Annotated in this window: 56 protein-coding genes (1 of these 56 running past the window's edge); 49 read left to right on the forward strand and 7 right to left on the reverse strand. The window is 37.3% G+C overall.

Going from position 1 to position 57,671, the window contains the following annotated elements; all coding sequences use genetic code 11:
- The 22 genes from F0527_RS04470 to F0527_RS04575 all read left to right on the forward strand — a co-directional run.
- A protein-coding gene (locus F0527_RS04470) for a BMP family lipoprotein (RefSeq protein WP_066785773.1) crosses the window boundary here: on the forward strand, positions 1–5 show its 3' end. The gene continues 1,063 nt to the left of window position 1, outside the view; only the last 5 of its 1,068 coding nucleotides appear in the window; the start codon falls outside the window, past its left edge; it ends in the stop codon at positions 3–5.
- Between the two features lie 270 nt (positions 6–275).
- Positions 276–1,811 (forward strand): ABC transporter ATP-binding protein, encoded by a 1,536-nt coding sequence (locus F0527_RS04475; RefSeq protein ID WP_150283930.1) that lies wholly within the window; start codon positions 276–278, stop codon positions 1,809–1,811.
- Positions 1,811–2,860, forward strand: coding sequence for an ABC transporter permease (locus F0527_RS04480; protein WP_066785777.1), 1,050 nt, complete (start codon positions 1,811–1,813; stop codon positions 2,858–2,860). Before F0527_RS04475 ends, F0527_RS04480 begins: the two co-directional genes overlap by 1 nt.
- 1 nt (position 2,861) lies before the next feature.
- The gene (locus F0527_RS04485) at positions 2,862–3,821 is read left to right on the forward strand and encodes an ABC transporter permease (protein ID WP_147194075.1); all 960 of its coding nucleotides are present in this window, start codon (positions 2,862–2,864) and stop codon (positions 3,819–3,821) included.
- A gap of 292 nt (positions 3,822–4,113) precedes the next feature.
- Positions 4,114–5,382, forward strand: coding sequence for an EF-P 5-aminopentanol modification-associated protein YfmF (gene yfmF / locus F0527_RS04490; protein ID WP_066785783.1), 1,269 nt, complete (start codon positions 4,114–4,116; stop codon positions 5,380–5,382).
- Positions 5,382–6,686, forward strand: coding sequence for an EF-P 5-aminopentanol modification-associated protein YfmH (gene yfmH / locus F0527_RS04495; protein WP_150283931.1), 1,305 nt, complete (start codon positions 5,382–5,384; stop codon positions 6,684–6,686). Before yfmF ends, yfmH begins: the two co-directional genes overlap by 1 nt.
- Positions 6,683–7,411: an elongation factor P 5-aminopentanone reductase gene (gene ymfI, locus F0527_RS04500; protein WP_150283932.1), complete on the forward strand. Its 729-nt coding sequence runs from the start codon at positions 6,683–6,685 to the stop codon at positions 7,409–7,411. The genes yfmH and ymfI overlap by 4 nt, the downstream gene beginning before the upstream one ends.
- Positions 7,412–7,878: 467 nt before the next feature.
- On the forward strand, positions 7,879–8,679 hold the full coding sequence (locus tag F0527_RS04505) for a DUF3388 domain-containing protein (RefSeq protein ID WP_066791839.1): 801 nt from the start codon (positions 7,879–7,881) through the stop codon (positions 8,677–8,679).
- A 17-nt stretch (positions 8,680–8,696) separates the two neighbouring features.
- Complete coding sequence (locus tag F0527_RS04510) at positions 8,697–9,617, forward strand: helix-turn-helix domain-containing protein (RefSeq protein WP_150283933.1); 921 nt, start codon at positions 8,697–8,699, stop codon at positions 9,615–9,617.
- Positions 9,618–9,663: 46 nt separating this feature from the next.
- On the forward strand, positions 9,664–10,242 hold the full coding sequence (gene pgsA / locus F0527_RS04515) for a CDP-diacylglycerol--glycerol-3-phosphate 3-phosphatidyltransferase (RefSeq protein WP_066785797.1): 579 nt from the start codon (positions 9,664–9,666) through the stop codon (positions 10,240–10,242).
- A 146-nt stretch (positions 10,243–10,388) separates the two neighbouring features.
- Positions 10,389–11,642: a competence/damage-inducible protein A gene (locus F0527_RS04520; protein WP_150283934.1), complete on the forward strand. Its 1,254-nt coding sequence runs from the start codon at positions 10,389–10,391 to the stop codon at positions 11,640–11,642.
- A gap of 171 nt (positions 11,643–11,813) precedes the next feature.
- Complete coding sequence (gene recA, locus F0527_RS04525; RefSeq protein WP_066785806.1) at positions 11,814–12,857, forward strand: recombinase RecA; 1,044 nt, start codon at positions 11,814–11,816, stop codon at positions 12,855–12,857.
- 245 nt (positions 12,858–13,102) lie between these two features.
- Positions 13,103–14,659: a ribonuclease Y gene (gene rny / locus F0527_RS04530; RefSeq protein WP_147194064.1), complete on the forward strand. Its 1,557-nt coding sequence runs from the start codon at positions 13,103–13,105 to the stop codon at positions 14,657–14,659.
- Between the two features lie 146 nt (positions 14,660–14,805).
- A complete protein-coding gene (locus tag F0527_RS04535) occupies positions 14,806–15,603 on the forward strand; it encodes a TIGR00282 family metallophosphoesterase (protein ID WP_066785812.1) in 798 nt (265 codons plus the stop codon).
- 117 nt (positions 15,604–15,720) lie between these two features.
- Positions 15,721–15,987 (forward strand): stage V sporulation protein S, encoded by a 267-nt coding sequence (locus tag F0527_RS04540; protein WP_066785813.1) that lies wholly within the window; start codon positions 15,721–15,723, stop codon positions 15,985–15,987.
- 165 nt (positions 15,988–16,152) lie between these two features.
- On the forward strand, positions 16,153–16,509 hold the full coding sequence (locus F0527_RS04545) for an SdpI family protein (protein WP_150283935.1): 357 nt from the start codon (positions 16,153–16,155) through the stop codon (positions 16,507–16,509).
- A gap of 214 nt (positions 16,510–16,723) precedes the next feature.
- Positions 16,724–18,475, forward strand: coding sequence for a 2-oxoacid:acceptor oxidoreductase subunit alpha (locus F0527_RS04550; RefSeq protein WP_150283936.1), 1,752 nt, complete (start codon positions 16,724–16,726; stop codon positions 18,473–18,475).
- A complete protein-coding gene (locus F0527_RS04555; protein ID WP_066785824.1) occupies positions 18,462–19,328 on the forward strand; it encodes a 2-oxoacid:ferredoxin oxidoreductase subunit beta in 867 nt (288 codons plus the stop codon). Before F0527_RS04550 ends, F0527_RS04555 begins: the two co-directional genes overlap by 14 nt.
- Before the next feature lie 166 nt (positions 19,329–19,494).
- Positions 19,495–21,042, forward strand: a complete 1,548-nt coding sequence (miaB, locus tag F0527_RS04560) for a tRNA (N6-isopentenyl adenosine(37)-C2)-methylthiotransferase MiaB (protein WP_150283937.1) — start codon at positions 19,495–19,497, stop codon at positions 21,040–21,042.
- Positions 21,042–21,476: a YlbF/YmcA family competence regulator gene (locus tag F0527_RS04565; protein WP_066785828.1), complete on the forward strand. Its 435-nt coding sequence runs from the start codon at positions 21,042–21,044 to the stop codon at positions 21,474–21,476. Before miaB ends, F0527_RS04565 begins: the two co-directional genes overlap by 1 nt.
- Before the next feature lie 146 nt (positions 21,477–21,622).
- A complete protein-coding gene (cotE, locus tag F0527_RS04570; RefSeq protein WP_066791840.1) occupies positions 21,623–22,177 on the forward strand; it encodes an outer spore coat protein CotE in 555 nt (184 codons plus the stop codon).
- Between the two features lie 288 nt (positions 22,178–22,465).
- Complete coding sequence (locus F0527_RS04575; protein WP_150283938.1) at positions 22,466–23,794, forward strand: GntP family permease; 1,329 nt, start codon at positions 22,466–22,468, stop codon at positions 23,792–23,794.
- Between the two features lie 162 nt (positions 23,795–23,956).
- Here the strand turns inward: F0527_RS04575 and F0527_RS04580 are convergent, their stop codons facing one another.
- Positions 23,957–24,499: a TetR/AcrR family transcriptional regulator gene (locus tag F0527_RS04580; protein ID WP_150283939.1), complete on the reverse strand. Its 543-nt coding sequence runs from the start codon at positions 24,497–24,499 to the stop codon at positions 23,957–23,959.
- Between the two features lie 168 nt (positions 24,500–24,667).
- Here F0527_RS04580 and F0527_RS04585 point away from each other — a divergent pair, with 168 nt between their 5' ends.
- The gene (locus F0527_RS04585; protein WP_150283940.1) at positions 24,668–26,086 is read left to right on the forward strand and encodes a DHA2 family efflux MFS transporter permease subunit; all 1,419 of its coding nucleotides are present in this window, start codon (positions 24,668–24,670) and stop codon (positions 26,084–26,086) included.
- Positions 26,087–26,210: 124 nt separating this feature from the next.
- Here the strand turns inward: F0527_RS04585 and F0527_RS04590 are convergent, their stop codons facing one another.
- A complete protein-coding gene (locus F0527_RS04590; RefSeq protein WP_150283941.1) occupies positions 26,211–27,056 on the reverse strand; it encodes a MurR/RpiR family transcriptional regulator in 846 nt (281 codons plus the stop codon).
- Between the two features lie 138 nt (positions 27,057–27,194).
- Here F0527_RS04590 and gnd point away from each other — a divergent pair, with 138 nt between their 5' ends.
- Positions 27,195–28,091, forward strand: a complete 897-nt coding sequence (gnd, locus tag F0527_RS04595; RefSeq protein ID WP_150283942.1) for a phosphogluconate dehydrogenase (NAD(+)-dependent, decarboxylating) — start codon at positions 27,195–27,197, stop codon at positions 28,089–28,091.
- A gap of 111 nt (positions 28,092–28,202) precedes the next feature.
- Here gnd and gntK read toward each other — a convergent pair whose 3' ends face one another.
- Entirely contained in the window at positions 28,203–29,747 is a 1,545-nt protein-coding gene (gntK, locus tag F0527_RS04600; RefSeq protein ID WP_150283943.1) for a gluconokinase, read from the reverse strand.
- 318 nt (positions 29,748–30,065) lie between these two features.
- Here gntK and mutS point away from each other — a divergent pair, with 318 nt between their 5' ends.
- The 11 genes from mutS (at position 30,066) to F0527_RS04655 (ending at position 43,074) form a co-directional block, all read left to right on the forward strand.
- Entirely contained in the window at positions 30,066–32,669 is a 2,604-nt protein-coding gene (gene mutS, locus F0527_RS04605; RefSeq protein ID WP_150283944.1) for a DNA mismatch repair protein MutS, read from the forward strand.
- Between the two features lie 12 nt (positions 32,670–32,681).
- Positions 32,682–34,568: a DNA mismatch repair endonuclease MutL gene (mutL, locus tag F0527_RS04610; protein WP_150283945.1), complete on the forward strand. Its 1,887-nt coding sequence runs from the start codon at positions 32,682–32,684 to the stop codon at positions 34,566–34,568.
- A gap of 25 nt (positions 34,569–34,593) precedes the next feature.
- A complete protein-coding gene (locus F0527_RS04615) occupies positions 34,594–36,249 on the forward strand; it encodes a glycerol-3-phosphate dehydrogenase/oxidase (RefSeq protein WP_150283946.1) in 1,656 nt (551 codons plus the stop codon).
- Positions 36,242–37,180: an alpha/beta fold hydrolase gene (locus F0527_RS04620; RefSeq protein WP_150283947.1), complete on the forward strand. Its 939-nt coding sequence runs from the start codon at positions 36,242–36,244 to the stop codon at positions 37,178–37,180. Before F0527_RS04615 ends, F0527_RS04620 begins: the two co-directional genes overlap by 8 nt.
- Positions 37,162–38,079 carry a tRNA (adenosine(37)-N6)-dimethylallyltransferase MiaA gene (gene miaA / locus F0527_RS04625; RefSeq protein ID WP_150283948.1) on the forward strand — a complete coding sequence of 306 codons (918 nt, stop codon included), beginning with the start codon at positions 37,162–37,164 and terminating at the stop codon, positions 38,077–38,079. Before F0527_RS04620 ends, miaA begins: the two co-directional genes overlap by 19 nt.
- Positions 38,080–38,136: 57 nt before the next feature.
- Positions 38,137–38,364: an RNA chaperone Hfq gene (gene hfq / locus F0527_RS04630; protein ID WP_066785859.1), complete on the forward strand. Its 228-nt coding sequence runs from the start codon at positions 38,137–38,139 to the stop codon at positions 38,362–38,364.
- 206 nt (positions 38,365–38,570) lie between these two features.
- Positions 38,571–38,870, forward strand: a complete 300-nt coding sequence (locus F0527_RS04635) for a rhodanese-like domain-containing protein (protein WP_150283949.1) — start codon at positions 38,571–38,573, stop codon at positions 38,868–38,870.
- Between the two features lie 103 nt (positions 38,871–38,973).
- Entirely contained in the window at positions 38,974–40,233 is a 1,260-nt protein-coding gene (locus F0527_RS04640) for a methionine gamma-lyase family protein (RefSeq protein ID WP_150283950.1), read from the forward strand.
- A gap of 197 nt (positions 40,234–40,430) precedes the next feature.
- Positions 40,431–40,814 (forward strand): MerR family transcriptional regulator, encoded by a 384-nt coding sequence (locus F0527_RS04645; RefSeq protein WP_066785863.1) that lies wholly within the window; start codon positions 40,431–40,433, stop codon positions 40,812–40,814.
- 35 nt (positions 40,815–40,849) lie between these two features.
- Positions 40,850–42,184 carry a type I glutamate--ammonia ligase gene (gene glnA, locus F0527_RS04650; RefSeq protein WP_066785865.1) on the forward strand — a complete coding sequence of 445 codons (1,335 nt, stop codon included), beginning with the start codon at positions 40,850–40,852 and terminating at the stop codon, positions 42,182–42,184.
- 290 nt (positions 42,185–42,474) lie between these two features.
- Entirely contained in the window at positions 42,475–43,074 is a 600-nt protein-coding gene (locus tag F0527_RS04655; protein ID WP_190323379.1) for a DUF2247 family protein, read from the forward strand.
- A gap of 176 nt (positions 43,075–43,250) precedes the next feature.
- On the opposite strand, the gene F0527_RS04660 is transcribed toward F0527_RS04655, so the two are convergent.
- Positions 43,251–43,559, reverse strand: a complete 309-nt coding sequence (locus F0527_RS04660) for a hypothetical protein (RefSeq protein ID WP_150283952.1) — start codon at positions 43,557–43,559, stop codon at positions 43,251–43,253.
- A 451-nt stretch (positions 43,560–44,010) separates the two neighbouring features.
- Here F0527_RS04660 and F0527_RS04665 point away from each other — a divergent pair, with 451 nt between their 5' ends.
- Positions 44,011–44,511, forward strand: coding sequence for a GNAT family N-acetyltransferase (locus F0527_RS04665; RefSeq protein ID WP_150283953.1), 501 nt, complete (start codon positions 44,011–44,013; stop codon positions 44,509–44,511).
- A gap of 149 nt (positions 44,512–44,660) precedes the next feature.
- Here F0527_RS04665 and lexA read toward each other — a convergent pair whose 3' ends face one another.
- Positions 44,661–45,275 carry a transcriptional repressor LexA gene (lexA, locus tag F0527_RS04670; RefSeq protein ID WP_147194027.1) on the reverse strand — a complete coding sequence of 205 codons (615 nt, stop codon included), beginning with the start codon at positions 45,273–45,275 and terminating at the stop codon, positions 44,661–44,663.
- Between the two features lie 167 nt (positions 45,276–45,442).
- Between lexA and yneA the strand changes: the two genes are divergently transcribed.
- The 6 genes from yneA (at position 45,443) to F0527_RS04700 (ending at position 49,813) form a co-directional block, all read left to right on the forward strand.
- On the forward strand, positions 45,443–45,757 hold the full coding sequence (yneA, locus tag F0527_RS04675; protein ID WP_150283954.1) for a cell division suppressor protein YneA: 315 nt from the start codon (positions 45,443–45,445) through the stop codon (positions 45,755–45,757).
- The gene (locus tag F0527_RS04680; protein ID WP_066785882.1) at positions 45,754–46,410 is read left to right on the forward strand and encodes a YneB family resolvase-like protein; all 657 of its coding nucleotides are present in this window, start codon (positions 45,754–45,756) and stop codon (positions 46,408–46,410) included. The genes yneA and F0527_RS04680 overlap by 4 nt, the downstream gene beginning before the upstream one ends.
- Before the next feature lie 129 nt (positions 46,411–46,539).
- Positions 46,540–46,776, forward strand: a complete 237-nt coding sequence (locus F0527_RS04685) for a DUF896 domain-containing protein (RefSeq protein WP_066785886.1) — start codon at positions 46,540–46,542, stop codon at positions 46,774–46,776.
- Positions 46,777–46,873: 97 nt separating this feature from the next.
- Positions 46,874–48,877, forward strand: coding sequence for a transketolase (gene tkt, locus F0527_RS04690; protein WP_150283955.1), 2,004 nt, complete (start codon positions 46,874–46,876; stop codon positions 48,875–48,877).
- Between the two features lie 140 nt (positions 48,878–49,017).
- The gene (sirA, locus tag F0527_RS04695; RefSeq protein WP_150283956.1) at positions 49,018–49,458 is read left to right on the forward strand and encodes a sporulation inhibitor of replication protein SirA; all 441 of its coding nucleotides are present in this window, start codon (positions 49,018–49,020) and stop codon (positions 49,456–49,458) included.
- Between the two features lie 133 nt (positions 49,459–49,591).
- Positions 49,592–49,813 (forward strand): YneF family protein, encoded by a 222-nt coding sequence (locus F0527_RS04700; RefSeq protein WP_066785889.1) that lies wholly within the window; start codon positions 49,592–49,594, stop codon positions 49,811–49,813.
- A 28-nt stretch (positions 49,814–49,841) separates the two neighbouring features.
- On the opposite strand, the gene F0527_RS04705 is transcribed toward F0527_RS04700, so the two are convergent.
- The gene (locus F0527_RS04705; protein ID WP_150283957.1) at positions 49,842–50,777 is read right to left on the reverse strand and encodes an alpha/beta hydrolase; all 936 of its coding nucleotides are present in this window, start codon (positions 50,775–50,777) and stop codon (positions 49,842–49,844) included.
- A gap of 180 nt (positions 50,778–50,957) precedes the next feature.
- Here F0527_RS04705 and F0527_RS04710 point away from each other — a divergent pair, with 180 nt between their 5' ends.
- Positions 50,958–51,212: a YqkE family protein gene (locus tag F0527_RS04710; protein WP_150283958.1), complete on the forward strand. Its 255-nt coding sequence runs from the start codon at positions 50,958–50,960 to the stop codon at positions 51,210–51,212.
- A gap of 148 nt (positions 51,213–51,360) precedes the next feature.
- Here the strand turns inward: F0527_RS04710 and F0527_RS04715 are convergent, their stop codons facing one another.
- Entirely contained in the window at positions 51,361–52,260 is a 900-nt protein-coding gene (locus F0527_RS04715) for an aldo/keto reductase (protein ID WP_150283959.1), read from the reverse strand.
- Positions 52,261–52,330: 70 nt separating this feature from the next.
- On the opposite strand from F0527_RS04715, the gene F0527_RS04720 reads away from it, so the two are divergent.
- The 6 genes from F0527_RS04720 to F0527_RS04745 all read left to right on the forward strand — a co-directional run bounded on the left by F0527_RS04720 (position 52,331) and on the right by F0527_RS04745 (position 57,622).
- A complete protein-coding gene (locus F0527_RS04720; protein ID WP_066785903.1) occupies positions 52,331–52,876 on the forward strand; it encodes an NUDIX domain-containing protein in 546 nt (181 codons plus the stop codon).
- A 54-nt stretch (positions 52,877–52,930) separates the two neighbouring features.
- Complete coding sequence (locus F0527_RS04725) at positions 52,931–53,440, forward strand: hypothetical protein (RefSeq protein WP_150283960.1); 510 nt, start codon at positions 52,931–52,933, stop codon at positions 53,438–53,440.
- A 119-nt stretch (positions 53,441–53,559) separates the two neighbouring features.
- The gene (gene fur / locus F0527_RS04730) at positions 53,560–54,057 is read left to right on the forward strand and encodes a ferric iron uptake transcriptional regulator (RefSeq protein WP_066785913.1); all 498 of its coding nucleotides are present in this window, start codon (positions 53,560–53,562) and stop codon (positions 54,055–54,057) included.
- Positions 54,058–54,114: 57 nt separating this feature from the next.
- Entirely contained in the window at positions 54,115–55,020 is a 906-nt protein-coding gene (xerD, locus tag F0527_RS04735) for a site-specific tyrosine recombinase XerD (RefSeq protein ID WP_150283961.1), read from the forward strand.
- Positions 55,021–55,099: 79 nt separating this feature from the next.
- Entirely contained in the window at positions 55,100–56,302 is a 1,203-nt protein-coding gene (gene deoB, locus F0527_RS04740; RefSeq protein WP_190323380.1) for a phosphopentomutase, read from the forward strand.
- A gap of 15 nt (positions 56,303–56,317) precedes the next feature.
- Entirely contained in the window at positions 56,318–57,622 is a 1,305-nt protein-coding gene (locus F0527_RS04745) for a pyrimidine-nucleoside phosphorylase (RefSeq protein ID WP_150283962.1), read from the forward strand.
- Positions 57,623–57,671: the final 49 nt, after the last annotated feature.

Below are 57,671 nucleotides of genomic sequence, written 5' to 3' on the forward strand. Positions count from 1 at the left end.
AATAGTGTCACCTTCATATCATAAAGGCCAGTTATTGGTCTTTATGATCTTTTTATCTATTTTTTAGTTTAAAGATTAATAGACGAAGGGTTTCGAAGAGCCTTTTTACAATACCCTTATTCTTATTTTTTTGAACATTTTTTATACTGCTAGATTGTGAATAAATGTTTGAAAATAAAATAGTCTCTTCAATTCCTTCTTGTGTTAATTTTTTAACCAAAGATTTTAATTGATATACCGTCATATTATATTGATCGATTAAGGGAGTGAGCAAAATGGATTATGTCATTGAGATGCTTGGAATACGCAAACAATTTGGCGATTTCGTAGCAAATGATAATATTACTCTTCAACTTAAGAAGGGTGAAATACATGCGTTATTAGGAGAAAATGGCGCAGGGAAATCGACGCTGATGAACGTGTTATTCGGTCTATATCAACCGGAAGCGGGAGTTATTAAAGTGAATAGTAAAGAGGTCAAAATTACCGATCCAAATAAGGCTAATGATCTTGGGATTGGGATGGTACACCAACACTTTATGTTAGTCGAAAACTTTACGGTAACTGAAAATATCATTTTGGGTAGTGAACCGACGAAAATGGGTTTAGTTAATATCCGAGATGCTGCAAAGAAAGTTCAGCAGTTATCTGAAAAGTACGGATTAAATGTTGATCCATATGCGAAAATTGAAGATATTTCGGTTGGTATGCAACAACGTGTCGAAATTTTAAAGACGCTCTACCGCGGAGCTGAAATGTTAATCTTTGACGAACCGACTGCATCATTAACACCACAAGAAATCAATGAATTGATACAAATTATGAAACGCTTGATTAAAGAAGGCAAATCTATCATTTTAATCACTCACAAATTAAAAGAAATTATGGATGTATCAGATAGAGTAACGATTATCCGTAAAGGGCAAGGGATTGGCACTGTTACTACTGCAGAAACAAATCCGGACCAACTGGCTGAAATGATGGTAGGTCGTCAGGTTGTATTTAAAACGGAAAAAACAACTGCTCATCCAAAAGATGTAGTACTGAACATTGAGAACTTAACTGTCCAAGATAATCGTGGAATTGATCGTGTTAAAGATTTGTCTTTAGCTGTAAGAGCTGGTGAGATAGTTGGTATTGCTGGTATAGACGGCAATGGACAATCAGAGTTAATTGAAGCGATCACTGGGCTTCGTAAAGTGAAAAGCGGCCAAATAGCGCTTAACGGTAAGGATATTACTGGCAAGAAACCACGTAAAATCACGGAATCAGGGATTGGCCATATTCCGCAAGACCGTCATAAACATGGCTTAGTACTTGATTTTCCAATTGGACATAATATCGTCTTACAAACGTATTACCAATCACCTGTATCAAAGGGTGGCATTATTGATTACAAACGTGTTAATAGCATTGCACGCAATATTATTGAGGAATATGACGTGCGTACACCAAGTGAAATGACGCAGGCGAGAGCACTATCAGGTGGTAACCAGCAAAAAGCGATTATCGGCCGTGAAATTAATCGAGATCCAGATCTTTTGATCGCTGCGCTACCAACTCGTGGACTTGATGTAGGGGCGATTGAATTTATCCATAAGCGTTTAATTGAACAACGTGATAAAGGCAAAGCAGTATTATTGATTTCATTTGAATTGGATGAGGTAATGAATGTCTCTGATAACATCGCTGTAATTCATGATGGATCAATTATTGATACCGTTTCGCCAAAAGAAACAACAGAGCAAGAATTGGGCCTATTAATGGCTGGTCATTCACTTGGCCATAGTGAAAAGGTAGGTGACGCATAGTGTCTAAAAGAGTAGTAAATATTCTAGTTCCACTTATTTCGATTGTGTTAGGTTTAATTATTGGCGCAATCGTCATGCTTATTAGCGGTTTTAACCCAGTTGATGGTTACATCGCTCTGTGGAACGGAGTATTCGGCAGCAGTTATAACATGGGCGAAACAGTTCGCCAGATCACGCCGTATGTGTTCGCCGGTTTGGCAGTAGCATTCGCGTTTCGTACAGGATTATTTAACATCGGGGTAGAAGGCCAACTGATCGTAGGTTGGTTAGCAGCAGCTTATGTTGGCTCTGCTTTCGACCTTCCCAAGATTATTCATCTACCATTAGCTTTGCTTGCAGCAGCTGCTGCAGGTGCCCTATGGGCGTTTATTCCAGGCCTTTTGAAGGCTAAATTACAGGTCCATGAAGTTATCGTTACCATTATGATGAACTATATTGCATTGCATGTAGCCAATGCGACTATATCTGCATTATCTGATGGCGGCGATAAGACAGAAAAAATTCACGATTCTGCTTCACTTCGTTCTCCTTTCTTTGAATCTCTTACCGATTATTCAAGATTGCATTGGGGTTTTCTAATTGCCCTAATTGCGGTGTTAATCATGTGGTTTATTTTAGAAAAGACAACACAAGGCTATGAATTAAAATCAGTCGGTTTTAACCAAAATGCTTCGGAATATGCTGGTATGAATGTTAGCAAAAATATCATTCTAGCAATGGTTATCTCAGGGGCTTTTGCAGGTCTTGGAGGCGCTATGGAGGGTCTAGGTACCTTCGGTAATATTACTAAAATGACAGGTTTTACTGGTATTGGTTTTGATGGGATTGCGGTTGCGTTGCTTGGAGCAAACCAGCCATTTGGCGTACTACTTGGCGCAATACTTTTTGGCGGATTAAAAAATGGCGGTCTCAATATGCCGAACGAAGCTGGCATACCAGTGGAAATCGTATCCATTGTTATCGCATTAATTATCTTCTTCGTAGCATCAGGTTATATTATTCGTGTGGGCTTGGACCGTTTAAGCAAGAAAAAAAAGGAGGGAAAATAACATGAGTTTTTTAGATGTGTTATATTTTATTATTCCTTCTGCAATCTACTATGCAGCACCATTGATCATGACAGCCATAGGCGGCGTATTTACTGAACGATCAGGCGTTGTCAATATTGGACTTGAAGGGGTTATGATTATCGGCGCATTCAGCAGTATTGTATTCAACTTAAAGTATGCTGCTACACTTGGCGGATGGACGCCATGGGTTGGCCTGCTCGTTGCATTGGCTGTAGGTGCGGTCTTTTCTTTAATCCTTGCTGTTGCAGCTGTTTCATTCCGAGCTGACCAAACAGTAGCAGGGGTTGCGCTAAACTTATTAGGATTAGCAGTAGCTGTTTTCTCTATTAAAATGATTTATGATAAAGGACAAACAGATTCAATTTCTGAACGTTTCTCTCGTTTTGATATACCGGTTTTAAAGGACATCCCACTGCTTGGGAAAATGTTCTTTACAGATGTATACGGTACGTCCATCTTTGCGATTGTCGTAGCGTTTATTGCATGGTTTATTATTTATAAAACACCTTTTGGCTTACGCCTACGTTCTGTTGGGGAGCACCCAATGGCAGCTGATACAATGGGTGTTAATGTTACCAAAATGCGTTATATTGCCGTAATGATTTCTGGTGCATTAGGTGGTATTGGTGGAGCGATTTACGCTCAAGCAATCGCTGGGAACTTCAGCGCGACAACAATTAGCGGCCAAGGTTTCATGGCACTTGCTGCTATGATCTTTGGTAAATGGCATCCGCTAGGCGCTCTTGGGGCTGCGTTATTCTTTGGACTAGCACAATCGTTAAGTATTGCTGGTGCTTCAATCCCTTATGTAAAAGATGTGCCTCAAGTTATTCTATTAATCTTGCCTTACGTTTTAACAATACTAGCACTTGCTGGATTTATTGGAAAAGCCAAAGCACCAAAAGCTTCGGGTACACCATATATTAAAGGCAAAAGATAATTTAAAAGAGACTATGCAGTCGTTGTACTGTGTAGTCTTTTTTTATGGAAATCATAAGTGTATTTCCGGTTAGTAGTTTGTTAGTATTTTTACCTACTGATGAAAGAAACTATTAGTTGTGGATTTTACTTTATAAATATAATTTATATCATTTTCTAACTCAGTTAATACTGTTCAAGAACTGTAAGTAACGCCCATAATCCATCTCATTTACAATAGTTGCAATTTTATTCAATTGGCATGTATAGTTGGAGTAATGGATTGTTATATTAATTAGATAGGAGGGGTTTGAATGTTTAAAACGACAGAAATAGCAAAAGACGTTTATATTCATACAAGATCAACTGATCAATTCAAAACCATTAATTTTTCAATTAAATTCCGTAGGCCTTTACAAGTAGAAGAGGCAGCAGAAAGAACTGTATTAACAAATGTTTTACAACACAGTAATGCCAAGTACCCGTCACCTGCAAGTATGAGAATGCATTTAGATGATTTATATGGAACAGTCCTTTACCTAGATACAACGAAAAAAGGAAATGAACATACAGTATTGCTAAATGTTGAAACGGTTAATGACCATTATTTACAACACGGTGATGTGCTGGACCATGTATTAGAATTGATGAACACGGTCCTATTCGACCCTAACTTTGTAAATGGAGAGTTCAAAGAAAATATCGTAGCACGTGAAAAAGAAATGGTGAGAGAACGGATTCAATCTATTTTTGATGAAAAATCACGTTATGCTCAAAATCGATTAAATCACTTTTTGGCACCTGACCATCCTGCTTCTATTTCTGCAAATGGCACAATCCCTGCAGTTGAAGCGATTACACCCCAATCATTAACTAATACATATCAACGCATGATTGCTGAAGATGTGATTGATATATATGTAGTTGGCGATATCGACGAAGAGAAAATGATAGCTGATTTGAAAACAGCCTTACCATTCCAAGATCGCAAAGCCCCTTTCCAACAGAATGAATTGCCAAAAATCCAGCCAACAGAATCTTATGTGCATGAAAAACAAGAAATGAAACAAGGCAAATTGCATATTGGTTTTACTGTACCTGTTTTCTTTACTGATGCTGATTTTCCGAAAATGCAAATTTTCAATGGCATCTTTGGTGGCTACCCACATTCAAAATTATTTATGAATGTTCGTGAAAAAGAGAGTATGGCCTATTACTGCTCAAGTTCGTATTCTGCACAATATGGCTTGGTTTATGTGATGTCAGGCATTGATACTGAAAACGTGAAAAAAGCGACACAATTAATTGACGAACAATTAGAGGCCATGTCTCGTGGTGAAATTACAGACTTGGAATTAAGCCAAACAAAGGCAATGCTTCAAAACCAATTAAAAGAAGCGTTGGATTCAGCGCGTGGTCAAATTGAAATTTACGATCAATACAAAGAATTAGATCCAGTATTCAAAGTGGAGCATTGGCAGGAAAAATGGAAAGCCGTGACAAAGGAAGATATAGTCGATATGGCAAAGCAATTGCATAAAGAAACCGTCTATTTCTTAAGTGGAATGGAGGAGAAAAAATAATGGAACCAATTTATTTTGAGCAATTAGATGAGACGCTTTATTATGAAAAGCTTGAAAATGGTTTAGATGTTTATATTTTGCCGAAAAAAGGATTTTCTAAAACGTTTGTAACCTTTACTACAAAATACGGTTCTGTGGACCGCTCGTTTGTACCGCTTGGTGAAAAAGAGGCTGTTACAGTCCCTGATGGTATTGCGCACTTCTTAGAGCATAAGATGTTTGAAAAAGAAGATGGAGATGTCTTTCAAAAGTTTAGCCAATATGGTGCTTCGGCAAATGCCTTTACTTCATTTACAAGAACTGCTTATTTGTTCTCGGCCACTAATAATGTCAAAGAGAGTACAGAAACTTTATTAGATTTTGTCCAAGAACCATACTTTACAGAGAAAACTGTAAATAAGGAAAAAGGTATTATCGGGCAAGAAATCACCATGTATGATGACCAGCCTGATTGGCGCTTATACTTTGGCACAATTGAAAATATGTTTAAAGAACATCCTGTAAAGATTGATATTGCGGGAACTGTGGAATCTATCGATAAAATTACGGCAGAACATTTATACACGTGCTACCACACGTTTTACCATCCATCCAATATGCTGTTATTTGCTATTGGCGCACTTGAGCCAGAAGAAATGCTTGATCTCATCAAGAGTAACCAAGCTAAAAAGACTTTTGAAAAACCTGAAGACATTAAACGAATCGAAGTATCAGAACCAAAAGAAGTTGCGATTCCTGAACGAACTCTTCATATGGATGTATCAAAGTCTAAGGTATCTGTCGGGTTGAAAGCGAAAGAAACAGATTTATCTGGTCGTGAGATGCTAAAAAATGAACTTGCTATTAGTTTAGCTTTGGACGTTTTGTTTGGCCGTTCATCTGATTTTTATACAAAAGTTTATGATGAAGGTTTAATCGACGAATCCTACTCCTATGACTTTTCATTGGAACATGGTTTTGGATTTGCTATGATTAGCTCCGATACACATAAGCCAGATAGATTAGTGGAAGCGATTAAAGACCAATTACAGAAAGCGGTAGAAAAGTGGCCGTTTGGTGAAGAAGAATTAGAAAGGGTAAAACGCAGACGAATCGGCTTTAACCTAAGAGCTCTTAATTCGATTGAGTATATCGCTAATCAATTTACGCGTTATAAATTTAATGAAATGAATCTGTTTGATTCGGTAGAAGTCATTGAAGAATTGAACGTGGCTGATGTTCAAAAAGCGTTCCAATCCTTGCAAGGTGAATCTCAACAAACTGTATTTACGATATTGCCGCTTTCAAAAGAAGAATCCAAATGAAAAAATTTGCACTAGTATTAGGCGCTTCCGGTTCAATCGGGAGTGCCATTTGTAATGAGTTGGCAGCGAACGGTTGGTCTTTATATATGCAATATAACCACAATGTGGCGGGGATGCAGCAGCTGGCTGAAGAATTGATTCAACAATATCCCAAGCAAGAATTCATGCCGATACGAGCTGACTTATCAAAAGAAGAAGCAGCCGAACAAATTAGCCGGTCGATTTTTACAATACATGCTATAGTCATTGCTAGCGGCCATGCGCTATACAAGCTTTGTGAAGATACCGATGCAAACGAAATGGGTTATCTTTTTCAAGTGCATGTTGAAACACCAATACAGTTAATAGGGATTCTATCTCAAAAATTACGCCAGCATGAGATTAGTTATATTACTTTTATTGGTTCTATTTGGGGAGAGGCAGGCGGATCATTTGAATCTGTGTATTCCGCAGCAAAAGGAGCAATCCATACGTTTGTGAAAGCATATGCAAAAGAAGTTGCATATAATGGCATTCGTGTAAACGCGGTGGCTCCTGGTTTTATCGAAACCAAAATGAATGGACATTTATCGGAAGATGAGAAGGCTAGTCTAATAGAAGAAATCCCATTAGCGCGTGGGGGGAAACCAGAAGAGGTCGCATATTTGGTCGATTTTTTACTGTCTGGCAAAGCGGATTACATGACAGGCCAAATACTTCGATTAAATGGTGGCTGGTATATTTAATGATTGCTTACAACATAAAGGTGCAGACTTATATGGTATATTTTTGCAGGGTCTGTTACCTTTTTTAGAATTATAAAAAGCTTCACTTATCACCCCAAGTAATTCCTCTAAATTTTTTTAATTCAATTTAATAATAAAAGACTTTACATGAGGGAATAGTAGTTTCAAATATTATGAAGTGTATATAGAAGACTTACTAATTTTTTGTAATATAGAGTACTATTCGTCCTTAGCTATTGTTTGCTTTAGATTACAATATTTCCATAAATATATTTATAGCTAAGACTTTTATCTTTCATTTCTTCCCGAATGGAAAAAACATCAAACAAGGCTCTTGTCGGCAATTAAAATACTTGAGTGGAAAAAGGGGGAATTCTCTCTCTTTTTCTTTTCTTATGTAGAAAAATCGGCTATTATGGAACATAGAAAAGGTATCATGCGTCTTTTAATAGAAGGGAACGTTGAATGTGAGAGAATGGTATTTTGAATACGAAATACAAATCAACCGCCCCGGATTGCTAGGGGATATTGCATCGCTATTAGGTATGCTGAGAGTGAACATCGTTACTATTAACGGAGTGGACCAAGTCAGGCGCGGAATGCTACTACGTGCTGAAAAGGACGAGCAAATTGAACGTTTTAAAAACATTATTTCAACGATGGAAACGATTAGAGTAACTAAGTTTAGGCAGCCGACAACAAGGGACCGCTTAGCCATTCGACATGGTCGTTATATTCAACGTGAAGCAGATGAAAAAAAGACGTTTCGTTTCGTACGAGATGAACTTGGTTTGTTGGTCGATTTTTTGGCAGAACTTTATAAAAAAGATGGCCGCAAGTTGATAGGTATACGTGGTATGCCAAGAGTTGGAAAAACTGAATCAATCGTAGCCGCAAGTGTTTCTGCAAATAAACGTTGGCTATTTTTATCGTCTACTATGATAAAACAAACATTACGCAATCGTTTGCTTGGCGATGAATTTAACAGTAACAATGTGTTTATTTTAGATGGCGTGGTGACGAGACGTTCAACAGATGAAGGGCATAAACAATTAGTACGAGAAATTATGCAATTACCAACAATTATAGTGGTGGAACATCCTGATGTCTTTGTTCAGCAATCCGAATACACAATTGAAGACTTTGACTACATTATCGAACTAAGACATCATCCAGATGAAGAAATTACATATAAGTTGTTGGAGCAGGATAAAGATTTCATGCAAGACCCAAGTAATTTCGGTGGATTTGGAGGATTTAATTTTTAACAGGAAGGTGTATATCATTGACAGAATTAGGAACTCGTTTAAAAGAAGCGAGAATGTCAAAAGGTTATAGTCTGGATGATTTACAGGAAATCACAAAAATCCAAAAAAGGTATTTATCTGCCATTGAAGAAGGCAATTACAGTATTATGCCGGGCTCCTTTTATGTGCGGGCATTCATTAAACAATATGCGGAAGCAGTAGATCTTGATAGCAATGAATTACTAGAAACATATAAAGGTGAAATTCCAGCTAATAAATCTGCAGATCAAAGTGCGGCAACATCTCCTATATCTCAACCTGTACAACGGAGAGCCATGACGAAAAAAGCAGCAAGAAAAAGTGTTGATTGGATGCCGAAAATTATTGTTGCACTATTTATTATTGTTATTATTGTCTCCATTTGGTTCTTAAAACAACATAATTTTAAGAGTGATGTGGTAGATGATCCTAAACAAGATGTGAATGTTGAATCAACTGATGTTTCACATAAAAATAAAGCGCAATCATCTCAAAAAGATAACGTAAATAAAGAAAAAGAGAATACAAAAGAAGAAGAAAATACCTCTTTGAAAAAAGAAGAGAAGCCGCTTATCTCCAAAGGTAAATTAGAAAGCGACAATATAACAACCACTTATACTTTAACTGGTACGCAAGACTTGAAAGTAAAAGTAAAAGTGACCGGTAGCACATGGATTGGCATTCAAGATGAAAGCGGTAATGAAATTTCAAGCCAAGCGAAAAATTTTAAAGCTGACCAAATGTACAACAATGGTGATGTCTTAGAGATGGATGCAACAGGTAAGAAAAGCATCAGAGTAAGGCTCGGCGCATCTCCTAATGGTACAATTTATGTGAATAATAAGCAGATTAAGTTTGCAGCATCTCCAACAGAACGCTATACTCAAAATATCGTCATCAAATTGGAGGAAGAGGAATAGTCATCAATAGAAGTGATGATTGTCCTTTGCAAGAAAGGTGAATTACATGAATATACCTAATAGAATTACAGTGTCTCGTGTATGTCTCATTCCGATATTTGTAATAATAATGGTAATCGACTTTCATTGGGGCAATTTGACTATGTTAGGGGCTACAATGCCAGTAGAGCATTTAGTCGGAGCTTTAATCTTTATTATTGCCTCATTGACGGACTGGATTGACGGGTATTATGCAAGAAAATACAATCTAGTGACAAACTTAGGGAAGTTTTTAGATCCGTTAGCAGATAAATTGCTAGTATCCTCTGCTTTCATTTTATTAGTTGGTTTGGACTATGCTCCTGCATGGGTCATAATCATTATTATCAGCCGAGAATTTGCAGTTACAGGCTTGCGCTTAATTTGTGCAGAACATGGTGAAGTAGTTGCTGCTAATCAGTTAGGTAAAATTAAAACTTGGACACAAATTTTAGCTATTGCCTTCCTATTGCTTCATAATATTATTTTTGCTATGTGGGGCATTCCTTTTGATCAAATTATGTTGTATGTGGCCCTTATCTTTACGATATGGTCTGGACTCGACTATTTCTGGTTAAATCGAAAAATTTTGTTAGAATCTAAATAGCGGTTTATTTCAAACTTAATAAGGAAATAATATAAAGACTCATTTTGTCCTGTTGCTTGCAGCAGTGCAACCACTAACGTGGCGTTCCATATACTGAACGGTGAGTCTTTTTACTAATGAAGAGATGTCTAAGGAGATGAATTTAGATGAATGCAGAAATTATTGCTGTGGGTTCTGAATTATTGTTAGGTCAAATAACTAATTCAAATGCACGGTTTATTTCAAGTCAATTAGCTGAAATCGGAATAAATGTTTATTATCATACTGTTGTAGGTGACAATCCCAATCGACTACTTGATGCAATTACTATTGCAGAAAATCGCTCGGACCTTATTATTTTTTCAGGTGGATTAGGACCTACGAAGGATGACTTAACAAAGGAAACAATCGCAAAGCATTTACATATTGAACTCGAAGAAGACAAGGATGCAATGAAAAGCATAGTTGAATTCTTCCAAAACCAAAACAAACCAATGACTGAAAATAATCGTAAACAAGCTCTTGTTCTTAAAGGCTCACATGTTTTAGCTAATAAAAATGGCATGGCTCCTGGCATGATGTATACAGCGAGCAATCACACTTACATTCTTTTACCTGGTCCGCCGAAGGAAATTGAACCCATGTTCCAATTCGAAGCAAAGCCATTGCTTACTTCTCTTGTTTCAAAAGGCCAAATTGTTTCTCACGTGCTTCGTTTTTACGGAATAGGCGAGGCTGAATTAGAAGATAAGCTTCAACATTTACTAGAAAACCAAACGAATCCAACGCTAGCGCCATTAGCTTCTGATGGTGAAGTGACAATACGCATTACAGCGAATGCCGACACGACGGAAGAGGCATGGAAAAAAATTCGAGTAGCCAAAGAAGAAATTTTACACATAGCAGGAGATTATTTTTACGGGGTAGACGATGATTCTATATCAAGCGTATTAACTAAAATGCTGATGAAGAATGAATTAACCATCGCTGCTGCTGAAAGTTTAACGGCTGGGCTATTCCAAGCAGAACTGGCTAATAATCCGGGGGTGGGTGAAGCATTACTCGGCGGAATGGTCACATATAATGAGCAAGTAAAAATTAATCAATTAGGCATGGCGAAAGAAGTGATTGAACAGCATGGCGTTGTCAGCAGTGAATGTGCTAGTGAAATGGCGCGTTTAGTGAAGGAGAAATTTGGTTCGACTATTGGCGTTGGCTTAACAGGCGCAGCAGGTCCGCAAGCACACGGTAATAAACCAGCTGGTACTGTATGGATTGGTATTGCAATTGGTGATGAGCCACCGCATACGTATCGCCTCCAATTATCTGGCAGCCGTAATACAAATCGACTTCGTGCAACGAAATCTGCATTCTATCGTTTAATTCAGCTATTAATTGAAAAGGGCTATGAAAGAGCCTAAAAGATTTCAACTAAAAAAACGCTAAAATTGAATTCTATATTCAATTTAGCGTTTGGTTTTTAAAAGTGTACATTTTAACGAATAAATGTTCGCTTTTTTCTTGTGTTTTTCTCAGAAAAGAAGTATAGTAGGTTTAGAAATAAAAAAGTGTTCTTAATAGGAGGAAACAGAGTGGACGAACGGAAAGCGGCATTAGATATGGCCTTAAAACAAATTGAAAAACAATTTGGTAAAGGCTCTGTAATGAAATTAGGCGAGCAAGCAGATCGTAAAGTTTCTACATCTTCTACTGGATCTTTAGCTCTTGATACAGCACTTGGAGTGGGTGGCTATCCCCGCGGCCGTGTGATAGAAATATATGGACCAGAAAGCTCTGGTAAAACAACAGTAGCACTTCATGCCATTGCAGAAGTACAAGCAAATGGAGGACAAGCAGCTTTCATAGATGCAGAGCATGCGCTTGATCCAGTTTATGCGTCCAAACTAGGCGTAAACATTGATGAATTATTGCTTTCTCAACCAGATACAGGTGAGCAAGCACTAGAAATTGCAGAAGCACTAGTTCGCAGTGGTGCTATTGATATTATTATAATCGACTCTGTTGCTGCTCTTACACCAAAAGCAGAAATTGAAGGCGAGATGGGTGATTCCCATGTCGGTTTGCAAGCGCGTTTGATGTCTCAAGCATTGCGTAAGCTATCCGGTATTATTAATAAATCAAATACAATTGCCATCTTCATTAACCAAATCCGTGAAAAAATCGGTGTAATGTTTGGGAACCCTGAAACTACACCAGGCGGAAGAGCGCTTAAATTCTATTCATCAGTTCGTTTAGAGGTGCGTCGTGCTGAAACAATTAAGCAAGGTAATGATATGGTCGGTAACCGTACTAAAATCAAAGTAGTAAAAAATAAAGTAGCTCCACCTTTTAAAACTGCAGAAGTTGATATTATGTATGGCGAAGGAATCTCTAAAGAGGGAGAAATCATCGATATCGGCGTAGAAAAAGATATCGTACAAAAGAGCGGCTCATGGTATGCGTATGAAGATGAACGTTTAGGCCAAGGTCGTGAAAATGCAAAACAATTCCTTAAAGAGAATCCAGAAGTACGTGAAGAAATTGCACAAAAAATTCGGGTGGCTTCAGGTATTGGTGAGCAAGAATATGAAGTTATCGAAGAACCAGAAGAAAATCCTACTCTATTTGAAGAGTAATAATAAAACTGTGAAGGCCTCTTATTAAAAGAGGCCTTTTTAGCTAGGATAAATATAGGATTTTAATCACAGAATTATTAGTATTTTTGGGTATCCAAAAACTGTGAATCCTTGACAGGTCTATCTATCAACTATACAATTAATATGTATTATTTCTAAATTTGAAATGAAATTGGCGCTATATTGTTAACTCAATGTAAAGCCGACTAAAAGAAAATATCAATAACTCAAGGGGAGGTGTTCGAATGATAGAAATAGTCATCTCCGCTTTGATTGGACTGATCGTCGGTGCAGCTGTGATCTATTTTATTACGAAAAAGGTGAATGATTCAAAAGTGACAGGTGCAAAGGGCACTGCAGAACTAATTGTTGAAGAAGGTAAAAGGGAAGCAGAGGCTCTGAAGAAAGAAGCATTACTTGAAGCAAAAGATGAAACTCACAAACTTCGAACTGAAGCAGAAAATGACATCCGCGAACGCCGTTCAGAACTTACGAAACAAGAAAACCGTTTATTGCAAAGAGAAGAGAATCTCGATCGTAAGGATGAAGCGCTTAACAAAAGAGAATCTGGTTTAGAGCGTAAGGAAGAGGCGTTAGTAGAAAGACAACAGCATATTGTACAGATGGAAAGCAAAGCGGAAGAGCTTGTTGCTAAACAACAATCTGAAATCGAACGCATTTCAGCATTAACACGTGAAGATGCAAGAACGATTATATTAGAAGAAGTAGAAAATGAGTTAACAACTGATATTGCCGTTATGACTAAAGAAGCAGAAACACGTGCAAAGGAAGATGCTGACAAAAAGGCACGAGAAATTTTATCATTAGCGATACAGCGTTTTGCAGCAGATCATGTGGCAGAAACCACTGTATCGGTTGTAAACTTGCCTAACGATGAAATGAAAGGCCGCATTATCGGGCGTGAAGGCCGTAATATCCGTACGCTTGAAACGCTTACTGGTATTGATTTAATCATTGATGATACGCCAGAAGCAGTTATTTTATCTGGTTTCGATCCAATCCGCCGTGAAACAGCAAGATTGGCACTTGAAAAATTAGTTCAAGATGGAAGAATTCATCCAGCTCGCATAGAAGAGATGGTAGAAAAGTCTCGTCGTGAAATTGATGAACAAATTCGCGAAACAGGTGAACAGACTACTTTTGAAGTAGGAATTCATAATCTTCATCCTGATTTAATGAAAATCCTTGGTCGCATGAAATACCGGACAAGCTATGGCCAAAATGTATTAAAACACTCAATAGAAGTGGCACATTTAGCCGGATTAATGGCAGCCGAATTAGGTGAAGATGTGACGTTGGCAAAACGTGCTGGTCTCCTTCATGATATCGGAAAAGCGATTGACCATGAAGTAGAAGGAAGCCATGTTGAAATCGGTGTTGAATTAGCGACAAAATACCATGAACATCCAGTCGTGATTAATAGTATCGCTTCACACCATGGTGATACAGAGCCAACATCCGTTATTGCAGTCATCGTCGCAGCAGCTGATGCTTTATCTGCTGCGCGTCCTGGAGCACGCAGCGAGACGCTAGAAAACTATATTAGACGTTTAGAAAAACTAGAGGAAATTTCAGAGTCTTACGAAGGCGTGGAAAAATCATTTGCCATTCAAGCTGGCCGCGAAATCCGTATTATTGTACGTCCGGATCAAGTGGATGATTTGGCTTCACACCGCTTAGCACGTGATATTCGAAAAAGAATTGAAGACGAACTAGATTATCCAGGCCACATCAAAGTTACTGTTATTCGCGAGACGCGGGCAGTAGACTACGCAAAATAACAGAGAGCATTACATCATCTCTTGCTATAGCTATAAAGTGGAACGATAAACGAAATCATTTCTAACTTTTTACAAACTAAACTAAATGACAAAAGGCTTCTTAGATCTTCGGTCGAGAAGCCTTTTTTTATGGAATGGGTGGAACAATGAAAATTTTATTTATAGGAGATATAGTGGGAGATATAGGATTGGAGGCTGTTCAACATTATTTGCCTCGTTTGAAAAGAAAATATCAAGTAGACGTTGTGATAGCAAATGGAGAAAATGCGGCAAAAGGTAAAGGCATAACAAAACGAATCTATCAGGATTTACTGATGATGGGTGTAGATGTTATCACTATGGGCAATCATACATGGGATCAAAAAGAAATATTCGATTTTATTGATGATGTCGATTATTTAATACGTCCTGCTAACTTTTCTGAAGAGGCGCCGGGCAAAGGGATGGTTTCAATCACAAAAAACGGAGAAACTCTCACTATCATCAATTTGCACGGAAGAACATTTTTGCCACCGCATCAGGACCCTTTTGCTATGGCAGAAGAATTAATTACTGAAGCAAAGAAGACTTCTCCTCTTGTTTTCGTTGATTTCCATGCCGAAGCAACGAGCGAAAAAGTGGCATTGGGCTGGCATTTAGATGGAAAAGCCTCGGTTGTTGTTGGAACACACACCCATGTACAGACAGCGGATGAAAGAATTTTGCCGAAGGGTACAGCTTATATTACAGACGTGGGTATGACAGGACCGTATGATGAGATATTAGGCACTAAGAAGGAAAGTGTGCTTTATCGTTTTAAAACAAATATGCCTGTACGCTTTGAAGTGCCACAAGAAGGCAGAGAAGTATTTAGCGGATTGTTTGTTGAGCTGGATACGACAACTGGTAAAGCGAAAAGTATTGAACGAATCTACATTAATGGAGATAAGCCTTTTAAAGGATAAACAAGATTGCCATGACTGTAATTCAGAATTTGAAGTCTAACTGGAAGCGAGCGAGCATACAATGCTTCATGGACAATCAAATGTCCCTGATTTTTTCAAACTAAGGGAGGAATAGTTGTGGATTCATTGAAAGTATCATCTCGCTCAAACCCTAATTCTGTGGCAGGAGCATTAGTGGCAGTGATTAGAGAGCAAGGATTTGCAGAAATGCAAGCAGTAGGAGCAGGAGCGCTGAACCAAGCGGTAAAGGCTATTGCTATTGCGCGGGGCTTTGTAGCACCAAGCGGAACAGATTTAACTTGTTCGCCAGCGTTTACAGATATTTTGATTGCTGGAGAAGATCGTACAGCATTAAAGCTTCTTGTTGAAAAACGAGTAAGATAGATTGCTAACTTCATTACTTAAGACATTGGGAGATCTCCCTTTGTCTTTTTTGCTTTTCAGCGGTTAATTGGCAGATAAAAGTACATAAAACAATAGAACTTCATTGTGATTCCACCGCTTACTTAAATGTTATATAATGTAAATTAACTAGAATGGGGGATTCGAATGAGCACGCTATTGATTAATGTTGGAATGAGCATTCTTGTGGGAGTATTCTTTATCATTGCTGGACTGATATTGTTGTATAAGCCACCAAAAGATATAAATGGGTTATATGGCTATCGAACAACACGCTCCATGAAAAATAAGGTGCTTTGGAAGGAAGGAAATAAATACAGCGCCAAACTATTAATTTTATTTGGTGTTATTCTTATGGTCTTGGACATTGTAGTAAGCTTGGCTTTTTCAAATGGTGAGTATACTATTCTTGTTATTATCGGGTTGATGATAGTATCGTCTATTTTTTTAATTATGGTTGTAGAAAGGAAATTAAAGCAGCTAGAAAAAACTTTGTTAGAATAAACTATTTGTTGCCACTATGTCATTAGTAGTCAGATTAAGCAATAGCTTTTGGCATCATTACATTGAGTACTTAAAACATCTGTGAAAATGTGCTTTCCGTCAAAGGTCTGATTTTAAGCAATTTCATCCCATAACAATAGTTTCAAGCGCTTGTTCGTGTTAAACTTATGTAGGATTATTGCTAAACGTTTGTATATTAAGGAGATGTTAATTGATGTTACATCAGCTTTCATGGAAAGTCGGTGGGCAGCAGGGGGAAGGTATTGAAAGTACCGGCGAGATTTTTTCCACTGCGATGAACCGACTCGGTTACCATTTATACGGATATCGCCATTTCTCTTCTCGTATTAAGGGTGGCCACACAAATAATAAAATCAACGTTCGTACATCGACTGTGCATACGATTCCAGATGATCTGGACATATTGGTTGCGTTTGACCAAGAAACAATCGATGTCAATTATAAAGAATTAAATGAAGCAGGCGTCATTCTGGCTGATGCTAAATTCAAACCAACTAAGCCTGAAGATTGCATAGCTGAACTATATATTGTTCCATTCACAGAAATTGCAACAGAACTAGGGACTTCCCTAATGAAAAACATGGTTGCCATCGGTGCAACTGCTGCTCTTATGAACTTAGAGGATGCAGCATTTCAATCTGTTGTAGATGAAATCTTTGGTCGTAAAGGTGAAACGGTTGTCCAAAAAAACATGGAGGCTATTGCCAAAGGCCATTTAGTGATGAATGAATTATTACAAGATCAAGCAGGGAAATTTGAACTTGAGCCAGGAGATGGCAAACATCGTCTATTTATGATTGGGAATGAAGCCATTGCTTTAGGAGCACTTGCAGCAGGTACTCGTTTTATGGCTGCATATCCAATTACTCCGGCATCTGAAATTATGGAATATCTCATTAAGAAATTACCTAAATTCGGCGGCACAGTCATCCAAACAGAAGATGAAATCGCAGCAGCTACAATGGCAATTGGAGCAAATTATGGCGGCGTACGAGCATTCACAGCATCAGCTGGTCCTGGTCTTTCATTAATGATGGAAGCGTTAGGCTTAGCAGGCATGACAGAAACACCACTTGTTGTCGTTGATACACAGCGTGGAGGTCCATCAACTGGACTGCCAACAAAACAAGAACAATCCGATTTGATGGCAATGCTTTATGGTACACACGGTGAAATTCCGAAAGTAGTTATCGCACCATCTACGGGCGAAGAAGCATTTTATGATACAATCCAAGCATTTAATATTGCGGACGAATTACAGCTTCCAGTCATTATTTTGTCTGACTTGCAGCTATCACTAGGTAAACAAACAGTTGAACCGTTTGATTACTCAAAAATTAACATTAGCCGTGGTAAGCTAAATCTTGGTGAATTGCCAGAAATTGAAGATAAACAATACTTCAAACGATATGAAGTGACAGAAGATGGTATCTCAACACGTGTTGTTCCTGGACAGAAATATGGTATCCACCATGTTACAGGCGTAGAGCATAACGAAGAAGGAAAACCTTCTGAAGCAGCTGGTAACCGTAAAAATCAAATGGACAAGCGTTTTAGAAAATTACAGCATGTACATTTTGAGAATCCGGTCTTCAAAGCAGCACCACATGAAGAGGCAGATATATTAATCGTAGGATTTGGCTCAACAAAAGGTGCAATTGAAGAGATTCTTCCAATGCTTGAAGCAGAGGGAATTAAATCAAACCATGCACATATCCGATTAATACATCCATTCCCGGTTGCAGAAATGAAACCGTTAGTAGAAAACGCTAAAAAGATTATTGTTGTTGAAAACAATGCAACAGGCCAACTAGCGAATATTATCAAATTAAACATGGGACACCATGACAAAATCGTCAACTTGACGAAATATGACGGCACACCGTTCTTGCCAAAAGAACTATTTGGCCGTGTAAAGGAGTTGCTAACAGATGGTAACATTTAAGGATTTTCGAAATACAGTAAAGCCTAACTGGTGCCCAGGTTGTGGCGACTTTTCTGTACAAGCTGCTATTCAACGTGCAGCAGCAAATCTTGAAATCGTACCGCATGAATTGGCGGTCGTATCCGGGATAGGCTGTTCTGGACGTCTATCAGGTTATATCAATTCTTATGGTTTGCACGGTATTCATGGTAGAGCATTACCGATTGCACAAGGCCTCAAAATGGCCAATCGTGATTTAAACGTTATCGCAACAGGCGGTGACGGAGATGGTTTTGCTATCGGAATGGGGCATACAATCCATTCGATCCGTCGTAATATTGATATTACTTATGTTGTCATGGACAACCAAATTTATGGCTTAACAAAGGGCCAAACATCTCCTCGCTCAGCTGCAGGATTTGTTACAAAATCTACTCCCGGTGGTGCCATTGAGCCTTCATTAAAACCACTTGAAGTAGCACTATCTTCTGGTGCAACATTTGTAGCTCAAAGTTTTTCGACTGACTTGAAAGAACTAACAGCTATTATTGAAGAAGGAATGAAACATAAAGGTTTTTCTTTTATCAATGTGTTTAGTCCATGTGTTACTTATAATAAAGTGAATACGTATGATTGGTTTAAAGAAAACTTAACAAAACTTTCAAGCATTGAAGGCTATGATAATACAAATCGGGCGGAAGCAATGAAAACTGTCATGGAACATGATGGACTAGTGACAGGTATTATCTATCAAAACAATGAAGAAGAATCTTATCAGGATAAAGTGGAAGGCTACAGTAAAGAACCTTTGAATAAAGCGGACATTATGATGAAAGAAGAACAACTTCAAGAATTGATGAACGACTTTATGTAGTAGCTAGCTTTTTAAAAAGAGATCAAGTATATAACTTGATCTCTTTTTTATTTATTCGAAAAAGAATTTTATGGCGAATAGCCAACATTTCGTACTCTTATCTTGTAGGAATCCTTCCAACTCCAGTATAATAGGAAGATGGGTACTCGATCGAAAGGAGAATACCATGAACGAAGAACAACGACTAGCTAGTCAACAAGCAATAAATTCTAAGTCATCCAGTGCAAATACTGAAAAAGACTATAGCAAATATTTTCAAAGCACGTATACGGCCCCTTCTTTAAAAGATGCCAAAAAACGCGGCAAGGAAGAAATCCAATACCATAAGGATTTTAATATTGATGAACAATTCATGGGTATGGGGACGGGACGTAAATTTTTAATCCGTACATACGGCTGTCAAATGAATGAACACGATACAGAAGTAATGGCTGGCATCTTCTTGCAGCTTGGCTATGAACCAACCGAAAATGTCGAAGAAGCGAATGTTATACTGATGAATACATGTGCCATTCGAGAAAATGCCGAAAACCGTGTATTTGGTGAGCTAGGGCATCTAAAACCATTAAAACTAAAAAATCCAGATCTGCTGATTGGTGTTTGTGGCTGTATGTCCCAAGAAGAAGCAGTGGTCAAGAAAATATTAAAAACATATGATCAAGTTGATATGATTTTTGGCACACACAACATCCACCGGCTTCCTGAAATCTTAAACGAAGCTTACCTTTCAAAAGAAATGGTGATTGAAGTATGGTCCAAGGAAGGCGATGTAATAGAAAACCTTCCAAAGGTACGTAAAGGAAATACAAAGGCATGGGTAAATATCATGTATGGCTGCGACAAGTTTTGCACCTATTGTATCGTCCCATACACAAGGGGCAAAGAACGAAGCCGATTGCCGGAAGATATTATTCAAGAAGTACGTTCTCTTGCTTCTCAAGGGTATCAAGAAATTACACTGCTTGGCCAAAATGTTAACGCTTATGGCAAAGACTTTGAGAATAGACAATATCGCTTGAGCCACTTAATGGACGACTTACGTAAAATTGATATTCCGCGCATTCGTTTTACGACAAGCCATCCAAGAGATTTTGATGACGCATTAATAGATGTCTTAGCGCAGAAAGGCAATTTGGTAGAACATATCCACTTGCCTGTCCAATCAGGCTCATCGGATATGCTGAAAATTATGGCTCGAAAATATACGCGTGAAAGCTATCTAGAACTAGTGCGTAAAATTCGTGCGAAAATGCCGGACGTAGCGTTGACAACTGATATTATTGTTGGATTCCCGAATGAAACAGAAGAACAATTTGAAGAAACGTTATCTCTCTACAAAGAAGTAGGTTTTGAAATGGCCTATACTTATATATATTCAGCTCGCGCTGGAACACCAGCTGCTAAAATGCAAGATAATGTGCCGTTAGAAGTGAAAAAAGATAGACTACAGCGTTTAAACGCTGTGGTAAATGAATATTGCGGCAAAGCATTGAAAAAGTATGATGGTGAAATTGTAGAAGTTTTGGTAGAGGGAGAAAGTAAGCGAAATCCTGATGTTTTAGCAGGATATACAAGAAAAAATAAACTCGTTAACTTTAAAGCGCCTAAAGAAGTAATCGGCAAATTAGCTAAAGTCAAAGTGACAGAAGCAAAAACATGGTCTTTGTCAGGTGAATTGGTTGAAGTAATAGCGAGTGAAGAGGTGAAGGTATAATGACAGAATTATATACAAAAGACGATATTATTAAAAAAGCACATGAAATTGCACACATGATTGCAAATACTGAAGAAGTAGATTTCTTTAAACGTGCAGAAGCACAAATTAATGAAAATCAATTTGTTCGCGAAAAAATCGCTAGTCTAAAAAGCTTACAAAAACAAGCTGTAAATTTCCAACATTACGGAAAAGAAAAAGCACTAAAATTAATTGATGAAAAAATCGAGAAAATCGAAGCAGAAATTGATGAATTGCCGATCGTCGTAGAATTTAAACAATCACAAGGCGATGTCAACGACCTATTACAGCTTGTATCAAATTCAATTGCTAACAGAGTAACAGATGAAATTGTGGAAACAACAGGCGGCGATGTATTAAGAGGCGAAACAGGATCTAAAGTGCGTAATTCACAGCCTGGAAGCTGCTCATAATTTAGTGGCGCATCATCAGAGATGTCTTAAAACAACTTCTTGTTTTAAGGCATCTTTTTTGTCCATTTTTATTTTTCAACTGATTTAAGAACCTGCTAGGCCATAGCCGCATATGATGAGGTGAACGGAATAAAGGAGGAATCATGCTGAAACAGTTACGTCATATTGTGACAAAAGCAGTGATTGCAAAGGGTAAAAAAAGTACAGAATGCACAGAAAACTTGCGTCCGCCAAATAATCCATCAAGTATCTTAGGATGCTGGGTCATCAATCATACTTATTCTGCAAAAAAAGTCGGCAAGTTTGTCGAAGTCACTGGCAAGTATGATATTAATGTATGGTATGCCTATAACAATCATTCTAAAACGGCTGTCCATTCAGAATCCATCCCCTATAAAGAAAGAATCAAGCTACATTACAGGGATGAAGACGAGTCAACAGGTAAAGAAGAGGTGCACATCCGTGTCATCCAGCATCCAAACTGCATTGAGGCTATTATTTGTCCGGATGGAGAAAAATTTATTATTACAATAGAGAGAGAATTACTGGCGGAAATTGTGGGAGAAACAACGATTTGCATTAGCATCCATCCATTAGATGATGAAGAAGAATGGGACTTTAAAGATGAGAGCTCTTCTTCTTCCAGTTCTTCTAGCTCGTCCAGTTCCTCAAGTGGATTAGAATCATCATCATTTGGATAAATCAGCGACTCTTCTGAAAGAGTGACAATCTAGTTAGTTTTGATCTTGATATCTGTTAATAGTGGGAAAAGTATAAAATTGAGCCGAGAGCAAATCTCGGCTTTTTTGTTTTAAATTGTATAGTTTTAAGGTATTGGGGAATACAAAGAGAAATGGTATATCTTAGAATATCGAAAGTTCGTGTATTTTTTTTTCATATTCTATATTGATTAATAAAAATTTTTTCCTTATAATAAGTCTAATGAAAATGCTTACATGATAGAAGAACATATAAAAGGGGGAAGTAAAATGGACGCATATTTATTGTTGATTACACTGCTAGCGATTGTCATTGTTATCTTAGGTGTATCTGTCTTTAAATGGCATGCTTTTATTAGTTTATTGATTGCTAGTCTGTTCCTTGCTATTTTCACTGGCATGAAGCTGGATGAAATCGTAAAAGCATATGAAACAGGTGTTGGTGGGACGCTCGGCCACTTAATTGGCATTATCGCACTTGGCGCTATTCTAGGGAAGATGCTCGCTGAGTCAGGGGCAGGGCTACGCATCGCAAATTACTTTATAAAAGTGTTCGGAGAAAAGAAATTGCCTTGGGCTATGTTTTTCTCTGGATTTGTAATTGGGATTCCAGTCTTTTTTGAGGTAGGAATTCTAATTTTACTTCCGCTTGTCATTTCGATACAAAAAGCATCAAAGAAAAATATTTTATTAATTGCATTACCTGCAATTGCTGGATTGTCCATTGTTCATGGGTTAGTTCCGCCACATCCAGGAGCAGTAGCAGCTATTGAAATCTATAATGCTAACTTGGGGAAAGTGCTTTTATATTCTTTGATTATTGCCATTCCATCTGGCATTATCGGAGGACCTCTTTACGCCAAGTTTATTAGTAAACGTGTCAAACCTGAAGAGGAGCCTGAGTTTGTCCATGTAGAAGAAATACCAGAGGACAAAATGCCGAGTACTTGGATTTCATTTTTCTCTATCCTTTTGCCGGTTATTTTAATGGTGCTTGGTACTATTGCGCCTTATATAAATAAGGGTGAGACAATTGAAAGGTTGTTCAAATTTATAGGTAGCCCGCTAATCGCATTATTGATCTCTGTCTTCTCAGCATACTATTTCCTTGGCCTGCGTTTAGGACAAGACCGAAAAGCTATCAAAAAATTTACAGAAGATTGCTTAGTCCCAGTTGGCTCAATTGTTTTGATTATTGGTGCAGGCGGCGGATTTAAACAAATTTTGATCGATAGCGGTGTCGGTGATACGATTGGCAATTTGGCACAGAATTTCTCTGTATCACCTCTAGTACTGGCGTTTATTATTGCTGGTTTAATTCGTATCGCGACAGGTTCCGCAACAGTTGCACTGACAACTGCAGCAGGCATTGTATCTCCCATTATTGCTAATATGTCTGGTGTTAACTTAGAGTTACTGGTTATTGTAACGGGTGCCGGTTCATTAATGTTTTCACATGTGAATGATGCAGGATTCTGGATGGTTAAAGAATATCTAGGTTTATCAATTAAAGAAACGTTTAAAACTTGGACAGCTTTAGAGACCATTCTGTCATTTATGGCTTTTATCTTTGCATTAATCTTAAACGCGTTTATTTAAAAAAACATGAGTCTTCTCAGGTGTTTAATAAAACAACACTTTGGCCTCTATAAAAAAAGAACATCACTTATTATATAGTGATGTTCTTTTTTATTTTATGTAATTATAGTAAGTCGGATACATAGTAAAGAAAAAGAGGAAGATATTATTGATCTTCTAAAATTAGCGATATAATTCAATAATTTGCGTTGCTATGTATTCAGAACTAAACTGAACTCCATCTTTTAGCCACCACATGATTATACCGAGGATTGAGGAAGCAAGAATATCCATCGATAAAATTGTTACTTCAATTTCCTTACTTTTTCTTTCTCTTTTAATGACAATAGAATCCGTTAAGATCATTTGTAATTTTTTTTTGAAACCAGGGTGTTCAATAAGAACAGAAAAAATTTTGCGATGTTTATAAAAGTAATCTAAAAATGCAATTAATTGTTCTTTATTGTTTTTATCATCAACGAATAAGGTTGGAGACATTTCCAACAACAAGTCGTCAAAAATATTATGGACTAACTGCTTTAAAAGGTCTCCTATATCTAAAAAATGTAAATAAAATGTTGCGCGATTTAGTCCAGCTTGTTGCGATATTTTTTGAACAGTTAGTTTTGATATATTAGGGTTTTCTATCAATATATCCACTGCAGCTTGTTTTAACATTTGTTTAGAGCGTTTGGCGCGAGGGTCTTCCTTTTTTTGTTTGTTCATTTTGGTCTCCTTTGTCTATTTACTTATATTAAGACGATACCTTTAAAAAAAGTGTTGTATAGTTATCAGTTCTAAAAAAATTGTAAATAGGAATCAATTTAAATAAATGATATTATCTATTTTATTGACACAGTGTTAAAAAAGCAAATTAACGAGAGGAAATAGAATATGTCCAATAAAATAAATAAAAAAGTATTATTAACAGTATTAATTTTGGGTTGTTTTTTATCAACTCTAAATCAAACACTCTTAAATGTTGCATTTAGTAAACTAATGGTTGTATTTTCAATATCTGCTTCGACTGTACAGTGGTTAGCCACAGGTTTTATGTTAGTTAACGGAGTATTAGTACCTATTACTGCCTATTTGATGAAACGATTTTCAACACGCCAGTTATTTTTAAGTTCAATGGGTTTCCTATTATTTGGTTCAATAATATGTGCGGTAGCAATAAACTTTCCATTATTATTAATAGGTCGTATGATTCAAGCAATTGGTGCTGGAATAATTATGCCACTTTTGATGAGTGTTGTTATGTTTATCTTCCCGCCAGAAAAAAGAGGGAGTATGATGGGCTTCATCGGACTAGCCATCATTTTCGCTCCAGCAATTGCTCCTACACTAGCAGGTTTTATAATAGAGTATTATTCATGGCGTTGGTTATTTATTGGAATCATACCTTTTACTATAATAACTATAGTTTTAGCAATGAAATATTTAATGAATGTTTCAGAAACAGAAAAAGTAAAACTAGATATAGTTAGTGTTATTTTATCTACAATCGGTTTTGGTTTTATTTTATATGGATTTAGTTCTGCAGGCAGCAGGGGGTGGGAGGATATGGTTGTATTATGCACTACCATTCTAGGGATAGTTGCAATACTGACCTTCTGTTTAAAGCAGTCTAAATCTACTGAACCTTTACTCGATTTATCAGTATTTAAAAATAAATTGTTTACTTTGACATCCATCATCAACATTATAGTCACCATGATGATGTATGCTGATATGGTACTATTGCCGATATATTTACAAAACGGGAGAGGGTTCTCTGCCTTTGAAGCTGGATTACTATTATTACCTGGAGCGATTGTCAATGCTTTAATGTCTCCAGTGACAGGTAAATTGTATGATAGATTTGGAGCGAAACCTTTATTTATCATAGGATTAATTTTTATTATTCCTTCTATGTGGGTTGTAACAGATCTAACAGAGACAACTCCCTTTGTTTTCTTAATGATACGGACTATTTTCTTACGTGTAGGATTAAGTTTTATCACAATGCCTCTGAACACAGCTAGTTTAAATTCTTTACCTCGTGCACTTGTGACGCATGGAACTGCTGTAAACAATACTTTACGTCAAATTGCTGGTGCAATTGGTACTGCCGTGGTAATTACAATTTTCACAGCACAAACAACAAGTCATGCTGAAACATTATTAAAGGAAACACCAAATACTCCAGTTAAGGTAATCAAAACTCTTGCTTCAGTTTTAGGCTCAAGTGATTCATATTATTTTATGACAATCTTAGCTATTATTGCGCTTGTATTAACCCTATTTGTTCCATCTAAATCAAAGAATTAAACAAATGCATAAAAAGCAGTCAATACAAAATAATTTGTATTGGCTGCTATTACATGCTGGATACTACTTTAGGAAACAAGAACCTATAAAGCAAAAAGGATAGATACATGTCATCTATCCTTTTTTATATACGTGTTTTAGCAATAGCATCGCGAATATGTTCGAGCGCTACATTTGCTTCTTCTTTATGCTGCACCATGGTGTTTACATAAAGAGCATCAATAATGCTTAACTGACCAATCCTAGACGATAATGCTTCTGAGCGGTATTCTGTTTCCTCTGAACTCGTGTAGAGGGAGGCATCAGCTAACTGGCTTATTTGAGATTTAGGAAATCCTGTGATGGCAATGATTGCTGCACCTTTGTCCTTAGCAGTTTTAGCAATTTGCAGCGTATCCAGATTGCGACCAGAATGAGAAATGACAATGGCAACATCGTCTTTGGAAAGTTGAGAAGCGGACATTAATTGGAAGTGAGAGTCAATAAAAGCAAAACATTTTTTTCCTGTCCGAATAAATTTATGATACGCATCCATAGCGATCACAGAAGAACCACCAGTACCATAAAAATAGATGTTAGTTGCATTGCAAATCAAGTGAGTCGCTTTCACAATTGCTGATCCATCAATTACATGGAGTGTATTTTCAAGTGTTTGGATATTAGACTTGAAAATTTTTTCAAAGATAGTGATTTCATCATCATCTACTTTTATTTCTTCATGTATTTGTTTAATAGGCTTTGTGATTTCGGCTGCAAGAGCTATTTTCATGGCTTGGTATCCTTTAAAACCTAAGCGCTTACAAAAGCGGAAAACAGTTGCATCTGCAATATTTAAGTCTTGCGATACTTCGTTAATTGTTTGATTAACGACTTTTTCGGGTTTATCTTTAATATAGTCAGCTATTTTCTTTTCTTTTTCACTTAGGCGTGGATAGAGTGATTGAATTTTTTTTAACGTGTTATGGGGCATAATTAGAATCCTTTCCGTTCATACTCGTAAAAGTAGTATAGCATAATTCCGGTTAGAAATATTTTTTCATATTTTTAATTTAAAAAAGAAAATATTTTCGCTATAATAAAAGAAACAGAAGGAAAAGGAGTGTTTTAGGTGAATATTGGTTTAGTTGGTTTAGGGAAAATGGGCTTTAATTTAGGTTTGAATTTACTAAAACATGAACATACAGTTTTTGCGACAGATGTGAATGAAGAAGCAACGTCAAAATTTAAAGAAGCGGGAGGCAATAGCTTCGGAACGTTAGAGGAACTTGTAGCAGCAATGCCAAAACCGCGCATTATTTGGTTAATGGTGCCAGCAGGAGATATTACGAAAACAACGATTGAACAATTAAAAGGTCTGCTAGAAGCAGGGGATATCTTAATCGATGGCGGGAATTCACATTATAAAGAAGCAATGCGCATCTCCGAAGAGTTAAAGCAATCTGGTATCTTCTTTATGGATTGTGGCACAAGTGGCGGAACTTCTGGGGCACTAGAAGGTGCTTGTATGATGATTGGTGGAGAGGAAGAAGCTTTCCAAATTATACAACCGATCATTAAAGACATCTGTGTAGAGGACGGTTACTTATATGCAGGGAAATCAGGTAGTGGTCACTTCCTCAAAATGATTCATAACGGTATTGAATATGGGATGATGCAAGCGATCGCGGAAGGGTTTGAAGTATTAGAAAAAAGTCCATTTGATTATGACTACGAGAATGTAGCGAAAATGTGGAATCATGGATCAGTTATTCGTTCATGGCTAATGGAATTAACTCAAAATGCTTTCTCAAAAGATCCTAAATTAGATCAATTGAAAGGAATTATGCATTCATCAGGCGAAGGGAAATGGACTGTTGAAACAGCGTTGGAATTACAAGCACCAGTGCCAGTAACATCACTTGCTTTGATGATGCGCTATCGTTCATTAGAAGAAGATACGTTTACAGGAAAAGTGGTAGCTGCTCTTCGCAATGAATTTGGCGGCCATGCAGTTGAAAAAAAGTAATAAATGAATAAATGAAAGAGTCTTTTGCCTTTTGGGTGACTGGCTCTTTTTTTAAGCAAAAAAATGTCCTATTGCTAGAGCAGATTGTCTAGTAATAGGACATCATCACGTTTATTTAACCCATTTTTCTTGGAATTTGGAAATGTCTTCGTATTCTTGTGAAAGCATCCGAGAAATACGAATAAAGATAGGAATCAATTCAACATATAATTCAACATTTTCTTCGATTGGTTTGTGTAGATGTGTAGAACCAACCCATTCAGAAACAATTGAAAAATCTTCAATTTCGCCTAGTGCATACATGCCTAGAACGATGGCACCTAAGCAAGAGCTTTCAAAACTTTCGGGAACAGAAACTTCTTGATTGAAGATATCAGCCATCATTTGGCGCCATAATGCAGAACGGGCAAAGCCACCAGTGGCTTGGATTTTATTTGGCACCCCAATTACTTCTTGAAGGGCGATAAAGACGGTATACAAATTAAAGATAACACCCTCTAATACTGCACGGATCATATGCTCTTTTTTATGATGTAAACCTAAGCCGAAGAAAGAACCACGGGCATTGGCATTCCAAAGCGGTGCACGTTCACCGGCTAAATAAGGATGGAATAGTAGACCATCTGAACCTGGATTTACATTGGAAGCAATCTTCGTTAATACATCATATGGATCAATACCTAGACGTTTGGCTGTTTCAACTTCTGAAGAAGCAAGTTCATCACGTAGCCATCTGAATGTCATACCGCCATTATTGACAGGTCCACCAACAACCCAATGCTTATCTGTGAGTACGTAGCAGAAGATACGCCCTTTTGGATCGGTTACAGGTCGGTCAGTTACAGTACGGATGGCTCCGCTCGTCCCAATTGTTACGGCTACAACGCCTGGATCGATTGCATTCACACCTAAGTTAGAAAGAACACCGTCATTCGCTCCTACGACAAATGGAATATGTGAAGGGATACCAAGTTCTTCAGACACTTCTTGTTTTAAACCATCGAGATAGAATGTTGTTGGCACAAGCTCAGAAAGTTGGTCTTTTGTAATGCCTGCTACTGACAGTGCTTGCTCATCCCACGCTGCATTTTTAAGGTTGAACATGCCTGTTGCAGAAGCAATAGAATGGTCCACTATATAGCGTCCGAAGAAATGATGAAATACATATTCTTTCATACTAATAAACTTATAGGCTTTAGAGAAAATCTCTTTTTTCTCGTGGCGTAGCCATGTAATTTTACATAAAGGGGACATCGGATGGATCGGTGTACCTGTTCGACTGTAAATATCATGCCCATTCATTTCTTTTTTTATTTTTTCTGCCCAATCAGTGGCACGGCTATCGGCCCAGGTGATGCATCTAGTAAGGGGTTTCCCGTTTTCACCAATAGCAATAAGGCTATGCATGGCAGCGCTAAATGATACCAATTTTAATTGTTCTACATTTATTTGGCTCTTCTCAATAGCAACACGAATAGTTTCTTTTACTGCAATTAAAATTTCGTCGGGGTCTTGTTCAGCTACGCTAGGAGTTGGGCTATATAAAGGATATCCTGCACGATGTGTACTGATGACTTGGCCTTTTTCGCCAAATAAAACAGCTTTTGTTGCAGTCGTGCCAATATCAACACCAAGGTAATAAGATCTATTTGACATGTAGATGGCTCCTTTTGTTATCTTTTAAGTTCATTTCGCTCATCTGGTAAAACCATTGTAAGGAAACGTTAAATAGATATAATAAATTAAATAATAAAAATTATTTCTTGTAATAAAACGATTACAGAAAAATATTTCCTTTTCTATTTTAGCTGTTCTATTCAGGGAAGAAAAGGATTGTAACGTAAATGCCTTAAAAATTTTAAAGGTAGTAGCTGAGCTTCCTATAAAAACACTTTCCAATGACTGATAAACGATTTTTCGACATCCATTTGCTATAATAATAATAAGATTTAGCAACATAAGAGAGGTATTAAAATGTCTTATACACCTATGATGCAACAATATTTGCAGATAAAAGCAGATTATAAAGATGCTTTTTTATTTTTTCGCTTAGGCGATTTCTATGAAATGTTTTTTGATGATGCTGTTCGTGCTTCTCAATTATTAGAAATTACATTAACGAGCAGAGATGCAGGCTCAAAAGAGCGTATACCCATGTGTGGCGTTCCTCATCATTCTGCCCAAAATTACATTGAAACACTCGTACAAAAAGGATTTAAAGTAGCTGTCTGTGAACAAACAGAAGATCCAAAAGTCGCAAAGGGTGTAGTTAAACGAGAAGTGGTTCAACTTATTACGCCAGGCACTATTATGGAAGGTAAAGACCTAGACGGTAAGTCCAATCACTTTATTGGTGCAGCTTTAAAACTAAATAATAATCAATTTGCATTCAGTTATCTTGATTTGTCAACAGGGGAAGCGGCTGCAATGTGGATTGAAGGCGAGAAAAAAGAATTGTTCCAACAGCTGCATGCTTTGAATATTAGAGAATTGGTGATAGAAGAAGCTGTTTACGATGACTTCCAAAGCCTTGCCTCTTCTTCATCTGTTGTTCTATCAATCGAGAATAGGGTTGATAGTGTAGCAGAACAACATCTACGTTATTTTGCAGATGTACCAAAAGAGTTGCACAAAGCTTGCCAGTTATTGCTTTGTTATATTGAACATACCCAAATGCGTTCATTAAGTCACATACAATCATTTATTTTCCATGAAACCAAGCATTATTTGAAGATTGATGCCAACTCCAAACGCAATCTAGAGTTGATTTCTTCATTACGTGGTGATTTGAAGGGAACGCTACTTTGGCTATTGGACGATACATCTACAGCGATGGGCGGTCGGAAATTAAAGCAATGGCTCCATCAGCCATTAGCCAGCCGTGGTGCAATTGAACAACGTCTAAACATTGTAACGGAACTGCTAGAAGATTATTTTGCAAGGGCAGAATTAAAAGAGCTTCTTTCAAAAGTTTATGACTTAGAACGACTTGCTGGCAGAGTGGCTTTTGGCAATGTAGGAGGCAGAGATTTGGCTCAATTACGTGATTCCCTATACAACATTCCTGCTATAAAGAATGTGCTATTAAAATCAAACGGGGATCAACTTCCTTCGCTAGGTCGGGTAATTGACGCGTGTGGTGATGTTCTAGCTTACTTAAGTAATGCCATTACAGACCATCCGCCTATCTCAGTCAAAGAAGGTGGCGTTATAAGGGAAGGCTTCAATGAAAAGCTTGATGAATTTCGAGATGCTTCACATAACGGGAAAGATTGGATAGCTCAATTGGAACTAAGAGAGCGGCAAGAAACAGGGATTAAAAACTTGAAAATCGGCTATAACCGTGTATTTGGCTATTACATTGAAGTGACAAAATCCAATATCAATGCAGTAGATTTATCTCGTTATGAACGAAAACAGACATTGGCCAACGCTGAAAGATATATTACAGAAGAATTGAAAGAAAAAGAATCTATCATTTTGCATGCCGAAGAAGAAAGTCTGGTCCTTGAATATCAACTATTTACAGAGGTCAGAGAGGAATTGAAACAATTTATTCCTCGGCTACAAGCATTGGCTGCTTCCATTAGCGAATTAGATGTTCTCATAAGCTTCGCTGAGGTATCGGATAAATATCATTTTATAAAACCGGTGTTTCACACTGAACGTTCTATGAAAATTACAAATGGACGACATCCGGTTGTTGAAAAGATGATGAACAAGCAACTATATGTACCGAATGATTGCGTTTTAAGTGCTGAGCAAAATATGATGCTGATTACAGGACCGAATATGTCCGGGAAAAGTACTTATATGCGGCAAGTTGCATTAATTGCAGTGATGGCCCAAATTGGGTGTTACGTACCAGCAGATGAAGCAGAATTACCAATCATTGATCAAATCTTTACTCGGATTGGCGCAGCAGATGACTTAGCTGGTGGCCAGAGTACGTTTATGGTTGAAATGCTTGAATCTCAGCAAGCGATCACTAATGCAACAAGCAGCAGCTTATTACTCTTTGATGAAATAGGTAGAGGTACGTCTACGTATGATGGTATGGCATTAGCGCAGTCTATGATGGAATATATCCATGACAAGATTGGCGCCAATACGTTATTTTCTACTCATTACCATGAACTCACAACGCTTGAGAATGAATTAGAGAGGCTTCAGAATGTTCATGTTTCTGCAACAGAGCAAGACGGTAAAGTTGTATTTTTGCATAAAGTAAAAAAAGGACCAGCGGATAAAAGCTATGGTATTCATGTAGCGGAACTAGCTGAATTGCCTTCTGCTATTATTGAACGCGCACGAATATTACTAAACCAGTTTGAAGGCGCTGACCAAAATATAGAGAAAAATTCCATGAACAAATCACTAGCTGTGCATGAAGAAACACAGCTTTCCCTTTTCGAAGAAGAGAAGCCGGCGTCCCGTAAAACGAAAGCTGAGCTAGAATATTCACCTTCGGAAAATGAAATTATCAACACGTTGAAGCAAGTAAACGTCTCAGGTACAACACCAATGGAGGCACTGCAACTTGTGTACTCGCTTCAGCAGAAATTATTAAAGCAATAGGAGATGTAGTAAATGGGACATATTCATATTATGGATGAATTTTTGTCCAATAAAATTGCAGCAGGGGAAGTAGTGGAACGCCCTTCTTCTGTTGTGAAAGAACTAGTGGAGAATGCAATCGATGCAGGTAGTACTACTATTGAAGTAGTATTAGAAGAAGCAGGCTTAACTTCAATCCAAGTCATTGATAATGGCTGCGGCATGGATGAAGAGGATGCGCTAGTCTCTTTTCAACGCCATGCTACCAGTAAAATTAACAATGAGCATGACTTATTCCGCATCCGCACGCTAGGATTTAGAGGCGAGGCACTTGCGAGTATAGCATCGGTTTCAAAAGTTCATCTTGAAACTTCAAACGGAGAAAGTGGTATTGAAGTTTTTATGGAGGGTGGACATATTGTAGAGCAAAAACCGGGGCCTTTGCGCAAGGGAACTAACCTGACTGTTTCACAGCTTTTTTTCAATACTCCTGCACGTTTAAAGTATATGAAGACTATACAAACAGAGCTTGGCCATACGATTGATTTGATGAACCGTCTTGCATTGTGCTATCCAGATATCGCATTTAGGCTCGCGCACGGGGCGAATACATTGCTTAAAACGAATGGGCGTGGTGATGTAAGGCAGGTATTAGCAGCTATCTACGGCGTGGCTAATGCGAAAAAAATGGTACATTTTGAAGGTCAAACAAATGACTATACTATATCTGGTTATGCGACAGCATCTGAAATCACAAGAGCTTCTAAAAATTACATCTCTATATTTGTTAATGGACGATGGGTGCGTCATTACACTATTCAAAAGGCGTTAATTGATGCCTATCATACTTTCTTGCCAATAGGCAGATATCCGATAGCTGTGCTTCATATTGAAGGCGACCCTTATTTAACTGATGTGAATGTTCATCCTGCAAAACAGCAAATACGTTTAAGTAAAGAGCCCGATTTAATCCAATTGATTGAAACTTCTCTTCACCGTGCGATTCGTCAGTCGATGCAGCCTCCTGAAATAATGGAGAAAAAGAAAAAGACTCCGCGTTCTACAGAACAAATTAACTTCTGGAAGACGGTTAATTACGACACGACGAGCCTACCTCAATTCAATGAAAAGCCTAAGTCAAAGGAAGAACCATTTATTCCAGAAGATTTAAAAGGGCAAGACAAAGGTTTTATTGTAGAGGAGAAATGGGAAGAGTTAAAAGATGGGCCGCAAATAGACATGATAGATGGCGTGGATGAGAGTGCTGAGCAATTGGAAGGTGATTCTAATGTTCCAATTGCTCAGGAAAGCCAACAACCTAATTCTTTCAAGGAACCATTTCCGGAATTGGAGGTTGTCGGCCAAATACACGGCACGTATATTGTGGCGCAAAGCATAGACGGATTCTATCTTATTGACCAACATGCAGCGCAAGAGAGGATAAAGTATGAGTATTTTAAAGAAAAGGTTGGGGAAGTAAATCCTGATGAACGTCAAGCGCTGCTTCTACCATTGACCTTCCATTATTCAGCGGATGAAGCACTCACTTTGAAGGAAAATACCAAGGCTCTCGAAGAAGTAGGTGTATATCTCGAGGAATTTGGCCAAAACTCATTTATAGTAAGGGAATATCCGACCTGGTTCCCTGTAAATATGGAATCAGAGATTATTGAAGAGTTAATTGAACAGGTGCTGCATAGCCGCGTAACGGATATAAAAAAATTGAGAGAGTCAGCAGCGATAATGATGAGCTGCAAGCGTTCCATTAAAGCTAACCATTATTTAGATCAGCCACAAATGGAAAGGCTATTGGAGGATTTAAAGCTGAGGGAGAATCCATTTACGTGTCCGCACGGTAGGCCAGTGATCGTTCATTTTAGAACATATGAAATTGAAAAAATGTTTAAACGAGTGATGTAAAAAGTGCAAAAGGAGGAAATTTAATATGTTTTCAGCCATTAAAAGAGATGAAGTAATGAACACGTTGAACAACTATTCATTCGATGTCTTAGTTGTAGGTGGGGGTATTACGGGCGCTGGGATTGCGCTCGATGCGGTATCACGTGGGTTGTCCGTAGCTTTAGTAGAAATGCAAGATTTTGCTGCGGGTACATCCAGTCGTTCAACTAAGCTTGTGCACGGCGGCTTACGTTATTTAAAACAGTTGCAAGTCGGTATTGTAAAAGAAACGGGCAGAGAAAGAGAAATCGTCTATGAAAATGGTGTGCATATTACGACTCCTCAGTGGATGTTACTTCCATTTTATAAAGGAGGTACATTTGGGCCTTTATCCACATCATTAGGATTAAATATGTATGACCGGCTTGCAGGCGTCAAGAAATCCGAACGTCGTACAATGTTATCGCCGAAAGAGACGTTAGCGAAAGAGCCATTATTGAACAAAGATAAGCTTAAAGGCGGAGGCTATTATGTAGAGTATCGTACAGATGATGCCCGCTTAACGATTGAAGTTCTGAAAAAAGCAGTAGAATTAGGTGCTGTATGCTTAAACTATGCGATGGTTGAGGATTTTGTATACGATGGCAAAAAAGTAGCCGGGGCAGTTGTGAGAGACCAAATCACTCAAAGAAAATGGACAATTCAAGCAAAATCTGTCGTGAATGCAACAGGGCCATGGGTAGATAAAATGCGCCAAAAAGATAAAATCAGTAATAATAAAAAGCTTAGACTTACAAAGGGTGTCCATATCGTTATTGATCAATCGCATTTTCCATTACAACAATCTATTTACTTTGATGCACCTGACGGCCGTATGGTGTTTGCTATTCCACGGGATGGCAAGACATATGTTGGCACAACGGATACATTTTATGATAAAAATCCAGTAAAGCCAGTTGCGACGAAAGAAGACATTGATTATCTTTTAGATACGATTCATTATATTTTCCCTGATGTAGATGTGTCTGAAGAAGATGTAGAATCATGCTGGGCAGGTGTAAGGCCGCTGATTTATGAAGAAGGAAAAGATCCATCTGAGATATCACGCAAAGATGAAATTTGGGAATCACCTACTGGATTGCTGACAATGGCAGGCGGCAAATTGACAGGGTACCGCAAGATGGCAGAGAAAACAGTAGATAAAATAGTATCTAGCCATAAATTTAAAAAAGTCGGACCATGTATTACAAAAGATTTGTCTCTATCCGGGGCGAAAGGCATTCATTCTGGAAATTTTGAAGCATATATACATTACAAGGCGCAAGAAGGAACACGTTATGGTTTAACCTTTAACGAAGCAGAGAGACTTGTAAGACGTTATGGAACAAATATTGATGAATTGTATCGTATTATGCAAACATTGCCAAGAGAAGAAGGAATTCAACTGCCTCTTGCTATGCATGCACAGTTGATTTATGCAATCCAATTTGAAATGGCATATAAACCAGCAGATTTCTTAGTACGGCGGTCTTCTAAAATGTACTTTGATATTGACAGTGTGAAGATGTATAAAGATGAAGTGATCAACTTGATGAGTAAGTATTTGCAATATACAACCGAAGAAGTAAATAAATTCACTAAAGAGTTAGAAGATCTACTTTATGATGCAGGACACTTTGCAAACGGAGCATCATATGAATAAGAAAACACTCAACGTAGCAGCTAAAGATGGTCATTGTTTGGCTGCTACGATTATTGAGCCTTCCAAAGTGATTAAAGGCCATATTCATATTTTACATGGCATGGCAGAGCATCAAGGCCGGTATCTCGGCTTTGCAGAAAAATTAGCAGATACAGGATATCTTGTCTCCATGCATGACCATCGAGGCCATGGCAAAACGGCCGAATTAAATCACGAAGTAAAAGGATTTTTTAGTGAGAAGAATGGTTTTGAACATGTGGTAGAAGATGTAAAGACAGTAACTGATGAAATACGCACACAGTACGAACTGCCGAAAATGATTCTTTTCGGACATAGCATGGGCTCTTTTGTCGCTAGGAGATATTCAGAATTATATAGCGAGGAGCTATGCAAGGCGATTTACTGTGGAACCGGTTCAGTCGGTGTACAGCATTATGCTGGTGCCAATTTGGCAAAAGGGTTAGCTGCTGGAAAAGGCAAACGTGAAGAAAGTAAGCTGTTGAATCAATTATCTTTTGGTCTGTTCAACAACAAAATCAATCAACCCAAAACAGCTGTAGATTGGCTCACGAGAGATGAAGCAGAAATTAAAAAATACTTAGCGGATGATGATTGTGGTTTTATCTCTACCAATCAATTTTTTGTAGATTTATTGGGAGGTATTATTACATTGTCAAAGCGCGCTGAAGTAGCGCGAATTCGAAAAGATTTACCGATATTACTAATTAGCGGTTCAAAAGATCCGGTAGGCGGCTTTGAAAAAGGGGTTTGGCGTGTAGCTAGGCAGTTGAGCCGAGCGGGATTGCAAGATATTACTGTACAGCTGTTTGCTGAAATGCGTCATGAAATTTTAAATGAAATAAATAATGACTTTGTCATACAAACAATACTGAATTGGTTGGAGAAAAAAGAATGCAACAAAAAGATATAGATGTAATAGCGATTGTAGGGCCTACTGCTGTGGGGAAAACAGCACTAAGTATTAAACTAGCCAAAGCTCTGGATGGTGAAATTATCAATGGTGATTCCATGCAGGTTTATAAGGATTTAAACATAGGTACCGCTAAAATAACTCCAGGTGAAATGGAAGGGATTCCACATCATTTGTTGGATATTAAAGAGCCCACAGATTCAATGTCTGTAGCAGAATACCAGCAATTAGTAAGGCATAAAATTAATGAAATAAAAGAAAGAGGGAAATTCCCCATTATTGTAGGAGGCACAGGTCTTTATATCCAATCTGTGCTATATGATTTTCGTTTTACAGACGAAAAAATTGATGAAGAAATTAGACGTCGTTACTACGATGAGTTAGAGGAAAAAGGACCGGAAGCTATGCATGCAAAGCTGATGTCAGTTGATCCCGAAACAGGCAGCACTATACATCCCAATAATACAAGGCGTGTTATACGTGCTCTTGAAATGGCAGAACACAGCACGATCAAAAAATCAAATGAAGAACAGCATCGTGGAAACATCCCAATCTATCAACATCGGATCATAGGTTTGGATATGGATCGAGCAATGCTATATAGTCGAATCAATCAGCGAGTAGACCAAATGATCAATAAAGGGTTGCTTGAAGAAGTGGAACGGCTCTATAAAAGGGGAATACGCGATGTCCAGTCTATTAAAGCGATTGGTTATAAAGAAATTTATGCATATTTAGATGGGTTAGTCTCATTGGATGAAGCTATAGAAACCCTAAAACGAAATTCTAGGCATTATGCAAAACGTCAGCTTACTTATTTTCGTAATAAGATGGAAATTGAATGGTATAACGCAGAAATGGGTATAGTGGAAATATTAAGTCAAATTTTAAGCAAATAGAGGATTCGGCATCAATTTGGCGAATAAATACTTAAAAGAGAACGAGGGGGAAAAGGATTGAAAACAGTTAATTTACAAGATGCATATTTAAATCAATTAAGAAAAAATGGGATTTTTGTTACAGTATTTTTGCTAAATGGTTTTCAATTAAAGGGTACGATCCGTTCATACGATAATTTCACTGTTTTGCTAGAAGCAGAAGGAAAGCAACATTTGATTTATAAGCATGCTATTTCTACATTTGCACCATCTAAGCCTGTCGCATTCCAACAAGAAGAAGAGTAATAAGGGTTACTGCGTTTATGTGTCGTTTTTATCAAGGGTTTAACCGGCAATCCCACCTAAACTTTTCATTTGCAAATTGGATGGTTAAAAGCTAATAGTACTTGATAGACGGCATAGATGAAAGAGTTGACCTGCTATAACAGTGGTTAACTCTTTTTTCTTACGGCCTTCTATATTATACTTAAAAATTATTGGAGGAATTATTTATGAAAACAATCACACCTGAAGAAGTATTAAACAAATTAGATGCGAACGAAGATTTACATATTGTAGACGTTCGAGAAAATGAGGAAGTGGCTAATGGTATTATTCCTGGAGCAAGCCATATCCCGCTTGGTCAAATTCCAGAGCGTATGGAAGAGTTAAATAAAGAAACCCCTTATATCTTTGTTTGCCATGCAGGCGGACGCAGCTTCAGCGCATGTTCTTACCTTGAAGGGCTTGGTTACGATGTAACAAATCTTGAAGGCGGCATGAGTGCTTGGGAAGGCGAATTGGAATTTTAATTTTTATATGGAAAGAGGACGATCACAGCTTTGTGCATCGTCTTTTGCTATTTAAACAATAATAATGATGATTGGGATTATTAGAGAGAACGGAGTAGAGAAAATGGCTTACAAGTCACCATTAACACATGAAACATTGATGCTAGCAAAGAAAATTGAAGAGAAGGTTAAACCCTACTTTAACCGTGCGGATGAAATGGCTTTTTATAATCAACAAAAAGTACTTTCTGCCTTTCGTAATAATAATGTCAGCGAACATCATTTCCATCCTTCAACAGGGTACGGATATGATGATGAAGGGCGTGATAATCTAGAGCGTATCTATGCTGAGACATTCGGAGCGGAAGCGGCGCTTGTTCGACCTCAAATTATTTCGGGTACACATGCCATCACTCTTAGCCTTTTTGGAGTGCTGAGACCAGGTGATGAATTGATGTATATTACAGGACAGCCATATGATACACTTCAGTCTATTGTGGATGGAGGAGATCAAGACACTGGCTCATTAAAAGACTTCAATATTAGTTACCAGCATATTGACTTATTGGACGATCAATATATTGATTGGGATCAGGTTGAAGAGAGAGTATCTGATAAAACGAAAGTAATTGCTATTCAGCGTTCTAAGGGTTATGCAACGAGACCATCGTTTACGATCGATCAAATCGCTGAAATGATTCAAAAAATCCGGTTGATTAAAAGTGACGCCATCATTTTTGTAGACAATTGCTACGGTGAATTTGTGGATGCAGTAGAACCTACTGAGCTGGGTGCAGATCTTATGGCAGGCTCTTTAATTAAAAACCCTGGCGGCGGTTTAGCAAAAGTGGGGGGTTATATTGCAGGTAAGGCGAAATATGTCGAACAATGCGCATACCGCATGACTTCACCTGGTATTGGAGCAGAGGCAGGTCCATCTCTTAACGCATTGTTAGATATGTATCAAGGATTCTTTTTAGCTCCTCATGTAGTGGCTCAAGCATTAAAAGGAGCTATATTTACTGCTGCTGTACTTGAGGATATTGGGATGTCTCCATCGCCGCGCTATGATGCAAAAAGGACAGATTTAATTCAATCAGTTTCATTTAACACGCCAGAGCAAATGATCCAATTTTGCCAGGCTATCCAAAAAAATTCCCCTGTCAATGCACACTTTGCACCTGAACCTGCTCCTATGCCAGGGTATGACGATGATGTGATCATGGCTGCAGGTACATTTGTACAAGGAGCCAGTATTGAGTTATCAGCGGATGGTCCGCTTCGCCCTCCATACACTGCCTATGTTCAAGGTGGCTTGACATATGAACACGTAAAGTTTGCGATTTTAAGTGCAGCTCAACAACTTCAAAGCACTAAAAGGTAAAAACAGAGCTATTAAGAGATGATAAAACACCCTTCCGATTATGAGGAAGGGTGTTTTTTATATTTCCTAGATGGAAAGAATACGTATTTTAAAACAGGTTAATTAAGTTTTAATTTACATGTTAGAAAACCTAACATGTTGTTGACAGTAAAACTAACATGTTATAAAATTAACTTGTGAAAGGTGAGGTGAAGGATTTGAATAAAGAGATTAGAAAGACTATGCCTTTGCTGCCAATTAGCATTGTGATGCAACTAACTGATTTAACCGCTCGTCAAATTCGCTATTACGAAGAACATGAGCTTATTATTCCAGCAAGAACTGAAGGGAATCGCCGGATGTTTTCATTAAATGATGTTGATGATTTATTAGAGATTAAGGATTTATTAGAACAAGGCATCAATATGGCTGGAATAAAAAAAGTATTTGAAATGAAAAATGAACCGCTTGTTACCAAGCAATTGAAGAAAGAAATTACTGATGAAGATTTAAGAAGGATTTTACGAGAAGAAATGCGTCAAGCGCAAAGTATGCAAAAAACCTCTATCCGACATGGAGATTTATCTCGTTTCTTTTCATAACACCTAAAAAATTCTACATATAGGGAGAGATTTCATTGGGAAAGTTTACAAAAGATGATATTCGTAGATTGGTCGTAGAAAAAGAAGTGAATTTTATCCGTTTACAATTCACAGATGTATTAGGATCTATTAAGAACGTAGAAATACCTGTAAGTCAGCTAGAAAAAGCGTTGGATAATAAAATGATGTTCGATGGCTCGTCTATTGAAGGTTTTGTGCGTATTGAAGAATCTGATATGTACTTATATCCTGATTTAGATACATTTATTGTATTCCCATGGACAATCGGCAAAGGTACAGTATGCCGCTTTATTTGTGATGTATACAGTGCAGATGGTACACCGTTTGCAGGAGACCCAAGAAATAACTTGCGTCGCATATTAAACCGTATGAAAGAAATGGGCTTTACCAGCTTTAATTTAGGACCTGAGCCTGAGTTTTTCTTATTTAAATTAGATGAAAAGGGCGAACCGACACTTGAACTAAATGACCATGGTGGTTACTTTGATTTAGCACCAACAGACTTAGGAGAAAATTGCCGTCGTGATATTGTGCTTGAGTTGGAAGAAATGGGATTCGAAATAGAAGCATCACACCACGAAGTAGCACCGGGCCAACATGAAATTGATTTTAAATATGCAGATGCAATTACAGCATGCGATAACATCCAAACATTCAAATTGGTTGTAAAAACAATTGCTCGTAAACACGGTTTACATGCAACGTTTATGCCTAAACCATTGTTTGGTGTGGCTGGATCTGGGATGCATTGTAATGTATCTTTATTTAAAGGGTCAGAAAATGCTTTCTTTAATCCGAAGGGCGACCTGCAATTGAGCGATACAGCGTATCAATTTATGGCTGGGGTATTAAAACATGTCAAAGGCTTTACAGCTGTGACAAATCCAACAGTGAACTCTTACAAACGATTAGTGCCAGGTTATGAAGCTCCATGTTATATTGCTTGGTCAGCACAAAATCGTTCTCCGCTTATCCGTATTCCGGCATCTCGCGGTCTATCTACTCGGATTGAAGTACGTTCAGTTGATCCAGCGGCAAATCCTTATTTAGCGATGGCTGTTATTCTAGAAGCGGGATTAAATGGTATTGAGCAACAGTTGACACCGCCACCTGCAGTTGATCGAAATATTTATGTGATGAATGCAGAAGAAAGACTAGAAGAAGGCATTGGTAATTTGCCGGCAAACCTAGACGACGCATTGCACGCACTTGCTGAAGATCAAGTCATTCAAGGTGCTTTAGGAAAGCATATTTATGCTAATTTCCGTGAAGCAAAAGAAATAGAATTTGATTTCTTCAGAACACAGGTCCACCAATGGGAACGTGACCAATACATGAAAACTTACTAAAATAAAAAGCGCTGGGATTCAAAGTCCCAGCGTTTTTCTTATGTATTGATAGTTGTCTATTATGCATACAGGATTTACAAAATTTGAAAAGAATATAAAACAGCAAAAGGTGTAAAGAAAAGTAAATTGATAAAAGGAAGGAAAAACATTGAAAGAGAAGAAGGTATAGTTCATTATACAATTAATAGAGAAGGACAAATCACGCATCAAATGCGATACCGGGTACAACAAGCTATTGGTTAAATACCTAAGGGTAGTTTATTTTGTCGAAAAGGAGATGAATGATTAATATGATAGATTATCAGAGTGAAGAATTTATTTTAGATATGCCAGAGAACTCGTTAAATTTAAATATTCCGTATGCTTTCTTTATAGATCATGCCTCTTTAAATTGGAATGAATTAAATTTTGGATTAAAAAGTCAATATATTTCTCTAAATTATGCTATTGAAAAAGCAGTATCAGAGGTATCAATTAATGGTAATACTTCAAATACGCTATTTGAGCTTGCTTCACTTTTTAATAATGAAGAAGACTTAGCTGAAAAGCATATTAATGTTTTAATAAAAGAGAAAATAATTGATTCAATGTTATTGGAAAATAAACAATTCATGATTGACTGTAAAAACAAATATCTTTATATTGCTTTATTGTGGTTGTATCAAAACCCCAAAAAATATAATCATCCGAAACGATACGACTCAGAATTAAAAGAAATAGACTATAGTACCAAAGTTTATGATGTTATTTGGGATTTTAAAATACCTTCAATACCAGCTCGTGATTTTCGATATTTCTCGATGACTTTTGAAGTAACAGAGAAAAATCAAGAACTATTTTTAAATAGATGGAATCAGTTTTTAGAAGAACAAAAACAGATAGTCAAATAATTTTTAATAAAAAATGCGATACCAAAATAAAATAATACTAACAATAAACTCAATTTTATGTCGTAGGATCCTAATATCTTTTACATGTTGAGGTCTATTTCTATTTAGTCACAGACAACTAAAAAACTAAATACCATAACACTCTATCAGGATTAGCAAGTCACCCATTTCAATCTTTAATAGATAAAGACGATCTCTATATTCTTAGTATGCTTCGAGAAAATCTCTTTTAATGAATTATTAGCGATTTTAACATTAAGCAAAAATTCATTTGTATCATTAAAACTATCAGAAATACCCTTACTCTCGGTATCAGAACCTGGAAATACTTCTAAAAGTAAATATCCTTGAGAGCTATTTGCTATATAGTATTTTGTTTTATGATAGGAGAATTCAACTTCTCTTCCAGTTGCCAAGTAATGTTGTAGAACTTCCAAGTCAATATAAGAACCGTCATCATTTTCTGAAGTTTTAAAAGTATCCATCTTCAAACCCACCTCTGTCACTTTTTGATATTAGTCTTGCTTACTTCACCCAGATAACCTTAATCCTAAACAATAATAGTAGCCTTATCACGTTCATACTTAAGCGCTTCGGAAAACAGAAATGTTGTGTTTTTGCTTCACTCAATTGTCGAGAGATATTTTTGCGCAACGGATGATGTGTTAAACCATCTGACTGTTAAATCTAAAAATTTATAACCCTGTATTTACCTATATTATACACTGTAATATATTTACTTATATTGATTAATGGAAGTTTTTAAGTTTTATTACAATTATGTATGGCGCTAGAATGAAAAATCAGGATGAGTAGAGTTTATTACTGGTGAATACTTTGTACAACATATTATGAGAATAATCGTATGATATGTGACTATGTTTTGATTGTGCAAGGAGGTAGTGGATTGTATTAAGAGAGGAGAAAAAATAGAAAATGATTGAATTACGAAAAATAACTGGAGATAACATAGAGAAAGTAATAGCACTTGAAGTTGAAGAAAACCAAAAAGACTTTATAGAAACTACTAACCTAAGAAGCTTTGCAGATGCTCATATGTTGAATGCAGAAGGGATACCTGCTACACCTTATGCCATTTATGCCGATGAAGTGGTGGTTGGATTTTTGATGTATATTTATGATACGTTGGATCACGAATCGTTTGAGAAGGAAGATTTTTACGGCAAGAAGAGCTATTTTATTTGGCATATTATGATTGGAAAGAGTTACCAAGGGGAAGGATATGGCAAACTTGCATTTGAAAAAATGTTGAAGGAGATCGTAACGTGGCCATATGGTGAAGCAGAATATATAGCTCTCTTTTATCAAACAAGTAATATCAAAGCTAAAACATTATACGCTTCATTTAAATTTGAAGATACAGGTATTATTCAGGGTAAGTCCATGTTGGCGATTAAAAAGCTAGTTGAGAAATAAAAGAAACACGCAATGTTTTCATACTGCAAAATAGCACTTTAAGTAGGCGCAAAATAATCCTAATTTAACACCCGCGCTATCTGTTTTGTGTTTATAAAAAAACAATCAGTCTACAGGTAATATAATAGACTCGATTGTTTTTTTAATTATCAGTATATGTTTCGATAAAGACCAACAACTTTACCAAGAACAGCAACGTTTTCAACAATTATTGGCTCCATAGAGGAATTCTCTGGTTGTAAACGGAAGTGTCCCTTTTCTTTATAAAAACGTTTTACTGTTGCTTCGTTCTCCTCCGTCATAGCTACTACGATATCTCCATTATTGGCAGTTGCCTGTTGTTTGACAATCACGTAGTCTCCATCGAGAATTCCTGCCTCTATCATAGACTCACCCATGATTTCAAGCATAAAAATATGGTCATCTGATCCACCGTAAGTGTCAGGAATAGGGAAGTACTCTTCAATATTTTCGATAGCGGTGATAGGTAACCCGGCAGTTACTTTCCCAACTAAAGGAACATGCATAACACCCTGTTTGGTAACATTTCCTTGATCTAAGATTTCAATAGCGCGCGGTTTTGTCGGGTCTCTGCGGATCAGCCCTTTGCTTTCCAATCTATTCAAATGGCCGTGGACAGTTGAACTGGAAGCTAAACCTACTGCTTCGCCTATTTCTCGTACAGAAGGCGGATATCCTTTAGTGCGTACTTCTTCTTTTATAAATTCCAATATATCATCTTGTCTTTTTGATACCTTTTTCAATTTGCTCACCCTCTTATCAGCAATTTTCTTTAATTGTTAAATGAAGTATAACATGTCTATTAAATGGATGCAAACATAGGTTCGAAATTTATTTGACAAAAACGCATGTTCGTATTATATTGAATTATATAAACTACGAACAAACATTCGATGAAGGGGAGATCCTTATGAACTGGATTAAAAAAAATCGAAATACCACCTATTTATTTGCATTCATATTCGCGATTATGGTTATTCTTATGGTTATCAATCGGGATACAACTAGCTACACAAACATAGAAGTCCAAGAAGGAGATACTTTATGGTCGCTATCTGGACTTTATAAAGGGGATTTATCCAAAAGTGAGTGGGTTTCTTTAGTGAAAGATAAAAACAATATTATTGACGGACGCATTATAGCTGGTCATACTTTATCTATTCCTGCGTACAAAAAAACTAACACGAATAAAAAAGGAATAGAGTTGGCGAGTGAAAATGAATGAATAGAGGGAAAGAAGCAGTATTATATTGCCGTGTAAGTACAGAAAAAGAATCCCAAGATTCTTCGCTAGAACGGCAAGAAAGTGAACTAAAAGAGTTTGCCAAAACAAAAGGTTATAATGTTATGAGTGTATTTAAAGATCGGCATAGCGGCTATGACGTAGAACGCGAGGGACTCATGGATTTGCTGGATTATATTAAAGAACAACATATTACAGCATTGTTTGTGCAGGATGAAACGCGATTAGGACGTGGGAATGGTCGCATGGCCGTATTACATCTACTTAATAAAATGGAAGTGACTATTTTTACTCTTAATAATTCAGGCAATATCCAGCTGAATGAAATGGATACAATGTTGCTTGAAATATTGGCACTAGTAGAGGAATATCAAAGGAAATTACATAATGCCAAAATACGTCGTGGGATGAAAAGGGCTGTACAAAACGGCTATAGGCCTGAAAATAACTTAAAGGATCGGGGCAATCCAGAAGGTAGAGAAAGAATTGATGCTCCAATTGAACAGATTATTCAATTGAGAAATAAAGGGCTAACATTTGAAGAAATCACTGCTACTTTAAATGGATTGGGCTTCCAACTTAGCAAAGCAACAGTACATAGACGCTATAAAGAATTCGAAGAGCACAATAATTAACTGTAAACTGTCGAAAAGTTTACTTTATGATACAGGTTGGCTTGATATCCAAATAATGCTTAACGCTTGCACTTAAAACATATTTTACATACTCTTTAAGATATGAAGAATATGAAAGGGTGTATATAAATGTTGCCAAAAGAAAAGATTGATCGCATTAATTTCCTGTCTAGAAAATCAAAAGCAGAAGGACTAAGTGTTGAGGAAGCGAAAGAACAAACAGCACTTCGAAAAGAATATCTGGATACATTCCGTAATTCCATGAGAGACACCATTGAGCATGTCCGAGTATTTGATCCAAATGGCGATGAAGTAACACCGGATAAGGTAAAGGAAATTCAAAAACGAAATAATCCTTTGAATTAATAAGGTAAAGTAAATGTCGAAAAAATATTGTTTTCTGACATAATGTTGACTAAACTGTAATAGAATAATACTTTGCTTTCAGAAAGGATGTCTATTCATGACGCTACAAGCAGATCAGCTTGCAATTAATACAATTCGAACTTTGTCGATTGATGCAATCGAAAAAGCAAATTCTGGTCATCCAGGTTTACCAATGGGTGCAGCACCAATGGCTTACACGCTATGGACAAAACAAATGCAACACAATCCAAAAAATCCAAAATGGTTTAACCGTGACAGATTTGTATTGTCAGCAGGACATGGTTCAATGTTATTATACAGCCTACTTCATTTAGGTGGTTATGACTTACCGATGGATGAAATTAAAAACTTCCGTCAATGGAATTCATTAACTCCTGGCCATCCTGAATTTGGGCACACTGCTGGAGTAGAAGCGACAACTGGTCCACTGGGGCAAGGGATTGCTATGGCTGTTGGTATGGCGATGGCTGAAGCGCATTTAGCAGGAGTATACAACAAACCAGAACATTCCATTGTAGATCACTATACATTCGCGCTTTGCGGAGATGGAGATTTAATGGAAGGTGTATCTGCAGAAGCAGCTTCACTTGCAGGCCATTTGCAATTAGATAAACTAATTGTCTTATACGATAGTAATGATATTTCATTAGATGGTGATTTGAATAAATCATTCTCAGATAATACAGCTGAGCGTTTTAAAGCATATGGCTGGAATTATATCTTGGTTGACGATGGCAATGATATTGAAGCTATTAATTCAGCAATTGAAAAAGCAAAAACTCATAAAGGACAACCTACATTAATTGAGATTAAAACAGTTATTGGCTTTGGTTCTCCTAACAAATCAGGTAAATCATCATCTCACGGTGCACCGCTTGGCGTTGATGAAGTTCTACTAACAAAACAAGCTTATCAATGGGAAAATGAAGATTTCTTCGTTCCTGAGGAAGTATACGAAACATTTAAAGAAGCAGCGAAAATTCAAGGGGAAGAAGCTGAATCTGTATGGAATGAACAATTCCAAGCATACAAACAAGCATACCCAGAACTTTCTGCACAGCTAGAAAAAGCAATTAATGGAGAGCTGCCTGAAGACTTTGACGCAGAAATCAAAGCTTTCGAGCCAGGCAAATCGGTAGCTACACGTTCATCATCAGGTGATGTGATTAATGCCTTAGCTAAGAAATTGCCTTCTTTCTTTGGAGGAAGTGCTGACTTAGCTGGCTCTAATAAAACTACTATTAAGGATGCAGGAGATTTCTCTGCAACTGAACGAGCTGGACGTAATATTTGGTTCGGTGTTCGTGAGTTCGCAATGGGTGCTGCATTAAATGGTATGGCTTTGCATGGCGGTCTTCACGTGTTTGGTGGAACATTCTTTGTCTTCTCTGACTATGTGCGCCCTGCCGTACGTTTATCTGCACTTATGGGACTTCCTGTGACATATGTGTTTACACATGATTCTATTGCTGTTGGTGAAGACGGTCCAACACATGAGCCAATTGAACATTTAGCTGCATTGCGTGCGATGCCGAACCTCTCTGTTATCCGTCCGGCTGATGCTAACGAATCTGCTGCCGCATGGAAACTTGCAGTATCATCTAAAAATAAACCTACTGCTTTAGTGCTGTCACGACAAAACTTGCCAGTGCTTGATGTAGATGCAAATGCAATCTATACAGGCGTTGAAAAAGGTGCTTATGTTGTTGAAAAGGCAGACAAAGAAGTGGCTGATGCATTGCTATTAGCAACTGGTTCTGAAGTACAGTTAGCTGTTGCTGCTAAAAAAGCATTAGCTAGCGAAGGAATCGATGTTACAGTTGTATCAATGCCAGATCTAGGTCGTTTCGACGAACAAGATGCAGCATATAAAGAAAGCGTATTGCCTAAAAACGTAACAAAACGTTTAGCAATTGAAATGGCTTCTTCATTTGGTTGGCATAAATATGTTGGTTTTGAAGGTGATGTTTTAGCTATTGACCGATTCGGAGCTAGTGCACCTGGAGAATCAGTAATCGAAGAATATGGCTTTACAGTAAACAACGTAGTAGAGAAAGTTAAAGCTTTAATGGCAAAATAAATAGAAATACCAAAAAGTAGAGGGAATATGCCTCTACTTTTTGTTTTTTGACAAAGAAAGTGGGGTATTTACAGTTTAAATTGACAAAATATTCACTTGATTGAAGGTATACTTAGTAGAAAGAAAGGGGCGGCTTAAAAATGCGTGTTTACTCAATCTTTCACATTAAACCAAAACATCAATCATTTATATATGGTAGAGAACGTCTTTTATTCGAATTAATTAATGGTGTCAAAACGAACCAAAACAATTTTTATCCATCACAGGAATTAGCTTATTTATGTGAGACGTTGCCTGTTGATGATATTGAAACTAGCATAGAAAAACATTTACATACTAGTTTTTCTGCTATTAATATTAAAAACCATGAAATCTATTTAAGTAATCAATTCAAAGGAGATCTTCACATAGAAATTCAGCCATACTATCTAAATGTTTATTGTATTGGCTCCCGTATGTTAGAGTTAGATTTATTTGCAACATTATCAAAAATTAGCTCTGGTTTTATTGGCTTCAATAAGGGCGAAATGGAATGTGGCTGGTTAAAACCTCCAAAATTTTCTGTTCTGGCAGAAAGTTAGCAGTGTCTCTTTGCTAGCAGGAGAAAGACTCAGTCACCAAAAATAAGAGAAATAGTAGTGTCCATGACATTTTTGTTGTATAATCCTCTTTGGAGAGATATTCTCGTATGCACAATTTAGAGGAGGAAATTAGTTGAATACTGGACTAGCGATTACATTAATTATTGTAGCGTTAATTATTGGTTTAGTTGGCGGATTCTTTATTGCAAGACAATATATGATGAAATATCTGAAAGAAAACCCACCAATCAATGAACAAATGTTACGTATGATGATGACTCAAATGGGTAGAAAGCCATCAGAAAAACAAATTAAACAAATGATGAACCAAATGAATAAAGTAAACAATAAATAAGAAACAGCACTCCAATGAGTGCTGTTTTTTATGTTTCTTGTTCATTTGTAATATATTTTTCGATAAATGTATGCACAGTTTTTTCATACTCATCTGGATTTTCATTAAATGATTGTGCATGTGCCCCATGTTCAAATAACTTTAGCATTTTGGGGCCTTTTTTTAATTGATATAACTCAATCGTCATATCAGGTAAAATAAAGTCGTCTGGAAGGCTATGAATGAACAGGACAGGTTTTGTAATATTAGGAATGGCTGTTCTCGGAGCAACATTTTTCAACCAATAGCCATCTCGAAGACGTAAAAAAATCTCAGCAAGTTTTATAGCTAAAGGACTCTTTAATGGAGTTTTTTTCTTCATTAAATACAAAAGCTGTTCATAGAAATCAGAGTACGGGCAATCAGCAATATAAAAATCCGCTCTATCTTCCAGTATACCGGCATATAAAAGGGTGGTAGCTGCACCCATTGATTCACCATGAACGCCGATAATAGAATCGTACCCTAATTGTTCCTTTATATAATGTAGCACAGCTTCTAAATCGAATTTCTCATAAAAGCCATAACTTGTGGTCTTTCCTCCTGATTCTCCGTGTCTCCGATGATCATAAACAATGGTATTGAAGCCCAATCGTTCAAAAAGTCTTACATACTTTACTGAGTTTACCTTATTTTCCGTGACACCGTGACAAATAATCATTGTCTTCTTTGTCTGTAGGGGCTTAAAATAGATTCCTTTTATGACGTAACCATTTGGAGAAGAGATCATAATATCCTCTTTTTCTACTCTATTGAACCATTTTTCGTCGTAGCGTAAAGCTTTTTTTTCTCTTTCTAAAATAAACAAGTCATCTTTTTTCTTTATATAAATGAGTTGGCTTGAAACTAGATAACCAGCTAATGAAAGGATGCCGCCAAAAATGCCTGTCACTAACCCGAAAATCCAAAAAAACTTCTTTTTCATCGACACCCCTGCTTCCAATATAGATTTTTACATTCCTGCCATAAACATTTGTTTGCAATGAATCAAATCCCTCGTTTTTCTGAAGTCTTTTACTTTTAATATTTGTATTGCTTTATAATATAATATGAGTTGACTTGGAATTTTGATAAAGTGAAATGGAATTTGAAAGGAATTTTGTAAATGGCTAAGAAAAGAAAAAACCAAAATATAACTTCTCAAAAAGAGCAAAAAGATGAAAAGCTTACATTGCAAGATCAATTAAACGGAGATGTATTGGAAAAGTTAAAGCTAGCGAAAAAGGAACTTGTGGCAAAAGAGCAACAGGTACAAGAAGAAAAAGCAGCACAATTAGCATTTGAGCGCAAGCAACGAGAGAAGAATAAATCTTTTGCAGAATTATTAGATGAATATGGAGACAGAGGTTCCAAATTTTAAAGGTTAAAAGCCGCGAATAGTATTGCATCAAAAAGATAGACATACTTTGTCCTATCCTTAAATGCAGCTATTCGCGGCTTTTATAATCCAGCTGATGGCTGAATAAGAAAATTTAGATGAAATAATCTCCTAAGTGAGGTGACTTACTTTATAGTCTATGTTCTGTATATTGGTCTAGCTTTGTTAATTCGACTAAATTACTATCATTAGAATGGTCAATGTGATTATAGGCTTGAATAGTTGCTGCAATTTGTTCTCGTGTGCTTGCTCCGATAATAGCAGAGGCAATTTCTTTATGCTGTAGAACACTTTGCAAGGCGGTTACATGTAATGAAGGGGCCGCATTCGCCAAATTGGTTAAGGTAGCTTGTAGTTCCTCTTGTGAGTATGTCAAATAACCATTGGTTTTTTGAACCCTATTTTTCCAATCATCTGTGAGAAGTCCTTTAGCAAGAGATCCACGAGTCACTACTGAAGCACCGAGCTCTTTAATGGAATCAAACCATTCTTCTGGGCGTCTGTCGAGCAAACTATACTGCATCATAATGGATACAGCTTTGCTCTCTTTTAAAAAGGGTATAAAAACATTTGGCCTAATAGAAGAAATACCGTATTCCCGAATAAAACCTTCTTGTTTCAGTTCATTGAATGTATCAATGATCTCTTCCCAATTTTCCCCTAAGGTACCACCGTGCAACTGATATAAGTCGATATAATCTGTTTGAAGACGACTCAGACTCTCTTTGACAGCTTTTTTGATATGTTGAGCGGAAGAGTCAAAGTGCCATGAATCAGAAGAAGAATTCCATACATTCCCCACCTTTGTCGCCAGTAATATATCTTTTCGCTTTTCTTTTAGTAAATGGCCGATGGTTTCTTCATTCATGCCACGCTGATAGAGGTCAGCTGTATCAAAGTAGTTAATGCCTGCATCGATTGCGGTATCAACTATAAATGATGCGTCAACACGATTTGTCGGCAAAGACATGCATCCTAGACCTATTTCTGATAATAGTAATTCACTTGCTCCTAACCGTCTTTTTTCCAAAACTATCGCCTCCTTTAAAGATAATGGTACAATGATTCATAGATAAATAACAATAGAGAGGAATTCGACAATGAAAAAATTTGAAGAAAAAACTATTTCAACAGAAGAAATTTATAAAGGACGTATTATTAATGTCCAAAAAGATGAAGTCACACTACCAAATGGCAAAACTGCTTCAAGAGAATTAGTAAAACATCCGGGAGCTGTTGCTATTATTCCTGTAACAAAGGAAGGGAAAATAGTTATGGTAGAACAATATCGTAAGCCTCTCGAACAAAGTATTATTGAGATTCCAGCTGGTAAGCTTGAGCCAGGTGAAGCTCCAGAAAAAACAGCCATGCGTGAATTGGAAGAAGAGACAGGCTACGGTGCGAATAACTTCGAAAAGATTTATTCATTCGCTACCTCCCCTGGATTTGCTGATGAAATTATCCATCTCTATGCTGCAACAGATTTATATCAAATAGAACAACCAGCAAGCCCAGATGAAGATGAATTTGTTGAACTTTTGGAAGTTTCCATTGAAGAAGCGGAGCGTTTAGTAGAGGAACAACAAATTTATGATGCGAAAACAATTCTAGCAATTATGTGGGCAAAAAATAATCTATCAAAATAAGGTATTTTTTAGAACGAGGAGCATAGGTTGTACTATTAGAAAGTAGGTGACCTAGTGAATCGTTCATTGCAACTATCGTATTTTTTTCTAATCATTTCAATTGGCTTCATTGGTGGAATTATAGCTTTTAAGATTTCAGCTCCCGAACAAACCGAATGGCTAATATCTATAATTGATCCTCGCCTTCTGTTTGAGGGTAAGCCAAAAATGTGGCAATCGCTATGGCCAGCATTTATGCCGTATCTTTTCTTAGTGTTGCTTGCTACACATCAATGGTTCCGCCATGGAACAAGATTAGTAGTCGTCTGTAAAAGCGCCTTTTTTGGTTTTTGTTCAGCTTACCTAATCGCTACTCAAAACGCTATTTGGAATTACGTTTTTTGGTGGTTTCCTATTCAATTTTTATACACTTGTTTATTATTGCTATTTTCAATTGTGCTTGTCCCTAAACCATTTTATAATTCTAGGCGGCAGGGGCTTCATTGGAATCGACTCATCGCCATTGGAGTATTAGCTGCAATAATATTCGGTATTGAGCTTCTCATTATCCATTTTATGTTTTAATGATTTTTATCATTTGATATTAATTATCATTAAACAATCATTATAAGTATTTTAGTCGCTTAATCTTGTAATGAGAAATAAACTTTTGGTATAATGGTAGAAGTTTAGGGGGGCGTCATATGGAGAGCCGTATTGATCGAATTAAAAAACAATTACATGGTGCTAGCTATAAACTGACGCCACAACGAGAAGCGACGGTTAGAGTACTTTTAGAAAATGAAGAAGATCATCTAAGTGCTGAGGATGTTTACCTATTAGTAAAGGAGAAAGCACCGGAAATCGGTCTAGCGACTGTGTACCGTACATTAGAGTTGCTGACAGAGCTGAAAATTGTCGATAAGATTAATTTTGGCGATGGAGTTTCTCGTTATGATTTACGGCAAGAGGGTGCAGCTCATTTTCATCATCACCTCGTTTGTATCGAATGTGGCGCCGTTGATGAAATACAAGAAGACTTGCTTGAAGATGTTGAAGCAGTAGTTGAAAAACGGTGGAATTTCCAAATAAAGGACCATCGATTGACATTTCACGGTATATGCTGGCGTTGTACTGAAAAGCATGCCGAAGAAAAAAACAAAGAGAATGTTAACAATCCAAATAATAATGAAGATTTTTAAACAAATGGAAAGGATGGCGGAGGTGCTGTCCTTTTTTGTTTTAGGAGGATTATTGCGATGAAACAAGAAATACTAGATGCAATTGCAGATTATATTCACTTTCTAAGGGTAGAGCGCCAATTATCACAAAATACATTGCAGTCCTACGAACGCGATTTAAAAGATTATACACAGTTTTTATTTGAGACGAGTGAGTTAGAGAAATTTGAGGAAATTGATAAATTTCAGATATTAAAGTATTTGCAGAGTTTACAAAGAAAAGGGATTTCAGCTAGGACCATATCAAGGCATATTTCATCCATTCGCTCATTTCATCAGTTTTTGTTAAGAGAAAAATATTCAAACAATGATCCGAGCGTACATTTAGAATTGCCTAAAATTGAGCAAAAATTGCCAAAAGTATTATCAATTGAAGAAATAGATCGTCTTCTCTCTATGCCGGATCTTTCGCGGCCACAAGGTGTTCGAGATCAAGCGATGATGGAACTTTTATATGCAACTGGTATGCGTGTGAGTGAGTGTATAACACTTAATATGGAAGATATTCATTTAACCATGGGCTTTGTACGTGTTTTTGGGAAAGGCGGCAAAGAGAGGATTATTCCTCTTGGAAACTCAGCCATTAATGCATGTACGAATTATTTAAATCATGCGCGTTTTCATCTTGAGAATCCGAAGCTACGAACAGATGCGTTATTTATCAATCAGAGAGGGAAAAGGTTAACAAGGCAAGGTCTCTGGAAATTATTAAAGGGTTATGCGGAAAAAGCGAATATAACGAAAGAATTGACGCCACATATTTTACGTCATTCCTTTGCGACTCATTTAATTGAAAATGGTGCAGACTTACGTGCAGTGCAGGAAATGCTTGGACATGCTGATATCTCTACAACACAAATTTATACACATATTAGCAAATCAAGGTTGTCTGAAGTATATAAGCAGTTCCATCCAAGAGCATAAAATATATACATCAGATGTCTGACCTTTATTTTTTAAAATATTTTGGTAAAATAAATCTATAAACAAGGAGGGCAACATTATGACTATAAAACCGTTTAAACGCATTCACCTTATCGTCATGGATTCAGTAGGTATTGGAGAAGCGCCGGATGCAGCTAGTTTTAACGATGTTGGCGCGGATACTCTAGGACACATCGCGAAAGAAATGAAAGGGCTCACAATGCCGAATATGGAAAAGTTGGGCTATTCTAATATTCGAGGCATAATCGGCTTAGAAGATTTAGAGGGCATGAAGTCTGTTGATCAGCCTCAAGCTTTTCATGGCTATATGCAAGAGGCCTCTGTAGGTAAAGATACGATGACTGGCCACTGGGAGATCATGGGCCTAAATATTAACAAGCCATTCAAAGTGTACCCGGAAGGATTCCCTCAATCGCTTATTGATGAATTAGAAGAACGTACTGGGCGCAAAGTGCTTTGCAACAAACCAGCTTCAGGGACACAAGTCATTGAAGATTTCGGAAAAGAGCACATGGAGACAGGTGCAATTATTGTTTATACATCTGCTGACCCAGTATTACAAATTGCTGCACATGAGGATATTGTCCCGCTAGAAGAATTATACAAAATATGCGAAATTGCACGTGAAATTACGTTAAAACCTGAATATCTGGTTGGTCGTATTATTGCACGACCTTTTGTTGGTATACCAGGCCATTTTGAACGTACTTCCAATCGTCATGACTATGCACTGAAACCATTTGGCCGTACTGTAATGAATGAATTGAAGGATGCAGGCTACGATGTCATAGCATTAGGCAAAATATCAGATATATACAATGGTGAGGGCGTTACGGAAGCTATCCGTACACAAGACAATGATGATGGAATGGATCAATTAGTGAATGTCTTGAAAAAAGACTTCCAAGGAATATCCTTCCTTAATTTGGTTGACTTTGATGCTAAATATGGCCATCGACGCGATCCAATTGGATACGGAGAAGCTCTTGAAGAATTTGACCGTCGATTAGCAGAGGCATTGGATCTTATGCAGGAAGATGATTTACTTCTCATTACAGCAGACCATGGAAACGACCCTACTTTCCCTGGAACAGACCATACGCGCGAATTTGTTCCACTAATTGCTTATTCGCCTCGATTGAAAGAAGGTAAAGAACTACCAAAGACAGAAACATTCGCTGCTATTGGAGCGACTATTGCTGAGAACTTTGGTGTCAAAATGCCTGAATTCGGCAAAAGCTTTTTACAACTTTTAAAATAAGTGAGGGATCCATCCATGAGAATGGTAGACATTATCGAAAAAAAACGTGAGGGACAAGAACTTACGACAGAAGAAATTCGCTTCTTTATCCAAGGCTATACAGACGGGTCTATCCCTGATTACCAAGCGAGTAGCTTGTTGATGGCAACCTATTTCCAAGATATGAGTGAGCGTGAAAGAGCGGATCTAACAATGGCTATGGTGGAGTCGGGCGACCAAATAGACTTGTCTGATATAGAAGGAATAAAAGTAGATAAGCATTCGACAGGTGGCGTTGGAGATACAACAACACTTGTTCTAGGACCACTAGTAGCTGCTGTAGGCGTTCCTGTGGCAAAAATGAGCGGACGCGGTTTAGGCCATACGGGTGGAACGATTGATAAATTAGAAGCAATCGATGGCTTCCATGTTGAATTATCAACTGAACAATTTGCAGAACAAGTAAACCGAATCAAACTAGCTGTTATTGGCCAAAGCGGGAACTTAACTCCAGCTGATAAAAAGCTTTACGCACTACGTGACGTTACAGCAACAGTATCAAGCATTCCGCTTATTGCAAGCTCAATTATGAGTAAAAAGATTGCCGCTGGAGCAGACGCTATTGTATTAGATGTTAAAACAGGTGATGGCGCCTTTATGAAAACGGTTGAAGATTCTAAGAAATTGGCGCATGCAATGGTTCAAATAGGAAAAAATGTTGGACGTAATACAATGGCGATTATTTCGGACATGAACCAGCCTCTAGGCTATGCAATAGGCAATGCATTAGAAGTCAAAGAAGCGATTGATACATTGCGTGGAGAAGGACCTGAAGATCTTACAGAACTTTGCCTGACACTGGGTTCTCAAATGGTTGTACTTGGTAATAAAGCGAAAACTATCGAGGAAGCAAGAACAAAGCTTGAAGAAGTTATTCAAAACGGCAAAGCTTTAGAAGTTTTCAAAGAGTTTATTGAAAGTCAAGGGGGCAATCCAAGTGTAGTGGACGACCCTTCACTGTTGCCGCAAGCAAAATATACGTTTGAGGTACCTGCAAAAGAGCAAGGTTATGTAAGTCATATTGTAGCAGACGAGATTGGTACTGCTGCAATGTTACTGGGTGCTGGACGCGCTACTAAAGATTCTGTTATTGACCTTGCTGTTGGTATTATATTGCATAAAAAAGTGGGCGATTCTGTAAAAGAAGGCGACTCTCTAGCTACAATTTATGCAAACCAAGAAGAAGTCAAAGAAGTGATTGAAAAGATATACGCTAATATTTCACTCTCAGAAAACGAAGTGAAAGCACCAGAATTAATTGAAGAAATCATTACAGAATAGTTTAAATTAAACCTGCATTCTATTGAATGCAGGTTTTTTCTATATCACT

Origin of the sequence: Rummeliibacillus sp. TYF-LIM-RU47 (genome assembly GCF_008638315.1) — a bacterium.
Taxonomy (GTDB): domain Bacteria; phylum Bacillota; class Bacilli; order Bacillales_A; family Planococcaceae; genus Rummeliibacillus; species Rummeliibacillus stabekisii.

Coding starts and splice junctions, on each gene's coding strand:
- F0527_RS04475 (WP_150283930.1), top strand. CDS start 276: ATGGATTATGTCATTGAGATGCTTGGAATACGCAAACAATTTGGCGAT.
- F0527_RS04485 (WP_147194075.1), top strand. CDS start 2,862: ATGAGTTTTTTAGATGTGTTATATTTTATTATTCCTTCTGCAATCTAC.
- yfmF (WP_066785783.1), top strand. CDS start 4,114: ATGTTTAAAACGACAGAAATAGCAAAAGACGTTTATATTCATACAAGA.
- yfmH (WP_150283931.1), top strand. CDS start 5,382: ATGGAACCAATTTATTTTGAGCAATTAGATGAGACGCTTTATTATGAA.
- ymfI (WP_150283932.1), top strand. CDS start 6,683: ATGAAAAAATTTGCACTAGTATTAGGCGCTTCCGGTTCAATCGGGAGT.
- pgsA (WP_066785797.1), top strand. CDS start 9,664: ATGAATATACCTAATAGAATTACAGTGTCTCGTGTATGTCTCATTCCG.
- F0527_RS04520 (WP_150283934.1), top strand. CDS start 10,389: ATGAATGCAGAAATTATTGCTGTGGGTTCTGAATTATTGTTAGGTCAA.
- rny (WP_147194064.1), top strand. CDS start 13,103: ATGATAGAAATAGTCATCTCCGCTTTGATTGGACTGATCGTCGGTGCA.
- F0527_RS04535 (WP_066785812.1), top strand. CDS start 14,806: ATGAAAATTTTATTTATAGGAGATATAGTGGGAGATATAGGATTGGAG.
- F0527_RS04545 (WP_150283935.1), top strand. CDS start 16,153: ATGAGCACGCTATTGATTAATGTTGGAATGAGCATTCTTGTGGGAGTA.
- F0527_RS04550 (WP_150283936.1), top strand. CDS start 16,724: ATGTTACATCAGCTTTCATGGAAAGTCGGTGGGCAGCAGGGGGAAGGT.
- F0527_RS04555 (WP_066785824.1), top strand. CDS start 18,462: ATGGTAACATTTAAGGATTTTCGAAATACAGTAAAGCCTAACTGGTGC.
- miaB (WP_150283937.1), top strand. CDS start 19,495: ATGAACGAAGAACAACGACTAGCTAGTCAACAAGCAATAAATTCTAAG.
- F0527_RS04565 (WP_066785828.1), top strand. CDS start 21,042: ATGACAGAATTATATACAAAAGACGATATTATTAAAAAAGCACATGAA.
- F0527_RS04575 (WP_150283938.1), top strand. CDS start 22,466: ATGGACGCATATTTATTGTTGATTACACTGCTAGCGATTGTCATTGTT.
- F0527_RS04580 (WP_150283939.1), bottom strand. CDS start 24,499: ATGAACAAACAAAAAAAGGAAGACCCTCGCGCCAAACGCTCTAAACAA.
- F0527_RS04585 (WP_150283940.1), top strand. CDS start 24,668: ATGTCCAATAAAATAAATAAAAAAGTATTATTAACAGTATTAATTTTG.
- F0527_RS04590 (WP_150283941.1), bottom strand. CDS start 27,056: ATGCCCCATAACACGTTAAAAAAAATTCAATCACTCTATCCACGCCTA.
- gntK (WP_150283943.1), bottom strand. CDS start 29,747: ATGTCAAATAGATCTTATTACCTTGGTGTTGATATTGGCACGACTGCA.
- mutS (WP_150283944.1), top strand. CDS start 30,066: ATGTCTTATACACCTATGATGCAACAATATTTGCAGATAAAAGCAGAT.
- mutL (WP_150283945.1), top strand. CDS start 32,682: ATGGGACATATTCATATTATGGATGAATTTTTGTCCAATAAAATTGCA.
- F0527_RS04615 (WP_150283946.1), top strand. CDS start 34,594: ATGTTTTCAGCCATTAAAAGAGATGAAGTAATGAACACGTTGAACAAC.
- F0527_RS04620 (WP_150283947.1), top strand. CDS start 36,242: ATGAATAAGAAAACACTCAACGTAGCAGCTAAAGATGGTCATTGTTTG.
- miaA (WP_150283948.1), top strand. CDS start 37,162: ATGCAACAAAAAGATATAGATGTAATAGCGATTGTAGGGCCTACTGCT.
- F0527_RS04635 (WP_150283949.1), top strand. CDS start 38,571: ATGAAAACAATCACACCTGAAGAAGTATTAAACAAATTAGATGCGAAC.
- F0527_RS04640 (WP_150283950.1), top strand. CDS start 38,974: ATGGCTTACAAGTCACCATTAACACATGAAACATTGATGCTAGCAAAG.
- F0527_RS04655 (WP_190323379.1), top strand. CDS start 42,475: ATGATAGATTATCAGAGTGAAGAATTTATTTTAGATATGCCAGAGAAC.
- F0527_RS04660 (WP_150283952.1), bottom strand. CDS start 43,559: ATGGATACTTTTAAAACTTCAGAAAATGATGACGGTTCTTATATTGAC.
- F0527_RS04665 (WP_150283953.1), top strand. CDS start 44,011: ATGATTGAATTACGAAAAATAACTGGAGATAACATAGAGAAAGTAATA.
- yneA (WP_150283954.1), top strand. CDS start 45,443: ATGAACTGGATTAAAAAAAATCGAAATACCACCTATTTATTTGCATTC.
- F0527_RS04680 (WP_066785882.1), top strand. CDS start 45,754: ATGAATAGAGGGAAAGAAGCAGTATTATATTGCCGTGTAAGTACAGAA.
- F0527_RS04685 (WP_066785886.1), top strand. CDS start 46,540: ATGTTGCCAAAAGAAAAGATTGATCGCATTAATTTCCTGTCTAGAAAA.
- tkt (WP_150283955.1), top strand. CDS start 46,874: ATGACGCTACAAGCAGATCAGCTTGCAATTAATACAATTCGAACTTTG.
- sirA (WP_150283956.1), top strand. CDS start 49,018: ATGCGTGTTTACTCAATCTTTCACATTAAACCAAAACATCAATCATTT.
- F0527_RS04705 (WP_150283957.1), bottom strand. CDS start 50,777: ATGAAAAAGAAGTTTTTTTGGATTTTCGGGTTAGTGACAGGCATTTTT.
- F0527_RS04710 (WP_150283958.1), top strand. CDS start 50,958: ATGGCTAAGAAAAGAAAAAACCAAAATATAACTTCTCAAAAAGAGCAA.
- F0527_RS04720 (WP_066785903.1), top strand. CDS start 52,331: ATGAAAAAATTTGAAGAAAAAACTATTTCAACAGAAGAAATTTATAAA.
- fur (WP_066785913.1), top strand. CDS start 53,560: ATGGAGAGCCGTATTGATCGAATTAAAAAACAATTACATGGTGCTAGC.
- xerD (WP_150283961.1), top strand. CDS start 54,115: ATGAAACAAGAAATACTAGATGCAATTGCAGATTATATTCACTTTCTA.
- deoB (WP_190323380.1), top strand. CDS start 55,100: ATGACTATAAAACCGTTTAAACGCATTCACCTTATCGTCATGGATTCA.
- F0527_RS04745 (WP_150283962.1), top strand. CDS start 56,318: ATGAGAATGGTAGACATTATCGAAAAAAAACGTGAGGGACAAGAACTT.